The organism is Desulfosporosinus sp. FKB, assembly GCF_002196705.1.
In the GTDB taxonomy this organism is placed as follows: domain Bacteria; phylum Bacillota; class Desulfitobacteriia; order Desulfitobacteriales; family Desulfitobacteriaceae; genus Desulfosporosinus.
This window is the reverse complement of the sequence record NZ_NADJ01000008.1, coordinates 1-57,671: the sequence shown is the minus strand read 5'-3', so window position 1 is coordinate 57,671 and position 57,671 is coordinate 1. Positions and strand designations below refer to the sequence as shown.

51 protein-coding genes and 2 pseudogenes (1 of these 53 running past the window's edge) are annotated in these 57,671 nt (G+C 40.7%); 13 read left to right on the top strand and 40 right to left on the bottom strand.

Features of this window, described 5'->3' with window-relative positions; genetic code table 11:
* The 3 genes from dprA to B5Y67_RS01290 all read right to left on the bottom strand — a co-directional run.
* On the bottom strand, positions 1–977 hold the 5' portion of the coding sequence (gene dprA, locus B5Y67_RS01300) for a DNA-processing protein DprA (protein WP_088224784.1). The gene continues 145 nt to the left of window position 1, outside the view; the window shows 977 of its 1,122 coding nt (coding positions 1–977); it begins with the start codon at positions 975–977; the stop codon falls past the left edge of the window.
* Between the two features lie 110 nt (positions 978–1,087).
* Positions 1,088–1,987 carry a Ku protein gene (locus tag B5Y67_RS01295; RefSeq protein ID WP_088224783.1) on the bottom strand — a complete coding sequence of 300 codons (900 nt, stop codon included), beginning with the start codon at positions 1,985–1,987 and terminating at the stop codon, positions 1,088–1,090.
* A gap of 336 nt (positions 1,988–2,323) precedes the next feature.
* Positions 2,324–2,932 carry a DUF3786 domain-containing protein gene (locus tag B5Y67_RS01290; RefSeq protein WP_088224782.1) on the bottom strand — a complete coding sequence of 203 codons (609 nt, stop codon included), beginning with the start codon at positions 2,930–2,932 and terminating at the stop codon, positions 2,324–2,326.
* A gap of 249 nt (positions 2,933–3,181) precedes the next feature.
* On the opposite strand from B5Y67_RS01290, the gene B5Y67_RS01285 reads away from it, so the two are divergent.
* On the top strand, positions 3,182–3,367 hold the full coding sequence (locus B5Y67_RS01285) for a protein sspF (RefSeq protein WP_088224781.1): 186 nt from the start codon (positions 3,182–3,184) through the stop codon (positions 3,365–3,367).
* A gap of 73 nt (positions 3,368–3,440) precedes the next feature.
* Here B5Y67_RS01285 and B5Y67_RS01280 read toward each other — a convergent pair whose 3' ends face one another.
* The 3 genes from B5Y67_RS01280 to B5Y67_RS01270 are packed head-to-tail and all read right to left on the bottom strand — an operon-like array spanning position 3,441 to position 5,704.
* Positions 3,441–4,166: an amino acid ABC transporter ATP-binding protein gene (locus B5Y67_RS01280; protein WP_088224826.1), complete on the bottom strand. Its 726-nt coding sequence runs from the start codon at positions 4,164–4,166 to the stop codon at positions 3,441–3,443.
* A 31-nt stretch (positions 4,167–4,197) separates the two neighbouring features.
* The gene (locus B5Y67_RS01275; protein ID WP_088224780.1) at positions 4,198–4,866 is read right to left on the bottom strand and encodes an amino acid ABC transporter permease; all 669 of its coding nucleotides are present in this window, start codon (positions 4,864–4,866) and stop codon (positions 4,198–4,200) included.
* A gap of 55 nt (positions 4,867–4,921) precedes the next feature.
* The gene (locus tag B5Y67_RS01270; RefSeq protein WP_088224779.1) at positions 4,922–5,704 is read right to left on the bottom strand and encodes an ABC transporter substrate-binding protein; all 783 of its coding nucleotides are present in this window, start codon (positions 5,702–5,704) and stop codon (positions 4,922–4,924) included.
* Positions 5,705–6,074: 370 nt separating this feature from the next.
* On the opposite strand from B5Y67_RS01270, the gene ablA reads away from it, so the two are divergent.
* From ablA to B5Y67_RS01255, 3 genes are read left to right on the top strand one after another with little or no spacing between them, the layout of a single operon-like run.
* Positions 6,075–7,358, top strand: a complete 1,284-nt coding sequence (ablA, locus tag B5Y67_RS01265; RefSeq protein WP_088224778.1) for a lysine 2,3-aminomutase — start codon at positions 6,075–6,077, stop codon at positions 7,356–7,358.
* Complete coding sequence (gene ablB / locus B5Y67_RS01260; RefSeq protein WP_088224777.1) at positions 7,351–8,175, top strand: putative beta-lysine N-acetyltransferase; 825 nt, start codon at positions 7,351–7,353, stop codon at positions 8,173–8,175. Before ablA ends, ablB begins: the two co-directional genes overlap by 8 nt.
* A gap of 11 nt (positions 8,176–8,186) precedes the next feature.
* Entirely contained in the window at positions 8,187–8,609 is a 423-nt protein-coding gene (locus B5Y67_RS01255) for a universal stress protein (RefSeq protein WP_088224776.1), read from the top strand.
* Between the two features lie 451 nt (positions 8,610–9,060).
* Here B5Y67_RS01255 and B5Y67_RS01250 read toward each other — a convergent pair whose 3' ends face one another.
* The 8 genes from B5Y67_RS01250 to B5Y67_RS01215 all read right to left on the bottom strand — a co-directional run bounded on the left by B5Y67_RS01250 (position 9,061) and on the right by B5Y67_RS01215 (position 19,619).
* Positions 9,061–10,527: a hypothetical protein gene (locus B5Y67_RS01250; RefSeq protein WP_088224775.1), complete on the bottom strand. Its 1,467-nt coding sequence runs from the start codon at positions 10,525–10,527 to the stop codon at positions 9,061–9,063.
* On the bottom strand, positions 10,520–11,914 hold the full coding sequence (locus B5Y67_RS01245; protein WP_088224774.1) for a HAMP domain-containing sensor histidine kinase: 1,395 nt from the start codon (positions 11,912–11,914) through the stop codon (positions 10,520–10,522). Before B5Y67_RS01245 ends, B5Y67_RS01250 begins: the two co-directional genes overlap by 8 nt.
* A 1-nt stretch (position 11,915) precedes the next feature.
* Positions 11,916–12,614, bottom strand: coding sequence for a response regulator transcription factor (locus B5Y67_RS01240; RefSeq protein ID WP_088224773.1), 699 nt, complete (start codon positions 12,612–12,614; stop codon positions 11,916–11,918).
* Positions 12,615–12,957: 343 nt separating this feature from the next.
* Positions 12,958–14,718 (bottom strand): adenine deaminase, encoded by a 1,761-nt coding sequence (gene ade / locus B5Y67_RS01235; protein ID WP_088224772.1) that lies wholly within the window; start codon positions 14,716–14,718, stop codon positions 12,958–12,960.
* Between the two features lie 161 nt (positions 14,719–14,879).
* Positions 14,880–15,812: an ABC transporter permease gene (locus B5Y67_RS01230; RefSeq protein WP_088224771.1), complete on the bottom strand. Its 933-nt coding sequence runs from the start codon at positions 15,810–15,812 to the stop codon at positions 14,880–14,882.
* Positions 15,813–15,816: 4 nt separating this feature from the next.
* Positions 15,817–16,890 (bottom strand): ABC transporter permease, encoded by a 1,074-nt coding sequence (locus tag B5Y67_RS01225; RefSeq protein ID WP_088224770.1) that lies wholly within the window; start codon positions 16,888–16,890, stop codon positions 15,817–15,819.
* Positions 16,880–18,400 carry an ABC transporter ATP-binding protein gene (locus tag B5Y67_RS01220; protein WP_242975769.1) on the bottom strand — a complete coding sequence of 507 codons (1,521 nt, stop codon included), beginning with the start codon at positions 18,398–18,400 and terminating at the stop codon, positions 16,880–16,882. The genes B5Y67_RS01225 and B5Y67_RS01220 overlap by 11 nt, the downstream gene beginning before the upstream one ends.
* Before the next feature lie 82 nt (positions 18,401–18,482).
* Positions 18,483–19,619 (bottom strand): BMP family ABC transporter substrate-binding protein, encoded by a 1,137-nt coding sequence (locus tag B5Y67_RS01215; protein ID WP_088224768.1) that lies wholly within the window; start codon positions 19,617–19,619, stop codon positions 18,483–18,485.
* Between the two features lie 625 nt (positions 19,620–20,244).
* On the opposite strand from B5Y67_RS01215, the gene mch reads away from it, so the two are divergent.
* The 4 genes from mch to B5Y67_RS01195 all read left to right on the top strand — a co-directional run bounded on the left by mch (position 20,245) and on the right by B5Y67_RS01195 (position 23,907).
* Positions 20,245–21,219: a methenyltetrahydromethanopterin cyclohydrolase gene (gene mch, locus B5Y67_RS01210; RefSeq protein ID WP_088224767.1), complete on the top strand. Its 975-nt coding sequence runs from the start codon at positions 20,245–20,247 to the stop codon at positions 21,217–21,219.
* A 45-nt stretch (positions 21,220–21,264) separates the two neighbouring features.
* On the top strand, positions 21,265–22,173 hold the full coding sequence (locus tag B5Y67_RS01205) for a ribonuclease Z (RefSeq protein WP_088224766.1): 909 nt from the start codon (positions 21,265–21,267) through the stop codon (positions 22,171–22,173).
* Positions 22,174–22,388: 215 nt separating this feature from the next.
* Positions 22,389–23,495, top strand: a complete 1,107-nt coding sequence (locus tag B5Y67_RS01200; RefSeq protein WP_088224765.1) for a DUF362 domain-containing protein — start codon at positions 22,389–22,391, stop codon at positions 23,493–23,495.
* A 19-nt stretch (positions 23,496–23,514) separates the two neighbouring features.
* The gene (locus tag B5Y67_RS01195) at positions 23,515–23,907 is read left to right on the top strand and encodes a MerR family transcriptional regulator (RefSeq protein WP_088224764.1); all 393 of its coding nucleotides are present in this window, start codon (positions 23,515–23,517) and stop codon (positions 23,905–23,907) included.
* 122 nt (positions 23,908–24,029) lie between these two features.
* On the opposite strand, the gene B5Y67_RS01190 is transcribed toward B5Y67_RS01195, so the two are convergent.
* Together B5Y67_RS01190 and B5Y67_RS01185 are read right to left on the bottom strand one after the other, a co-directional pair.
* Complete coding sequence (locus B5Y67_RS01190) at positions 24,030–25,001, bottom strand: polysaccharide deacetylase family protein (RefSeq protein ID WP_088224763.1); 972 nt, start codon at positions 24,999–25,001, stop codon at positions 24,030–24,032.
* Between the two features lie 253 nt (positions 25,002–25,254).
* Entirely contained in the window at positions 25,255–25,878 is a 624-nt protein-coding gene (locus B5Y67_RS01185) for a hypothetical protein (protein ID WP_088224762.1), read from the bottom strand.
* Positions 25,879–26,315: 437 nt separating this feature from the next.
* On the opposite strand from B5Y67_RS01185, the gene B5Y67_RS01180 reads away from it, so the two are divergent.
* A complete protein-coding gene (locus tag B5Y67_RS01180; RefSeq protein ID WP_088224761.1) occupies positions 26,316–27,320 on the top strand; it encodes a G1 family glutamic endopeptidase in 1,005 nt (334 codons plus the stop codon).
* A gap of 76 nt (positions 27,321–27,396) precedes the next feature.
* Here the strand turns inward: B5Y67_RS01180 and B5Y67_RS01175 are convergent, their stop codons facing one another.
* Together B5Y67_RS01175 and B5Y67_RS01170 are read right to left on the bottom strand one after the other, a co-directional pair.
* Positions 27,397–27,672: a hypothetical protein gene (locus B5Y67_RS01175; protein ID WP_088187492.1), complete on the bottom strand. Its 276-nt coding sequence runs from the start codon at positions 27,670–27,672 to the stop codon at positions 27,397–27,399.
* 237 nt (positions 27,673–27,909) lie between these two features.
* Positions 27,910–29,178 carry an ATP-binding protein gene (locus B5Y67_RS01170; RefSeq protein WP_170932546.1) on the bottom strand — a complete coding sequence of 423 codons (1,269 nt, stop codon included), beginning with the start codon at positions 29,176–29,178 and terminating at the stop codon, positions 27,910–27,912.
* A gap of 421 nt (positions 29,179–29,599) precedes the next feature.
* On the opposite strand from B5Y67_RS01170, the pseudogene B5Y67_RS25650 reads away from it, so the two are divergent.
* From B5Y67_RS25650 to B5Y67_RS01160, 3 genes and pseudogenes are all read left to right on the top strand, one after another.
* A pseudogene (locus B5Y67_RS25650) lies at positions 29,600–29,813 on the top strand (MerR family transcriptional regulator); the annotation flags it as partial.
* On the top strand, positions 29,793–30,584 hold the full coding sequence (locus B5Y67_RS01165) for a transposase (protein ID WP_242975771.1): 792 nt from the start codon (positions 29,793–29,795) through the stop codon (positions 30,582–30,584). The pseudogene B5Y67_RS25650 and the gene B5Y67_RS01165, both read left to right, overlap by 21 nt.
* Positions 30,585–30,686: 102 nt before the next feature.
* Complete coding sequence (locus B5Y67_RS01160) at positions 30,687–31,058, top strand: ferritin family protein (RefSeq protein ID WP_242975768.1); 372 nt, start codon at positions 30,687–30,689, stop codon at positions 31,056–31,058.
* A gap of 133 nt (positions 31,059–31,191) precedes the next feature.
* On the opposite strand, the pseudogene B5Y67_RS01155 reads toward B5Y67_RS01160, so the two are convergent.
* The 10 genes and pseudogenes from B5Y67_RS01155 to B5Y67_RS01105 all read right to left on the bottom strand — a co-directional run bounded on the left by B5Y67_RS01155 (position 31,192) and on the right by B5Y67_RS01105 (position 43,393).
* Positions 31,192–32,602, bottom strand: a pseudogene (locus B5Y67_RS01155) (aldehyde dehydrogenase).
* Positions 32,603–32,630: 28 nt separating this feature from the next.
* The gene (locus B5Y67_RS01150; protein ID WP_088224759.1) at positions 32,631–33,830 is read right to left on the bottom strand and encodes an iron-containing alcohol dehydrogenase; all 1,200 of its coding nucleotides are present in this window, start codon (positions 33,828–33,830) and stop codon (positions 32,631–32,633) included.
* Positions 33,831–34,284: 454 nt separating this feature from the next.
* Positions 34,285–35,799, bottom strand: a complete 1,515-nt coding sequence (locus B5Y67_RS01140; RefSeq protein ID WP_140419030.1) for a methyl-accepting chemotaxis protein — start codon at positions 35,797–35,799, stop codon at positions 34,285–34,287.
* 239 nt (positions 35,800–36,038) lie between these two features.
* Entirely contained in the window at positions 36,039–37,487 is a 1,449-nt protein-coding gene (locus B5Y67_RS01135; protein WP_088224756.1) for an MFS transporter, read from the bottom strand.
* Positions 37,488–37,788: 301 nt separating this feature from the next.
* Positions 37,789–38,997 (bottom strand): ABC transporter permease, encoded by a 1,209-nt coding sequence (locus B5Y67_RS01130; RefSeq protein WP_088224755.1) that lies wholly within the window; start codon positions 38,995–38,997, stop codon positions 37,789–37,791.
* A 1-nt stretch (position 38,998) separates the two neighbouring features.
* On the bottom strand, positions 38,999–40,162 hold the full coding sequence (locus tag B5Y67_RS01125) for an ABC transporter permease (RefSeq protein WP_088224754.1): 1,164 nt from the start codon (positions 40,160–40,162) through the stop codon (positions 38,999–39,001).
* Positions 40,155–40,862, bottom strand: a complete 708-nt coding sequence (locus tag B5Y67_RS01120) for an ABC transporter ATP-binding protein (protein WP_088224753.1) — start codon at positions 40,860–40,862, stop codon at positions 40,155–40,157. Before B5Y67_RS01120 ends, B5Y67_RS01125 begins: the two co-directional genes overlap by 8 nt.
* A gap of 2 nt (positions 40,863–40,864) precedes the next feature.
* Positions 40,865–41,935 (bottom strand): efflux RND transporter periplasmic adaptor subunit, encoded by a 1,071-nt coding sequence (locus tag B5Y67_RS01115; RefSeq protein WP_088224824.1) that lies wholly within the window; start codon positions 41,933–41,935, stop codon positions 40,865–40,867.
* Between the two features lie 6 nt (positions 41,936–41,941).
* Positions 41,942–42,601: a TetR/AcrR family transcriptional regulator gene (locus B5Y67_RS01110; RefSeq protein ID WP_088224752.1), complete on the bottom strand. Its 660-nt coding sequence runs from the start codon at positions 42,599–42,601 to the stop codon at positions 41,942–41,944.
* A 372-nt stretch (positions 42,602–42,973) separates the two neighbouring features.
* On the bottom strand, positions 42,974–43,393 hold the full coding sequence (locus B5Y67_RS01105; protein WP_088224751.1) for an iron dependent repressor, metal binding and dimerization domain protein: 420 nt from the start codon (positions 43,391–43,393) through the stop codon (positions 42,974–42,976).
* 165 nt (positions 43,394–43,558) lie between these two features.
* Here B5Y67_RS01105 and B5Y67_RS01100 point away from each other — a divergent pair, with 165 nt between their 5' ends.
* Positions 43,559–44,845 carry an Nramp family divalent metal transporter gene (locus B5Y67_RS01100; RefSeq protein ID WP_088224750.1) on the top strand — a complete coding sequence of 429 codons (1,287 nt, stop codon included), beginning with the start codon at positions 43,559–43,561 and terminating at the stop codon, positions 44,843–44,845.
* A gap of 248 nt (positions 44,846–45,093) precedes the next feature.
* Here B5Y67_RS01100 and B5Y67_RS01095 read toward each other — a convergent pair whose 3' ends face one another.
* The 12 genes from B5Y67_RS01095 to B5Y67_RS01040 all read right to left on the bottom strand — a co-directional run.
* Positions 45,094–45,900, bottom strand: coding sequence for an undecaprenyl-diphosphate phosphatase (locus B5Y67_RS01095; protein WP_088224749.1), 807 nt, complete (start codon positions 45,898–45,900; stop codon positions 45,094–45,096).
* A 756-nt stretch (positions 45,901–46,656) separates the two neighbouring features.
* A complete protein-coding gene (locus B5Y67_RS01090) occupies positions 46,657–47,202 on the bottom strand; it encodes a chromate transporter (RefSeq protein WP_088224748.1) in 546 nt (181 codons plus the stop codon).
* On the bottom strand, positions 47,199–47,798 hold the full coding sequence (locus tag B5Y67_RS01085) for a chromate transporter (protein ID WP_088224747.1): 600 nt from the start codon (positions 47,796–47,798) through the stop codon (positions 47,199–47,201). Before B5Y67_RS01085 ends, B5Y67_RS01090 begins: the two co-directional genes overlap by 4 nt.
* A 173-nt stretch (positions 47,799–47,971) precedes the next feature.
* Complete coding sequence (locus B5Y67_RS01080) at positions 47,972–48,595, bottom strand: universal stress protein (RefSeq protein ID WP_088224746.1); 624 nt, start codon at positions 48,593–48,595, stop codon at positions 47,972–47,974.
* A 369-nt stretch (positions 48,596–48,964) separates the two neighbouring features.
* Positions 48,965–49,612 carry a response regulator transcription factor gene (locus B5Y67_RS01075; protein WP_088224745.1) on the bottom strand — a complete coding sequence of 216 codons (648 nt, stop codon included), beginning with the start codon at positions 49,610–49,612 and terminating at the stop codon, positions 48,965–48,967.
* A complete protein-coding gene (locus B5Y67_RS01070; protein WP_170932545.1) occupies positions 49,581–51,068 on the bottom strand; it encodes a sensor histidine kinase in 1,488 nt (495 codons plus the stop codon). Before B5Y67_RS01070 ends, B5Y67_RS01075 begins: the two co-directional genes overlap by 32 nt.
* 40 nt (positions 51,069–51,108) lie before the next feature.
* The gene (gene phnD, locus B5Y67_RS01065; RefSeq protein WP_088224743.1) at positions 51,109–52,035 is read right to left on the bottom strand and encodes a phosphate/phosphite/phosphonate ABC transporter substrate-binding protein; all 927 of its coding nucleotides are present in this window, start codon (positions 52,033–52,035) and stop codon (positions 51,109–51,111) included.
* A gap of 165 nt (positions 52,036–52,200) precedes the next feature.
* Complete coding sequence (locus tag B5Y67_RS01060; protein ID WP_140419029.1) at positions 52,201–53,769, bottom strand: YifB family Mg chelatase-like AAA ATPase; 1,569 nt, start codon at positions 53,767–53,769, stop codon at positions 52,201–52,203.
* Between the two features lie 82 nt (positions 53,770–53,851).
* Positions 53,852–55,684: an ATP-binding protein gene (locus B5Y67_RS01055; protein ID WP_088224742.1), complete on the bottom strand. Its 1,833-nt coding sequence runs from the start codon at positions 55,682–55,684 to the stop codon at positions 53,852–53,854.
* Positions 55,684–56,373, bottom strand: coding sequence for a response regulator transcription factor (locus tag B5Y67_RS01050; RefSeq protein WP_088224741.1), 690 nt, complete (start codon positions 56,371–56,373; stop codon positions 55,684–55,686). The genes B5Y67_RS01055 and B5Y67_RS01050 overlap by 1 nt, the downstream gene beginning before the upstream one ends.
* A 103-nt stretch (positions 56,374–56,476) precedes the next feature.
* On the bottom strand, positions 56,477–56,836 hold the full coding sequence (locus B5Y67_RS01045; protein WP_088224740.1) for a YraN family protein: 360 nt from the start codon (positions 56,834–56,836) through the stop codon (positions 56,477–56,479).
* A 221-nt stretch (positions 56,837–57,057) separates the two neighbouring features.
* Positions 57,058–57,671: proton-conducting transporter membrane subunit (locus B5Y67_RS01040; protein WP_282432740.1), on the bottom strand; the 614-nt coding region annotated here is incomplete at its 5' end.

Sequence of the window (57,671 nt, the reverse complement as noted above, 5' to 3'; positions counted from 1 at the left end):
CTTAGTTGCTGAAGAATAACTCTATGATCGTCCGTTTCGGGATATTTCCCCTTTTTATACGTATGCTGTCCAGAAGGACCTTTCTTTACAGTCTTGGCTTCCATTGTAGAAAAACACTCATTCCAAATATCCTCAATTCCTTCGGCGATTTTGGCTCCTTGACGTAATAAAGTGTGTGGCCCGCGACTTTGTGGACTAAAAATAGGTCCGGGAACTGCGAAAACCTCCCGTCCTTGTTCTAAAGCAAAATCAACTGTAATCATTGCTCCGCTTCTTTCTGCTGCCTCAACCACTATAACGCCTCGAGAAGAGCCACTAATCAGCCGATTCCGTGCAGGAAAGTTCGCGGCAAGGGGTGGTGTTCCGGGAGGAAACTCACTGATCAAAGCACCCTCATCTAAGATTTCCTTAGCTAAATGATAATTTTCCCGCGGATAAATCTGATCTAAACCGCATCCCAGAAAAGCCCAGGTAATTCCATGGCCTTCAAGGGCTCCTTGATGAGCCGCCGTATCAATGCCGCGTGCAAGTCCGCTTACAACAACAAGACCTTGGGCTGCCGCATCACGAGCTAACATACGTGCTGCAGATTTTCCATAGGCTGTTGCTTGCCGTGAGCCAACAATTGCCAAGACAGCTGAATTGTCTTCAAGGTATCCCTGATAATAAAGAAGAGGCGGAATATCGGTTAATTCAAGTAAAAGAGAAGGATAATTACGATCCTGGGGGGTAACGACCTTAATGTTCCGTGCCCTAAGGTCTGCCCCTATTTTCCAAGGATCAATTCTTTTTCGTTCCTTCAGTACTTCAACAACCCACTTCCCTTGAGGGGCAATCTTTAAATAATCCTTTTGGCCAGCCTCCCATGCCTGCACAGCGCTTCCGAAATAGGCAATAAGCAAACGCAGATGCTGACTACCAACACCTTTCATTGTCCGAAATGCCGCCCGAAATAGTTTCTCGTTATCTATCTCCATCCTAAGCCCCTCCCTTGCCCATCTTTTCGGGGCATAGGGAGTCATCTCCTGCCTAAAACTTTGTTGAATTTTTTGATATTAAGTAAAATAATGCGGAATCTCTCTCAAATTCACGCTCCTTTTGCTCGTCGGATGGCTCGTTTTCTGGGAGTCAGGGTAGTTTTAGGGGGTTGCTGCACCTGTTCATTAGGAGCGGCATCATTATGATTCAAATTCTGCGTTGTTTCTGCAGCTTCCATTTTTCCTTTTTCTTGCTCTGTTAAGGCAATGCTGGCCCGCAGTGCTTCCATTAAATCTACGACCTGACCGCCTTTAGAAGGAGCTTCAACTTCAAAGCTTTCTCCCGCAATCTTACTTTCGATCATCTCCGCCACCTGTTCATGCACTTCATCTCTGTATTTTTCTGGTTCGAATGGACGTGCTAAATTATCGATTAATTGTCGTGCCATTGTTAATTCAGTTTCTGTTGGAACAATTCGGCCCCAGGATGCCTCCATATGTCGTATTTCCTGTGGATAGTGCATGGTCTCTAAAACCAGCCCTTCTTCAAAAACGCGCAGGCAGGCTAAGTGTTGCTTCGATCGCATGGTAACTCGAGCCAAAGCAACTTTCCCGCTTTCTTCCATAGCTTGACACAACAGACGATAAGCTTTTTGAGCAGTCTCCTCGGGAGACAAATAATATGATTTATCATAATAGATCGGATCAATTTCACTCAAGTTAATGAAATCAAGAATCTCGATAGATCGACTAGTAGGTTGTTCTAAAGCAGATAGTTCTTCTTCATCCATAATTACATAATGATCTTTCTCATATTCATATCCTTTGACCAAATCAGCCATTTCAACTTCCCGATCACAATAAGGACATTTTTTAATTGACCGGATTCTATGCTGACAGTCCTTATGCAAATAATTAAATTTAAACTCTTGTGATTCCGTTGCAGCATGCATTTTAACAGGAACATTTACCAGACCAAAACTGATTGAGCCTTTCCATAACGTATGCATAAGCTCACCTCCTCAAATATAGTGTGAACCATAAGGAATGGATTCATGCAAAACCATTATGGCTATTTCCTCTGCGAATATTATCAGCGAAACTGTTAAAAATTAGACTTATCAAATCATAAGACTCCCGCTTATATAAGTGGAAGTGGTTCCCATACATTGCTTCGGTGGGGATAGAGTTCACCCCGGTTAGGAAAACCTATTCAGCCCCGAAGTCGCTTGGAACCTCTTCAGATATAAACATAAAAAAAATAAAACTTTGTTCTTGCCGAACAAAGTTTTATAAATACCAATTTCTTTAATTCCCAGAATAGGTCTCATAAGATAGTGGCTTATCTAAATCATAGAGCTTAACCCTTTTAGCCTGGCAACAATAGCACTGGCAAGAACGGCATAGTCTTCAGTTGGCAGCATTAAAGATGCTGAAGAATCAAATAGAATATTCCCCGAAGCTGGAAATTCATCATCCCCTCTCCATAGTATCAATGTAACCGGTACGCGCGGAAAAGCCCTGATGGTCACTCCCACATCTCCGAGGCTATTAGCATATCCCCCTAAATGACTGACCACTTCTTTTAGTTTATCCGGCTTATCCCCAAAGAATCTGACCAATGGATCAATGGCCCGATGGGTAAAGGGCTGGATATAGATGCTTCCTCCGGGTAATTCTTTAAATGATATTAATTTTCCAGTCTCTTCAACCTCAGCGATATTTGCCAAGTAATGAAGGATTAATATTTGCGTTGGTAGAGATAGTTCCTTTTCGAAGGAATTAGCAGTTTTAAAAATACCGCTGGGATAATCCAGGATATATTGACCGCCCAAAAAATCAATGGAAAGGGTATTACCCACAAGAGGATACTTTGAATAGTGGGATATAACTTCTAAAGAATTTGCTCCAAACTTTTCCAGCGCTAACTCCTGAGCTGCCGTATAATTAACCATACTCCTCTCCTTCTTTCCGTCTGCTGTTATTTTTTTCTCATATTATATCTTTTTTCCATTTGAAAGCCAACGAAATATAAGTTCTGCCTAAATCAAAGAAGGAATAGCTCTAAAAGCAGTTTAAATTCCAAATTATTGAACTGAAGTAAATTTTTTAATACATAGCTTTGCCTTATAATCATATACTAACAATGCTTTCATCAGAAACAGTATATTGCAAGAAACCACCATTTGAAGGGAGGATTCCACATGTCAAGACGACGCAGCAGTATTATGTCAAACGAGTTGAAAGAGCAAATTGCTCAAGAGTTAGGATTTGCTGGGACCCTTCATCAAGAAGGTTTTGGAGGAGTTTCTTCAAGGGACTGTGGAAATATGGTGAAAATGGCTATTGAGTTAGCCGAGCGTAACATTCCAGGGAACAGAATGTCATAAAAAATCAAGTAATTTAATGAATCCCTTGGTTAAGAGCCGGGCATTTGCCCGGCTCTTCTATTTTCGAATGGAATTAATTACTGATTCTTCGCAGAAATGCCTTGGTTCGTTTCTCTTGCGGTCCGGCGAAAATTTCAAATGGCGTTCCTTCTTCAACAATACGACCACCATCGATAAATATTACTCTGTCAGACACTTCACGAGCAAAACTCATTTCATGAGTCACGACAATCATAGTCATCCCGTCTTCAGCTAATTGTTTCATGACGGTGAGAACTTCTCCGACCAATTCAGGATCAAGAGCAGATGTCGGCTCATCAAAGAGCATTATTTTGGGATGCATGGCAAGCGCTCTGGCAATTGCCACTCTTTGACATTGCCCGCCCGAAAGTGAGCTCGGGTAATAATCCCGTTTATCCGAAAGGCCTACTTTGGTGAGCAGGTCTGTGGCAATTTGAACCGCCTCCTCTTTTTTTTGATGAAGTACATGAATAGGGGCTTCAATAATATTTTGTAATGCCGTCAAATGCGGAAATAGGTTGAATTGTTGAAAGACCATTCCAACTTGGCGTCGAATATCCAGAAGATTTTTTGATTTCTTCTCCACCGGCACACTAGAGATTAAAATTTCTCCTGAAGTAATAGACTCCAATCCATTTAAACAACGAAGAAACGTGCTTTTGCCAGAGCCACTTGCCCCGATAAGCACTACAACCTCACCTGCCGATACTGACGTATCAATACCGTTAAGAACACGAGCTTTGCCAAACTCTTTGATTAAACCATGAACATCGATAATTGATTTTTCCGGTGCATAGGCCAATTCCAAATTAATACCCCCTTGTACGATTTTCAACAGCTAATCGCCATTCCATACTGCGCAAAACGACGGAAATTACGGTTGTCATTATTAAATAGAAAGCTGCTGCAGTCGTATAGAATTCCGTCGAAGCAAAGGTCACACTAGCAAAACGCTGAGATGTCTGCAGAAGCTCAGACATTGTAATTACAGAACAAAGCGATGAATCTTTTAAGCTAATGATAAATTGATTGCCTAAAGCAGGTAAGGCAATTCGCAATGCTTGGGGCAGAATAATTCTGCGCATTGCCAAAAATTTCCCCATCCCAAGGGATAAAGACGCCTCCGTTTGTCCAACGGGAATGGCTTCAATTCCTCCCCGAAATACCTCGGCAAGATACCCACCACTGTTAATTCCCAGACCAAGGATAGACGATGCAAAAGCACTCAGCTTAACGCCAAACTGTGGTAGACCGTAGTAAATAAGAAAAAGCTGAACAAGCAAAGGAGTTCCCCGAATAAGCCAAATATAAAAGTTTGCAATGAACCGAAGTGGGGTATGGGATATCTTTAAAAGAGCTGCCAGTAAACCCAAAAGAATACCTAGAGCAATCCCCAACACTGCGAGCTCAATAGTCAAACCTGCCGCCTTCATAAGATAGGGCATATATTTAAAAATAATTGTAAAATCAAGATTCAATGAATGTTACCTCCAATCAATCTACGGTCTTAACTTCACCCCTCTTATCCTCTTATTAACGAATATCCGCATCAAAATATTTTTCACTAATTTTTTTATAAGTACCATCTTCCATCATTTTAGCCAAGGCATTATTTACTGACTCAAGTAATTTCGGACTATCTTTGCGAATGGCAATTCCCATTTTTTCTTCATACAACAAATTCCCTGCCAGCTTAAAGGGATATTTATTTTTTTTGATAGCATTAAGGCCAACAATCTTATCTGTTATTACTGCATCCAACCTGCCATTAAACATATCCCTAAAGGCATCCGGGTCGCCTTTGTATGTCTTGACCGTCGCGCCTAAATCTCGAGCTTTAGTTTCATAAGTTGTGCCTAATACAACTCCTACAGTTTTCCCATTAAGATCCGCTCTACCAGTGATATTTGAATTTGTGGGAACAATAACCTGTGCTCCCGAACGATAATAGGGATCGCTAAAATTTACTTTCTTCAGTCTCTCATCTGTGATCGCCATACTTCCCAGGATCATATCAAATTTTTTGGCTTCTAACCCGGCAATAATCCCATCCCATTCAACAGCGATGGGAGCAGACTTCACACCGATTCTTTTTGCTATTTCCTCACCTATTTCCACATCAAATCCCGTAAGTTGATTTTGCTCATTATAATAGTTAAACGGAGGGTATTGTCCGCTCATGGCGAAAGTCAAGGCTCCCTCCTCTTTAATTTGGTCTAATGTTGTCGCCGCAGCACTATTGGTTTTGGTAGAACTGCAGCCGGTTACAATGAGTAACACAAGAATTACAAGGAAAAGTATATTAATTTTCTTCATAATAAATTTCTTCCTCCTCAAACTTATTTGACCTAACTAAATATTCAAATTATTTAGAAATGAAAAAAATCACCCCCATATTCCCCACTAAGTATCATACAATTTTTTAACCGACAACTTTATTTTATGTATTAAGTTGTTTATACTAAAACTATATCATATTTTTAAGAGAAAGGTCAATTCCGCTTTCCTTCTTTATGCGTATAACCCCCACCTTAAGTGAGCTCTTTCAATTTAAAAAAGGTTGACTTTTGGGTTCTGACAACTTAGTATTATATAAAGAGTTGTTTGTTGGAATATATTTTCCTTCTTTCATAAAATTATCTGCTTATGTTTTTAAATCCTACGGTAAAAAAATTTCTAAGGAGGAATGGCATTGAAGAAAGAACTGTTATTTCCCAATATCAGTCAGGAACAATGGAATGATTGGCATTGGCAGATGTCCAATAGAATTACAACACACGAGGAATTACTGAATTATATATCTCTGCTCCCCGAGGAAATTGAGCACATTAGACGTTGCTTGAAGAATTTCCGTATGGCAATAACACCCTACTATTTTTCCTTAATAGATTTTCAGGACCCGGAATGTCCGATTAAAAAACAGTCGATTCCCACAGTTCATGAATTACAAAAATCTCCTTGCGATTTAACCGATCCTCTTCATGAAGAGGCTGATTCACCAGTACCCGGGCTTACACACCGCTATCCTGACCGTGTTCTGCTTCTTGTAACAGATCAATGCTCCATGTATTGCCGTCATTGCACTAGAAGGAGAATGGCTGGTCAAACTGATCATGCCTTGCCCCTGAATCGTTTCAAACTCGCTGTTGAGTATATTCGCTCCAACCCACAAATACGAGATGTATTAATATCTGGCGGAGACCCTTTCACGCTTTCCGATGAACGTATAGAATTTATCCTTTCTAATCTGCGTTCCATCCCGCACGTAGAAATTATTCGTATTGGCACAAGAACGCCTGTTGTTCTTCCCATGCGAATTACCGATCACCTTATTGAGGTATTACAGAAATACCACCCCATCTGGATTAACACTCATTTCAATCATCCTAAAGAACTTACTACTGAAGCATGCAGCGCCTTGAGCAAGTTAGCCAATGCCGGTATACCGCTTGGAAACCAATCGGTCTTACTTAAAGGCATTAACGATTGTCCTGCTATTATGAAGAAACTGGTCCATGAACTTGTGAAAAACAGGGTAAGGCCTTACTATCTTTACCAATGCGATTTATCTAATGGTATTGAACATTTTAGAACCTCTGTAAGTACCGGTATAGAAATTATTGAAATGCTAAGAGGGCATACTTCAGGTTTCGCAGTTCCTACCTTTGTTGTTGACGCCCCAGGCGGCGGTGGAAAAATCCCCCTGCAGCCAAACTATCTAATTTCTCAATCTAACGACAAAATCATTCTAAGAAATTATGAAGGAGTCATTACCGTATATCAGGAACCCACACGAAATGAAAGTCGTTGCGGAAACTGTGAAGATATCTGTCCACTCGCAAATTCTCGCCAAATTGGCCTTGGAAAGTTACTAAGAGGCGAACTAATAAGCCTGACACCTCAAGAAAATTTGAGATTAAAAAGACGAAAGAAAGTTTCTTTAGCCTGCAGGGGTGAGATAGATGCTTAAGACGACAAATTTGCCAAGTCTTTCAAAAAGCATAATTTTCGATAAACGGAATAGTCGACTAATTGTAAATAACTATGCTCCAAATACTAAACCTTCTTCATTTGGCCGGCACCTAATTGATTTAGCTGCTAAAAAGAACTTGGAAAAGATATGGCTATGGGCATCGCCAAGAGATGTTTCGGAATTTTTACGCGGTGGTTTCCGCTTAGAAGGAAGTCTCTTAGGTGAGGAGAAAAAATTCAGTATAAGCCTTGCCTACTATGTTAATAATGTTCGTGGCCATTCAACTAACAGCCACTTAGAAAATGAGATACTAAATACTATTAGACTGAAACCAATTAGTAAATTACCACAAACACCTTCCGAGGTAGAGTTAAAATTACTGGACGAGTCTTTTGCCGAAGAAATATCAGAACTATTAACTCGAGTGTTTACTACCTACCCCTCGCCGGTGGACAATCCTCAATATATCCGCTCATTGATTCAAAAAGGTAATATTTTTGCTGGTGCCATATCCCGGAATTGTTTAGTTGCTGTTGCAGCTACTTACCCTGATCACGTTCTAAATCGTTGCGAAATGACAGATTGTGCCACCCTAAAAGAATACAGAGGACGTTCACTCTCCGAATCATGTCTTGGCCTTTTAGAACAAGAACTTAAAGCTTACAGTAATTTAACTCTCTATACCCTGGCTCGCGCTCAATCTTACGGCATGAACAGAGTATTCCATAAGCTTGGCTACAAATTTCAAGGCCGCTTAATAAACAATTGCCATATCGCGGGTTCTTTTGAAGATATGAACCTTTGGGTTCGCTAGGGGAATTCATTATGTATAACAAAATTCTGGTCTCTGTCGATACTTCTTCAGTTTCTAAACGTGCCTTGCATCATGCTTTTCAATTGGCCCGAAGCACAGGCTCCAAGTTAACCGTTCTTTATGTTCAACAGATCATCTTATTTTATTATGGCGCTCTAGGCCCTGAGGGTAAGTGCGTCTCTTTATCAAAACTCGAAGGGGAAGACATTTTAAATAACTTATTGCAGGAGCTGGACATCAATCCTGCTTCTGTTTGTCAAAGAACTGCAACCGGTAATTCAGCACTCTTGATACCAGCAATTGCGAAAGAAGAAAAAGTCAATCTAATAGTCCTGGGCATTAAAAACTTTGGAATATTATCTAGTATATTGCAGGACAATACCCAGCAAACAGTCTTAAAATATGCTCCATGTCCCGTTCTAATTGTCAAGTAAACTCATTCAGATAACCACTCCCACTTGTAGAAGCGAGAGTCTTACAATTGAATAAAACGTTTACAAATAATAGGAAAGGCAGGCATTATCATTACCATACTGATAAAGGCCTGCTTTTTTAATAAATTAATTGCTGCTTACTTTATTTAACTTTATTTAATTGTCTATCCTGTTAAACTGTAAACTTCTAAAGTAGGTTGTTATAAGACGAAGCGTGAAAAAATTATATGGAAGAAACGAAGCTCCGCGCAAGCGAGTGGGAGTGGACAATCCTTCGATAATTAGAGAGCCCCTATTCTTTATTGATTTCCTTATTATGAGCCATAGTAATATAGCACAAACTATAACCTAAAATAGAAAATACAGAAGCTGTAAGAAAAAAATCAAAACTCATAGTGGTCAACCTTTCTATTATATAGTTAACAACTTATCAGTATTCCCTTTTGCTCCGTTACGGTGATGTCAGATCATACTTCTGTGCACCATTTGCCGCGAAAGCTTTCTCCCAATTTTCAACATAAGATCCCGTAGCCCATTCAGCCATAACAACCGCCTCCCCTTCTTTCAAATTTATTTTCGTCAAAGGTTCGCTGCCTAACTCAGCATTAGTAATTCCGTAAACATAGAGCTTAGTTTTGGTCGTAATTATAGCGATATCTCGATTAGGTGAAGTGAATGCATCCATAGCATCAGGAACTCGGTCTTTGATATTTTGCCAGCTAAGACACAGTGTGTCATAAGAAACCATTTTGGCAGGAGGAATTAAATTGACATTATAGTCCAGATAGCGAGGGATATTCTCGTCTTGATAGTTAATTCTCCCCTGCAGATACCAATGTCCATTTTTACGAGTAAGCCCAAAATTCTCCTCACTTTCATCATTATCCGTCGCTAAAATTCCTTTACTTCTTAGAGATTGAATAGCTTGATCCCTGGCATTGTTATAAACGACAGATCCTCCATTTTCCAGTAAGTCAGATATCTTAACTCCTTCTTGGGCTGAGATTTTGTCAACAGGTAATACCTGCAATTGATTGACGCCATCAACTTTGTTTTCAATGGCTACATAATCATTACCAACATAATCTATAATTTTTTGGTGTATCGTCTCTGGAATATCATGTTGAGTAATCTTCATCGCTTTTGTTTCAAGTCCTGAAATTTTAGTCGAAACGTCACGCGCTGATAATTCATCCTCTTTTATAGCTCCGTCCGACACATTCTGGACTTGCAGAAACCAAAATCCACTGCTTCGCGGAAAAAATATATCTTTCTCCGTTAATATCGGGTGAAGTTTTCCATTGTTTGCTGCTATCCAAAGCGTCTGATAGGCATGACCATCATTTTCAGGAATTTTTAACCCCAGCAAAACACCTGACGTTGCGGGCCTGCCTTTTTGACTTATAGTTGCTTCATTAGGATTGGCAGCAGCTAAGGAACTGTCCACTTGATCCGATACCTTTTTCAGCAGCAATACCTTGTTCTCGGCGAAGGCGATAAGCTTGAAATCATCAACCCTGATAAATTCACCCAAAAAGTTTTCAGAAGTTGATACGGTGGTTACTTCAATTACCGTATTATTCGGCACTAAACTACTTGAAAGCATCAAGTATTTTGTCATTAAATAATCCGTGGAATTGACCTTTTTTATTTTATAAGAGGGCTGGTTCCAGACATAATTTCCGAGCATAGCTGCTCCCCGGGTGAACTGGGCACTATCTCCAATCCATATTTGATCATTATCTCCGCCGTGTCTGCTGGCACTCAAGTCCTGAATCACAACCCATTTTCCTTCCAAAGGGCAGACATTGCTGTTTGGCGGAATAATTTTCCCCGCAGTAGTCCAGGAAAGTTTAGTACATCCGCCAAGCAAAAAAATGATAAGCATCATGATCAAAAGTCTGACAATCCTAGTCATCAAGAATCACCCCTTTAGGCAGGGTAATCGTGACATTTGTTCCTTGATCTAACACGCTCTTAATTTCTAATTTGCCACCAATTAAAGTGACAATCTCCTCGCATATTGACAAACCGATCCCATTTTTAGAGTGTGAGCTTTTCCCTTTGTAAAATTTTTCTTTGACCATGGGCAATTCATCCGCCCTAATTCCACATCCATTATCAGAAATTATAATCATAAGCACGTCTTCCTGAAACTTTGCCTGAAAGGTAATCCACCCGCCAGGAGACGTAAAATTAAAGGCATTATCTAAAACATTAATGAACAACTGTTTCAAACGATTAGCATCGGACATGATCATTGGTAAATTTTCCGGATATTCGAGGTTAAAATTTACATTTTCCCGGACTGCCCTGGGCGTTAATTGTTTGTGAATATATTCCATAAGATTTTCTAAGTTTATTTCTTCATTTTGGAGCTTAATTCTGCCGGAAATAAACTTAGAAAAATCCAAAAGTTCTTCTACCATATGAGTTAAGCGTTCACTCTCTTTAGCAATGATGCCGAGCCCGTCATTGAGCATATCTTTATGCTGAAATTGTTCATTTTGAAGCGTTATAGCCCAGCCCATAATTGAAGTTAGAGGTGTACGAAGTTCATGAGACACCGAAGAAATAAAGTCATTTTTCAGTTGTTCTTTCTTGACGATTTCATCAGCCATATAGTTTAGTGTATTGGAAAGCTTGCCGATTTCATCTTGATGGGTATTTTTACTGCGGGCTTGAAAGTTTCCGGCGGCCATCTCTTGAGCTGCTTCAGTCACTTCCTGCAAAGGAACAATTATTGTATTTGCCAGGAAGATACTGATTAATCCGACAATAACGACGACTGCGACACCAATGGCAATAAAAATAACGGCTGTATTTTGAATATCTTCATCGACAGCACTTAAGGAGGTGATAAAGCGCAGGGCACCAACGATCTGATCTTTAGCTTTTAAAGGATAAGAGACAGCCATAACCTTTTGACCGCTAAGGGTCCCAATCCATTTTCCCGTCTTACCTGTTAGGGCATCCTTTATATCGTCATAGGCAACTTTCTCAGAAGGAATCGTCCCTTGTGAGTCCATGACAATGTTTCCGTCCTTGTCAACGATCTCCACTTCTGCATTACTTTGGTTCCAAAAAGCATCAACGTTGTAAAGAACATTTTCCTTGAGCGAAGTATCCGAAAAATATTTGGCATATAAATCAGCCGAAATTTTTATCTGATTGGTGAGACTTCCTTCTAAACTGCCATAATAATTGCGCCGGACAGTGTAAATAAGAAGCAGTTCCAAAATTGTGACCGTGATAATAATAACAATCATGAAATTGGCCGTAAGCCTTGCTCTTATACCTCTCATCTTAAGACTCCTGCTGCCAGCGATACCCTGAACCCCAAACTGTCTTAATATAGTTAGGTTGTGATGGGTTATCCTCAATTTTCTCCCGTAAGCGCCTGATATGCACATCCAGTGTTTTGGTATCGCCAAAGTAATCTTCTCCCCAGACAGCATTAAGCATCTCATTTCGTTTAAGTGCCTTTTCTGGGTTTTCCATAAATATTTTTAATAAAGCAAATTCAGTCGGAGTCAACTCAATTTCAATCTGCTGCTTGAAAAATTTGTTTGAAGTTATATCCAAACACAAATCTCCACAGTTGAGGATTTGTTTTGTCTCTCTTGGTCCCATACTTCGCCGAAGCACTGCTTTAATGCGGGCAATTAATTCAAAGGGATTAAATGGTTTAACCATATAATCATCCGCGCCTAGTTCCAAACCTAAGATTTTATCTGTATCCTGACCTTTGGCTGTCAGCATAATAACTAAGGTTTCCGGCATGGATTGACGAATTTGTTGGCAGACTTCCAGACCGCTAATACCGGGCAGCATGAGATCAAGTACGACAACATCAGGAAAAAACGTCTTAAGTATAGACAGAGCTTCTTCACCGGTTATTGCCTCTTCCACATGATATCCCGCCGCAAATAAATTCAGAGTTATAAAGCGCCTGATTGATTCTTCATCTTCAACAACCAGTATTTTTGTTTTCTTCTCCTTCATCAGACCACTCCATCTCATCGAGTTTCTAAGTATTAAACCTGCCCCTTTATTGTAAACCAAGTTATACCGCCGAGGGTAATCATTTTATGGGTTATTGGGCAAACCTTAGAAATCAGTTGAACTTCTTCATTTCTTGAGCTTAACTTGTCTTAATCGGGATATTAATACAATACACTATCTTGTCCTTTTCTTTTTTACAAAGTTCTTAAAAAAAGTTACAAAAAGATTAAGAAAGACAAAAAACGAGAATTCCCCCTCGCTTTTTGTCTTTCTTTCAATTCAGGATCTTTAATTCAACCTAACCTTAAACCAGTTTCTTTAATCCTCGAGACCGCTGTTAAGATTATAGTTCTAAATCGATTAATTTGTGTTCGAGCACATCTACAAGCCCAAAATCTGTCAGGCCTAATTTAGGAACTGTTGGTAAGGAAATAAAGCATAAGGTCATAAACGGTGAGGGCAAGGTACACCCTAATTGCCGAGCTGCCTTATTTACCTCTTCGAGCTCTCCGAGCACAACTTCAGCCGGTTTTTCACTCATTAAACCGCCAATTGGCAATTCCATCTTTCCAATAATCTCACCATTATTAACAGCCGCCATCCCGCCTTGCAGCTTGTGAATCATGTTTACCGCACAGGCCATATCCTTATCATTTGTCCCAACGCAGACAATATTATGATGGTCATGAGACATGGAGGTAGCTAAAGCTCCTCGCTTCAGGCGAAACCCCTTTACGAAACCAATCCCAACCCCTCCTGTCTTACCATAGCGTTCAACAATGGCAAGCTTTAAAACATCTTGATCAGGGTTATTGGCAATTTGCCCCTTAACTACAGGTAATTCCTCAAAATCCCATTCGTTAATAATTTGATCGTTATAGATACGAATCACGTTTACCCGAGTGCTCGGTCCTTGCCTTTTGGCAGGTATGTGAAAGGAATCTTCCGTAATAGGTTTTTGGAGTTTAACAGTCTCTTTAATCCACTCAGGATAACATCCCTGGTTGCTTTCCTTCACAAGCCGACCGTTCTCAGCAACAACGTTTCCTTCATATATTACCTTGACGGGAGTAATATCCGACAATTCTTTGACGAGAAGTATATCCGCCAATCTTCCAGGGGTAATACTCCCGATCTCATCCTCTAAGCGGAAATGCCTTGCTGGATTCAAGGTTGCCATTTGGATCGCTTGAATTGGTCTCATTCCCAGCGAAATCGCTTTATTAACATTGTAGTTAATATGACCTTCGTTACGAATATCAATGACATGCTTGTCATCGGTGCAGAATATTAAATGTTCAGAGCTTAGTCCCTGCCTAATAACCCCGCGAATAAGTTCTTCAACATTACGTTCCGTGCTTCCTTCCCGAATCATCACCGTCATCCCTAACTGCACTCTCTCCAAAAGCTGTTGGAACGTCACACATTCATGGTCATCAGACATACCCGCGCTGGCATAGGCATTGAGCTCCTGTCCGGACCGACCAATAGCATGTCCGTTAACAATCTTTCGGCGGCTTAGGGAGGCAGCGATTTTTTGCAGATATTCATCTTGGACAAAAAGGACCTTCGAGGGATCAAGTTCGCCTAAGCTAATACTTTCCCGCCAGTTTAACAATTCTTCGACTTCGGTCAGTCCTAAAACCCCTCCGGTGGTCTCTAAGCCCGGCGCTGTGGGGACTCGGGAAGAAACCTGAATATAGGTTCGATAAGGAAGACTCGCAATCGAATTTAATAAAGCTTTGACCCCCTCAATCCCCGCAACATTGGCAATCTCCATAAGATCAGCCATCAGGGTTGTCGTACCTTGAGGTACAAGAACTTCGGCCAGGGACTCCGGTGAGAGCAATGTAGTTTCAAAATGCATATGTCCGTCAATTAAACCCGGTATGGCATACATCCCCTGGCAATTGAGAGTCTCTTTGGCTGTTAAACTTGCTTGAGGATCAATAGATACAATTCGTTTTCCCTTAATATATATGTTCGTGGGATAAATCTGTGAGGAATAAACATTGACCAGATTAACATTTTCCAGCTTCAGATCACAATCCTGAATTTTCAAACCCGCTTCAAGCACTGTTTTAATATCTTCGTAAGTTCGCATAGCTATCCCCCCTTAGCAAGAATACAAAGTAAGAGCCAACTTTTTTCGCGTTGGCTCCCTTAAAATCAAATATGTTATGGGCTAGGCGCTTTTGGTGAAAGCGTCCACAGGACACTTTCGCCACCGAAGCCCCGATGTTCTGCTTTAGTTGAACGAGTTCACTAACGTTCCTCACGCGAGTATGGAATTCCAAGAGCAGCCGGTGTTCCTGAACGCCTGGTTTTCGTCTCCCTCGTTGTAATAACCAAAACAATAAACGTAAAAATATAAGGAAGCATTTGCAAAAAATAGGACGGAATCATCACGCCTAAAGCCTGAAGATGTAACCCCAGTGAAGCAATGACCCCAAACAGCCAGGCTCCCAACAAAGCGCGAGCAGGATCCCAGACGGCAAAAATAACAAGGGCGACGGCGATCCAGCCACGGCCTGCCGACATGTTTTCAACCCAAGAAGGAGAATAAGCTAAGGATAGATAAGCGCCCCCGGCGCCTGCAAACATGCCTCCCCCTATGACTGCAGCATAGCGAACCAAAAAAATATTGTGTCCCAAGGCATCAACAGCCGACGGATTTTCCCCGGCTGCCCTAAGAAGAAGGCCTGCCTTTGTTATATAAAAGACAAACCAAAGAACAACAACAAGAATCACGCTCAGGTAAACCATAAGATCCTGATTGAATAGAATTTTGCCGATGATAGGAATTTGAGAGAGACCCGGAAGAGGAACAGCTTTAAACGTTGACGTCGGCGGAATTCCGACTAACGTACGACCTAAGTAAGCCGATAAGCCTGTGCCAAAAATCGTCAAAGCTAAACCGCTCGCCACCTGATTGGCCCGAAAAACAATGGTTATTACCGCATGAATTAGGGCCATAAGTCCGCCGGCGACGATAGCTACCAGTAAACCCAGCCATTTATTCTGGGAAAACGTTCCCACGTAAAAAGCACTTACTGCCCCCACGAGCATCATGCCTTCAACCCCCAGATTCAAAATGCCGGCACGCTCTGTGATTACTTCACCAAGAGAAGCATATAAAATCGGAGTGCCTGCAACAACGCCGGAGGCAAGGATGGCGATTAAATAATTCAGATCCATACCATCATGCCTTCTTTCTTACCAATCGGTAATTATTAAAAATTTCGCCTGCCAGTACGAAGAATAGTATCGAGCCTTGAAACATAGAAACCATGCTTGAGGGAAAACCGGAGGTCTGCAAACTATAGCCTCCTACAAGCAATCCGCCCATTAAAAAGGATACAAGGAGGATACTGATGGGATTCAGACGGGCCAGCAGGGCAATAAGTATGGCGGTATAACCGTAGCCCGGAGAAATAGTCTGCTGTAAGCGGTGGAGAACGCCTGATACCTCAGCCATCCCAGCAATTCCTGATATGGCCCCGCTCAAAAACATAACCATTAAGACATTTTTAATATAGCTCATACCTGCATAATCAGCGGCTTTGCGGCTGGAACCACTGACACGTATCTCATAACCCCATTTAGAATACTTAAGAATAAAAAATAGAATAACTGCAATAATAGCCATTAAAAAAAGCGCATAGCTGATGCGAGTGTTCCCGAAAACAGGAATTGTTCCGTTATCTGAAAACTGCTTTGTCAGGGGAAAGTTATTTCCTTTCGGATCCTTCCATGGGCCATATACAAGGTAGGCAATCCAAAGGTAAGCCACATAGTTAAGTAAAAGAGAACTGATCGTTTCATTAACATTCCAAAAGGCCTTCGGCAGGGCAGGAATCAAAGCCCAAAGTCCCCCACAAATTAACCCTGCGAGTAACATCAGGGGCAGAAGTACCAGTTTAGGCAAACCGGAAAAGAAGAGAGCAAAATAGGTTGCCCCAAAAGCTCCCATATAAAATTGGCCTTCCGCTCCAATGTTCCATAATTGCATACGGAAAGCCAAAGAGACCCCCAAGGAGCACAAGGCAAGAGGAATCATTTCTACGATGGTTTCACTTAAGCCATAGATAGAACCTACAGAGGATTGCACTATCTCAGTGTAAAGTTCCAAAGGGTTTTTCCCGGTAAGCAGCACAAAAAGACCCGCAAAGATTAAACCCAGGATGATGGAAGTTACAGAGATGACAACCTTCTTTAACCCAGAGCTTGTATTTGTTTTCTTTATCTCCCAACTTCCTAAAAGTTTATGCTTCATGAAGACCTACCTTTCTTTTGCCGGCCATCATCAGACCGATTTCTTCACGCGATGTCTCGTTCGGCTTAACGACACCCATGATTTCTCCCCCGTGCATAACGATGATGCGGTCTGTCATGGAAAGGATGTCTTCCAGGTCTTCCGAGATAAGAAGTACAGTCTTGCCCTTCTCACTCTCTCCGATAAGCAAACGTCTTACATAATCCGTGGCACCAATGTCCAGACCGCGCATGGGATAAACAGCGATAATCAATTTAGGATTGGAATCGATTTCCCGTGCCAGAAGGAGCTTCTGAATATTTCCTCCCGACATCATTTTAACGGGATTGGACATACTCGCCAACCGAACATCAAATTTCTCAATCAATTGTTCAGAATCATGTTTGACTTTGTCCCAGGAAATAAAGGCTCCCGGATACTTGCGATAGCTTTTAAGCGCAACATTTTCGTAAGCGTTAAGGTCGGTCACGAGACCGGTAGTCATACGATCCTCCGGTACATAGCTAATACCGAGGTTAATTCGCTTTTTACGCCCTGACTTTGTACAATCCTTGCCGCAGAAAGCAATAGTTCCTTGTTTGGCAGAACGCAGACCTGCCACCGTTTCTGCCAGTTCTTTCTGCCCGTTGCCGTCAACACCGGCTATGCCGAGGATTTCTCCTTTATATATATCCATTGAAATATTTTTCAATTTTAATAAACCATTGTCGCCTAAGGCTGAAACATTTGCTAAAGTCATGAGTATATCAGTTTTGGCAGACAACGTCTTCCCAGTTGTGGAGGAAATATTTCTGCCAACCATCATTTTGGCAAGCTCTATTTCATTTGTCGTTTTCGTTTGAACAGTCCCAATAGATCTCCCGTCTCGGAGAACAGTGATAGAATCGGTGTTTTCCATAACCTCGTTCATTTTGTGAGAGATAATGACAATAGCTTTTCCGCTTGCGGCCATCTTTTGCAGGGTAGTATAGAGGGCCTTGGCTTCTTGAGGTGTCAATACGGCCGTTGGCTCATCAAGAATTAAAAATTTAGCACCCAAAAGCAGTAATTTTATAATTTCCACCCTTTGCTGTTCACCGACCGAAAGCTGCCAGATTTTCGCCTTGGGATCAATAGAAAGCCCAAAAGCTTCCGATTGCTCAATAATTTGCCTTTCGATCTCTTTGAGGTTGTATATTTGTTTTAGCCCTTTAATGCTGAGCATAATATTTTCAGCGACGGTGAAGGGCTGAACAAGTTTAAAATGCTGATGTACCATGCCAATACCCTTGTTGACCGCATCCTTAGGTGAAGAAAATTCAACCTTCTTGCCTTCAATATATATTTCGCCCCCATCGGGCCGATACAATCCAGTGAGCACGCTCATTAACGTACTCTTCCCCGCTCCATTTTCCCCCAAGAGAGCATGAATTTCGCCTTTGTTAACGACCAGTGAAACTTGATCATTAGCAAGGATACCCGGAAACTCTTTTGTGATTTTGCGCATTTCCACCATGGGTGTATTCCCCATCGATCTCACCCTTTCAACATTATCGCAAACCGGCGAGAAACTCGCCGGTTTGCGGATAACATCATTCTTCTGTTCTAGCCGGTTAAGATTTGGGAATTGATCCCACAACGCCTTTGACAAACCAGTTGATGGAAAGGAGCATCTCATCTGTGGCTTTATCACCGTCTTTAACCTTTAAGTTACCGTTTTGATCGTAAACCGGTCCTGTGAAAGGAACAAATTTACCATCGATAATATCTTGTCGTTTCGCTGTGACAGTTGCTTGGAAATCTTTATCGACTTTGGAGCTAAAGGGTGTTATATCGATAACACCGCCATCTTTGATTCCGCCAAAGTATTGACTTGATTTCCAGGTTTTGTTCATAACATCTTTGACTACTTGAACAAAGTATGGGCCCCAATTGGAAACGTCACCTACGAGGATAGAATTAGGGGCAAACTTCGACATATCTGAATCGTGGCCGATTGCCAGCACACCTCTATCCTGGGCTGTTTGCGCAAAGGATGGCGAATCCACATGCATAGCAAGAACGTCAGCGCCGGCATCAATCAAACTATTGGCCGCCGTTTTCTCTGTTGCAGGATCGTTCCATGAATTTGTCCAGACTACTTTAACTTGAACTTTAGGATTTACCGATTGGGCGCCAAGAGTAAAGGCATCGATATTACGGATGACCTCAGGGGTACCAAACGGTGCCAGGAAGCCGAGAATATTGCTCTTTGTATATTTGCCGGCAACCATACCGGTCAGATAGCGGGCTTGATAGTCACGATTGAAATATGTGCCTAAATTGTCTGTTGTTTTATAACCGCTGCAATGTTCGAAGACGACATTCGGGAATTTTTTAGATACATCTTTCATGTAATCCATGTAGCCATAGCTGGTACCGAAAATAATATTGTAACCCTTTTGAGCAAGATCTGTGAAAGTACGTTCACAGTCAGCAGTTTCCGGAATGTTTTCAACATAGGTTGTCTCAACATTCTTCATATGAGATTCCAGGTATTTTCGGCCTTGATCCTGAGCATAAGTATAACCGAAATCACCTACTGGTCCGACATATACAAAGGCAACTTTAATTTTTTGACCTGCAGACTGACTGCTTCCTTGATCCGAAGTCGCTGCCGGCTTACTGGTTTGCGAGCAGCCACTAAGCAGCAGGGTCAAGATCATGACAAAGACTAGCGTAGAAATACTGATTTTCTTAGATAATTTCATGCTCTTTCCTCCACTAATTATTCTTGGATTACGTTATCAAAATTAAAGTCTTTACATCCCCTCTTCCTGACTTGACAGTCTATATTCACAAAAATACAGCTGCATTGCCGTCTTGCCTCCCGATTTTCGTGAATAGTACAGACATATCCCTAGACCAGTTTAAATCTATATCTTAAAAATGCCGTGGCAATGCAACCAAATTTTATCCTGCCAAAACCGACTATTAATGTACTTACCTTTTGTGAAGATTATAGTAAATCCTAAAAGAAATCTGTAAAAAACATACCACTATTTAAGAAATTAATTATGTAAAATTGGCCTCTATTTCTTATGTTTTCCAGATAAACAAAAAAGAGAAGTTATATATCCCGGAAATAACCGGAAATTATAGCTTCTTTGCTACCTAATCTAATACATTGAAGACTAGCTATGAACTAAATTATAATAGGTTTTTCTTCATAGTTCAAGTAGTCTAACCCTGCTAGCTTCTCTATTATAGCTTATATTAATTAATTAATTTAGTTGCTGATAAAGAGAGATTGGCACCTGATATTTTTGATATACTCTTGGGAATACTTAATAAAGTTTAAGCAAAAATCTCTTTTACTAAAGGAAAGGAATCATTATGCCATTACCCTTGATTCAGCATCCTGAACTCAGTCCTAATAGCCAAGCTTTCCCCTTCGTAGAACAGCTCCTCACCAGAAATAAGCAACTTGGTACTAATGTGACTAAAAGTCACGGCGTAACCATTATTGATTGCGGCATCCAGGTACTGGGCGGTTGGGAGGCAGGTGTTTTATACGCTTCAGTGTGCTTGGGCGGTTTAGCTAGGGTTGAACTGCATTGGTCTCATCTTAAAGATTTTCCCTGGCCGTCCGTGGAAGTGATAACTGATCATCCTCTAAGGGCTTGCTTAGCGTCTCAGTATGCTGGGTGGCCGATTAAGAATGGCGAAAAAGTAGTTTTAGGTTCCGGGCCTATTCGCTCCATCGTTCATGAGGGTGGTCTGTTCGAAACGCTAGGGTATAGAGATGAATCAAATACTGCAATTATCTGCCTGGAAAGCGACACTCTTCCGACTGATGAGGCAATTGAGCAAATATTGGAGGTATGCAATTGCGCTCCGACAAGTCTCTATATCTTAGCGGCACCAACGGCTTCCTTCGTGGGTTCTGTTCAGGTAAGCGCCCGTGCCTTAGAAACCGGTCTATCAAAACTAAGGTTGTTGGGTTATGATTTAGGAAAGATTGTTTCAGGTTGGAGTACCTGCCCGCTCCCCCCCATAACAAAAGATAACCTTCGGGCTTTAGGGCGTACAAATGATGCGATTCTCTACGGGGCAACGGTCTATTTTAACCTCCAGGATGATGATAAGACCCTAGAATCTATAGTCAAACAAATTCCTTCGTCCTTATCCCAATATAATGTTCAACGATTTGAAGAACTTATAGAACGTCACGGAAATTTCTACGAACTTGATCCTACAATATTTAGTCCGGCTGAAGTCTGGCTTAACAACATCAACAGCGGCAATTCCTTTCATGCCGGAGCTGTAAATATCAATCTCTTACGTCAATCTTTCTGTATAAAAGCATAATGAACAAAATGCGATCAAGTTAATCTTTATGTTGAGGGGATATCAATGCTTGATGTTTGTTTATTGGGGACAGGAGGCATGCTGCCGATTCCCGGCAGATGGCTGTCTTCCCTTCTGATCCGCTGGAACGGAAAAATGATTCTGGTCGATTGTGGCGAGGGAACTCAAATCCCATTAAGAATGGCGGCATGGGGTTTTAAGGCTATCGATGCCATCCTATTTACTCATTATCATGCAGACCATATAGCCGGATTACCTGGGCTGCTTCTGACGGTTGCCAATTCCGGAAGATCAGAAGTCCTAACCTTAATCGGGCCTCCAGGCTTAAAAAAGATAGTTGATGGCCTGACAGTCATTTCACCTCTACTGCCCTACGAATTAAGACTGATCGAATTGCCGGATGCTGAGGTTGGTGAAACATCCCTTCACCAAATTCTTATCAAAAGTTTACCTGTCGACCATTCCCTTGCCTGCTTGGCCTATTCTATCGAACTGCCGCGGAGCAGAAAATTTAATGCCGCGAGGGCTGAAGCCCTAAATATTCCTGTATATTATTGGAAGTCTCTTCAGCAAGGTTTTACTTTAACTTATGGAAATCACACAATTAGCCCAGAGATGGTCTTGGGCGACATAAGAAAAGGTATTAAAGTTTGCTACTGTACGGATACCAGGCCAACAGAAGACTTAGTAACATTCATCAGTAATTCAGACCTTTTAATCTGTGAAGGAATGTACGCCAAGGAAGAGGATCGGGAAAAAGCAATTCAAAAAAAGCATATGACATTTTCTGAGGCCGCATTACTCGCCCGTGAAGGACACGCAGCCGAACTCTGGCTCACTCACTATAGTCCCTCCTTAACAGATCCAGAAAACTACGTTGAGGCCGTCAGAACGATTTTCAGAAATACAATTACAGGACGAGACCTGCAGCATAAAACCTTAAAGTATCGCTAGAGATTGAACTAAGAAAATTGTGATTTTCTGTCATTCACCATTCCTAAGGCCAATGATTAAAAGCACTTCAGGCCACGAAGTGAATCTTAGCCAAGCCAATTTAATGTAAAAATTTATAAAGATTTCACCTTTTCTAATAGAAAACGGCTTGACTTAGAGTAGACTCTAAGGTTTATTCTAGGAAATGAATAATGTTTTAAACTGGGGGAGTATGTATGGAAAAGTCAAAAGTTTATTTTACGAATTTACACACAACAATAAATGAAAACTTACAGCAAAAACTAAACCGTTTGATTAAAACTGCCGGAATACAGCAAATCGATTTTGACAAAAAATTTGTCGCCATTAAAATCCATTTTGGCGAGCCAGGGAATTTGGCCTATTTACGCCCTAATTTTGCCAAAACAGTTGTAGATATGGTCAAAGATCTAGGTGGAAAGCCGTTTCTCACAGATTGTAACACCTTGTATGTAGGGGGACGAAAAAACGCTCTTGAACATTTGGAATCTGCCTATGTCAACGGCTTTTCTCCTTTTTCTACAGGCTGTCACCTTCTCATTGGTGATGGCCTGAAAGGGACTGATGAAGTTTTGGTCCCTGTTGAGAACGGCGAATATGTTAAAGAAGCGAAAATCGGTCATGCTATTATGGATGCCGATATCATAATTTCTTTAAATCATTTTAAAGGCCATGAGCTTACAGGTTTTGGCGGCGCCCTAAAAAATATTGGTATGGGATGCGGCTCACGGGCAGGTAAAATGGAGATGCACAGTAATGGTAAACCCCATGTTTCTCAAGAACAGTGCGTTGGCTGCGGTATGTGTACAAAAATTTGTGCTCATAGTGCTAATAGTGTTGCTGATCATAAAGCGTCTATCGATCATAATAAGTGTGTTGGCTGTGGTCGTTGTATTGGAGTTTGCCCAACTGGAGCGATTATGGCAGCTTGGGATGAATCTAATGACATCTTGAATAAGAAAATGGCAGAATATTCCTGGGCCGTTCTCCATGATCGCCCAAATTTCCACATCAGCTTAGTTATTGATGTTTCTCCTTTCTGCGACTGTCATGCCGAAAACGATATTCCGATTGTTCCGAATGTAGGGATGTTTGCCTCCTTTGATCCGATTGCTCTCGATGTAGCTTGCGCCGACGCAGTCAATCGTCAGCCGGTCATGAGTGGAAGTCTGCTCGAAAAAAGCGACCACAATCATAGTGATCATTTTACCGACGTTAATCCAAGCACCGACTGGAAAGTAGGTATAGACCATGCAGTAAAACTAGGTCTGGGCAGCAAGGCGTATGAATTGATTACAATCTAATTAGAGGAGTCGTATTTTAATGGGATATACGATCAGCCAGGTAGCAAAAAAATTTGATCTTACTGCACACACCATTCGCTATTATGACAAAGAAGGTCTTCTGCCCTTTGTCGATCGAAGCAAAACGGGAAATAGGGAATTTACAGATGATGATCTTGATTGGATAAAGCTCATTTGTTGTTTGAAAAACACCGGAATGCCCATTAAACAAATCAAGCAATACATTGAATGGTGCCTTTTAGGGGATAAGACCCTGGAAATTCGCCGACAAATGTTTATTGACCATCGAAAAGAAGTCCTAAAACAGATGGAAGATTTAAAAGAAAACCTAAAAACTATTGATCACAAACTCAAATGTTATGCTAAAAGCTGCAACATTTCACCCAATACCAGACAAGTACACTCATTATAACGATAACGCTAATCAGTAATTTGCAGGTTTTAAAAAGAAAAGCTTCCTTGCTGCTATGATGTCTTGAGCAGTCGGGAAGCTTTTCTTGATAATCCCGTCCCAATCGGGTAAGCAAAAGGTTTTTAATCAGCAGCCTCTTCCTTAGGCCAAGTGATAGGAAACTTATTCGGATGATTCAAGGCATAAGGCAATGAAGCGACTCCCAAGTGCTGCTTGGCAATAATATTAAGCAATTTTTGCAGCTGAAACCCTAAGTTGCCGTTCCAATGCAGTAAAATTACGCTTCCGGGAGCAAGGGGTTTTCCATTATATGTCTGAAGTCCACTGTCACTCATGGTTGCATTCCACATGATTAAATGTTTCATACCGGCTTGATATGCAGCTTGACAAACTGTTTGATTATAATCCCCGTAGGGTGGACGGAAGAGTGTAGGTGTTGAAAATGATGTTAAATAGCTTTGCGCAGTTTTAATTTGGCTCAGCACATCTGCTGGGGAATCTTTCGTCAGATCCGGATGAGATACTGTATGATTCTCGATGTCTCCTCCTGCGGCAACAAATGATCGCCAAAAATCCGGGTGCTCCTTAGCAGCATTTTCAATTAAAAAGGCCGAGATCGGTACATGCTGGGCATGCATGATTCCTAATACAGAGTCATCCGGGTACCATCCATCATCTATCGTTATGAACACCACGTTCGCTGTGGCAGGAAGAGACCAAATAACATCAGCTGCAGGGCCATTAAGATGATCTGCTGAGGCTGAGGATTGGCTTGAGGTATTCTCTTCCGGCTTTTCCGGCTTGGTCGCAGGGCTTTGAGAGGGTGAAGATGAAGACGAAAGTGAAGACATTGTTTGGGGAGACGTCTCAGCAGAGTTAGGCGAGGAATTACCAGAATTTGAATCCGTTCCGTCGTTCATTGTCTTAGCCTTCGCAGGAGGTGAATTATTGCTACTCCCCAAGGACTGAGAAACAATAGACGCCTTCGTTGCTGCATTGCCGTTAAACCACATAGCACCTAAAACTGTCAGGCCAACAATTAATCCGCCCAAACCTGTTAAAATGGTAACAATTACTGCCTTTTTTCTCCTCAAAGTTTCACATCCTTAGTACCGATTAAACTGCAGCTATAATCTTGAGGCTAATAATGACATTATGCACGAAGCTCTATGGAATTTTACTCCTCATTCTAATTATTCGACACCCCGAGCTTATTACCTCTTCTTTTTAACACTGTCTTGTACAATCAAATTCCCTTAATATAGCGAAAGGCCAAAAAGATAAGGCCCTCATTACCCAGAACGTAATGAGAGCCTTTATTATATTAGGAAAAAGCCTTGTCTAATACTATTTATTAAAATCAACTAACTGAACTGAGGTAGTATATCGACCTACCTGATTATCTTGTGTGACATAATCAAGTTCCAGATTGAACGTTTGGTTTTTTTCAAACTTAAAAGTATCTCGCCCATTTTCATTATTGAGTTCTGAAATATATAAATCGAAATCTGCTAAACCGTCTACCCGGTACCCATTATCATTCTGAGGCAATATTTGATTACCAAGGCTGTCAAAAACAGCCATCTTATATCCGTCTATTGAAAGGTTTTTGTTATATATCCATCCCCATTTAAAAGACTTGCCAAATTCAGAATAGCGAATCCAGATCGATTTTACAGCTGACGATTGGTTAAATGGGACAGTCAGATGAAAATGTCCGTCCGGTTGTCCATCAGTTTTTAAGTCATTTGGACTTAATTGATCCTTATCTAAGCCAATCCACTTAAGGGAGACCGTCGTTAAGGACGTTGGATCGGCAGACGCAGCTTGTCCCTGCGGGGTCGAGGCTTGTGATTTCGAGGTTTGAGTTTCTGCATTCGTTGTTGAAGCTGTTGTTTTCACTTTAGCAGCGCTACATCCCATTAGGGCAAAAATTATCAGCATTAAAGCGATGGTTTTCAGAACCTTCATCTATTTTACCTCTCTAACTTTTTAAATTAATACCTCAAAAATACCTCAAAAGAACAACTTGCACATCTTTACCTCTTACATTCTCTCTCAAATCACTACAGATGGCAACTGTGAAAGCCTAAAATTGAGCAAACTTTAAATACAGATCAGACATCGGACCATTAAGTCAATTCTTTGATGGCAATACAGCTTAAGTCCTTCAGACAGTTCATTTCATCTTCTATTTTCACGTGGGTCTAAGATTTATAATACAATGTGAACATTGTCTTAAGAAAATGTGAACTATCATTTACCTTGAAGGATTCTATACATTCGTAGAGAATAATACCAACAGATTCTTCACCATGTATTTATGGGGGTGACCTAAAACTCTATTCAACGATTCATAGACTTTGATGCTTCTTTAAAAAATTAAACTAGAGAGGAGGAGATACTATATGAAAATTAAGTCGATTAAAATTAAAAGTCAAATTCTTGCTCTAGCTGTCTTTGTTGGATTGGGGGCCTGCTCTCTTACTAATGGAATGCCAATTCCCACTGCAACAAATCAGAAGCTGGCGTCTTCTTTCGAAATGTTTAGAAATTTCCAGCACAAACATATGCCAATTCCTCAACTTCAAGAACCACAAAGTTCCAATACCACGACTACTACGACTACCCTTCCGGAAAACACCCAAGGCTCTGAGAATTGGGCAGGATACATTAATACTCCCGATACCGGAGAGAGTTATACAAGTGTTTCCGGAAGCTGGACGATTCCTACTATTAGTGCAAGTCAAACAGATGCCGTAGCGGCCCAGTGGATTGGTTTAGGGGGAGTATCCTCTACAGATCTTTTGCAAATGGGGACAATTGAAGAAATTGATAACGGTCAGCCCGTTGCTAAGGTGTTTTGGGAGGAATTGCCCTCGACAGCCCAAAACGTCATGACTGTCCCAATTGGCTCCACCATTAGTGCCAGTATAGCCCCCTCCACAGGCTCAAGCTCAACATGGACGTTAACCTTTACCATTAATGGTGAGACGCCAAGTCAAACAATTCCTCCTGTAACATTGAGTTCAGATTATGCACAGGGAATAGGAACTTCGGCTGAGTGGATTAGTGAAGATCCTTCCAATCAGAATGGACAATTATATCCGTTAGCAAATATGGGATCGGTCACCTATCATTCTGCAATGGTAAATGGACAATCCTTAAAATCCATTGGCAACGTACAGCCTGTTGCCCTCGTTTCCCAAAGCGGTGATGTGTTAATTGCTCCTTCAGAACTTGGATCTGATGGTGAATCATTCTCGACCAATGTTGTAAACTCAGCTTCAAGTACTGGAACGAGCCAAGGATATCGTCCAAATAGAACTCAGAGATTTCCTTCCAGTTGGATTCACGTCTCTATCACCCAGGGATCACAAGATGACGGGTTTGTCTGGACTTGGGAATTTTAAAGCTCGTAATAACCTGTAACAGACGCACAATTATAACCAGGCATAAATTCATGCCTGGTTTTTGCATTTTAACAATTCACACGTCCTTAACAGATTCGCTGGCAAGAAGCCTTAATTTATAGATACTGCTATTCGTATAAATTTCCAAGTGATCCGAAGTTCTCTTTATACTTTTTATTCGGCTGAGACTAGTAACATTGCATTCACCATCTTCAAAAAATATGAGTTTGCCTTTCGCCCCGACTTCAATATCCCGAAGCCAAACCTTTCTGCCCCATCTATATCGAGACGATGGCACTTCAGGTAAGAGGAGGTCAAAAACACCTTCAATTATTGCAACATCTTCGTTCATTCTCCTGCCCCCCTACTCAAAGAGTTTCCTTTTATCAGGATATGCCAAGGCGAACTAACTATTGTATAGTTTCAATAAGCATGATGAAACCATGTTCATTCTTAACCATCTTTACAATTATCATTCTACACTTTTCCTTTATATTCCTTCTATAAACCAAAGTATCTTTACCTTTTTCATTAAGGTTCTATTCAATTTTTAAGACCCCCACTTCTATATTCACTCTCTCTTAGAAGATCACAAACTAAAGGAAACTCTTACAGTCGTCCCCAGGTTACTGGTCTGAAAATTAATAGTGCCCTTATGACGAGCTACGATGTTTTCACAAATAACTAAGCCTAATCCGATTCCCCTTTCCTTCGTGGTCAGGAACGGAGTCCCTAGTTGATTTAGAATTTCCGGAATTATGCCGGGACCGTTATCCTGAATTTGTAAAACCAATAATTTATTTGAGGATGTTGTAGTTATGGTAACCGTCCCCCCTGTTGTAATAGAATCCAAGGCATTATCAACTAGATTCCTAATCAATTCTTTAATTTCATTTTCATCTAAAAAAATATCCGGAATTTCTTCTAGATAACATTTAATTATTTTACCTTGCGCCTCGGCAGTAACTTGAATTGACGGTATCATCGTTCTTAATAGTTGATTAAGATTTTTAAGTTCCAGGTTGAGAACCTTGTCATTTGAGGCGAGAATTAGTTGACTTAGAATGTAGTTAGCGCGGTTAAGTTCCTGAAGCATTAGAGTACAATGTTCTGCGAACTTATCCTGAGTTAGCTTTTGGCGAATTGCTAGTTGGAGAAATCCATGAACACCTGTGATTGAATTTCTAATTTCATGGGCTAACCCTGAAGCAATCTTTTCAAGTATAGTTAAGTCTTCTCTGTTAAGAGAAGCCATCTTCAAACACTTTTGTTCTGAACTATTTCGTATAATACTTACCAATAGCTTTTCAGATCTAATCATAATTTGCTGAGAGTTTACTTCAACCGAAAATCGTTCTCTATTTCGTCTAACATGATAGGTTTGAAAGGTTATCCCTTTTTCAATTGCTTGTCGCAGCTGATCGTGAATAAGATCCTTTGTCTCCTCTGCCCTAAGGTCGTGAACTTTCATGCAGCTTAACTCTTCCCGAGTATAGCCATAGGCCTTTAAGGCAGCCCTATTAGCTTCAAGAATTTGCCCTTCTAAATTAACGATTAATAAGCTGTCATGAAAATGGTCAAAAAGCTTGCGATAGTTTCTGAGCAAATTATCGCGCCTAATATCCCTTTTCAAGCCTGAAGGTTCTTGAACGCTAATCTCGCTTAAAGACTCTATTGTCTCTCTGCGTAAACCACTAACTCTGTCAAGTCTGTTCAGATAATGTTGTCGATTATGTCGAGTATTATCACGTTTACCGATAAAACCATGAGATTTAGAAAGGAATTTCGATTTAATCATATTTTTTTCCGGGTAAATATACAATGAGCAATCCACAAGTTTATTTTGATTTTCCATCATTAAAATCATTCCTTTCTAAACTTATTCATCGAGATGTTTCTAATAGAGATTAGGAACTCACCCGCACCTCCTTTTTAGTCAGTCATTTGTCGAGGCAATGAATTACTCTTAATTCCAATTAATAACTATTAAAAGATACTTCTTCAAGACAGACCTATTCTCCTCTTCCGGACGGAAAATTTTTGTAATTCTAACTTTTTGGAATACTAAGCGGCAACCTCTTGTATTTTGTATAAAATTTAAAATATAAAGGAGATTGTTATTGTGTGTCGAATTCAGAATTATATTTAATTTTGGATTTCTTATTTAATAACGGACAAAATAGAGGAGGGATAAAACACTAATTAAACCTTTATAAAAGTGTGTAAAACTCTATTGATAATTTATATTGGTTTACCATTACCAATAGAGGTGTATTGACTTGAACTATTATTCAATTGGTGAATTTGCCAAACTTATTGGTAAGACTGAGCAAACATTAAGAAACTGGAACAAAAGCGATACCCTAAAACCTCAACATTGCCCCCAGTGGATACCGTTATTACTCTCAAGAACAACTTAATCATTTCTTAGGTATTAAGGGCAACTTACAACTGAAGAGAACGACTACGACTATCGGTTATTGTAGAGTTTCTTATAATTGGGCATTAAACAAGCAAGAGAAGAATTATACCAGTGGTGGAAAATTTCTCTCAGATAATGATTTAAAACACACCAATCCTAGAGTATCATTTGACGGAAAGTATTGGTATCTCGGTGTAGGAATTGAGCAAGAACAAATTATAGAGCAATTGACGGATGAAATAATAGGCATTGACGTTGGTGTTAAAGAACTTGCAGTATGCTCTAATGGAATGACATTTAAAAATATCAATAAGTCTCAACGTGTTAAAAAGCTAGAGAAACGGCTTCGTAGGTTGCAACGTAAAGTTTCTCGTAAATATGAAATGAATAAGGAGGGAAACCGTTTCGTCAAAACCAGCAACATTATAAACGTCGAAAACCAAATCCGTATGCAACATCGAAAGTTAAACGGAATCAGAAATAATCATATCCATCAAGCCACAAATACGATAGTGAAAACCAAACCTTGTAAAGTGGTTATGGAAACCTTGAACACCTTGAACATCAAGGGAATGATGAAAAATCGACATCTATCTAAAGCTATAGCCAAGCAAAGACTGTATGACTTTAAGTCGAAACTTCAATACAAATGTGAACGATTTGGTATTGAGTTTGCAGAAGCAGATAAGTGGTATCCATCAAGTAAGTTGTGTTCCTGTTGTGGAACTATAAAACAAGACTTGAAGTTATCTGACAGGATATATAGATGTGAATGTGGCTTAGTGATAGATAGGGATTTCAATGCTTCCATCAATCTTTCGAGATATAAATTGGCAGTCTAGCACCTAAAAGCAACTGTCAATATGTAGGATACGTTGCATCCGAATTTAAGCCTGTGGAGTGTTATATCAAACGAAAGTAGTCTTCGGACAAAATCGGATACGATGAATCAGGAAGCAAACAGAACTTTTTCAGACTTTTATAAAGTTTTGGCAACGGTCGACATTATGCCTGATTTCGGAAATCCGTTTTCCGGCCTAGCAAAAAACTGCAAACTATCCGAACAAGAATTAATAAGAGCCATTCGCTTCATGATTTCTGCAGAATATGAAGCTATCCAGCTATACATGCAGCTGGCTGAATCCATAGATAATCAATTGGCCATCGAAGTCTTAACGGATATTGCTGATGAGGAAAGAGTTCATGCCGGCGAATTTATAAGACTCCTAAAAGAATTGGCTCCAGATGAAGAAAAATTTTATACTCAAGGAGCACAAGAAGTCGAAGAAGAGATAAAAAAAATTACTAAAAAGTAACTGCTCCTTACAACAACAATTAGCAGTGAGCGCACGTCTCACTGCTAATTGTTGTTGTAAGGTAGTTACCGCCCATTCCATTTAAATTTAATTGTTATTTGTTTTTTAGCATCTCCGCAAATCAAATCCTTTCTTACAGGTTAAATAACTTTTTGAGGATATTTAGTTTATTCTCATAAGGTGGGTATCTAAGTTTTATATCGATTATATTAGACTTTTTAAGAATGCTTTTAGTATGTGTAAAGGTATCAAAACTCCATTTTCCGTGATAACTTCCCATTCCGCTTTCTCCCACACCACCAAAAGGCAGTTTCGAGGTCGCCAGATGAACTATCGTATCGTTAATACATCCTCCTCCAAAAGATATACTTTGAATAATCCGCGACTCAATCTCTTTACTTGTTGTAAAGAGATATAAGGCAAGTGGTTTAGAGCGGCTATTGACGAACTGAATTACCTCTGAAATATCGGTGAACTCCAACAACGGTAATATTGGCCCAAAAATTTCTTCTTGCATGATCGGGTCTTCCCTAGCTATGTTGTCCAGAACTGTTGGAGCAATGCGAAGACGATTTTCATTACAATCCCCGCCGATGAGAACCACNAAGACTTTTTTCATTACAACCCCCGCCGATGAGAACCACTCCATGATTCAAATATCTTCTGAGGCGGTTGAAGTGTTTAATATTGATGATCCTAGGAAACTCTTCATTTTCACAAGGATTTCTCCCATAAAATTCCGATATATACTTTCGCATACCATTAATTAATTCCCTTTTTACGTCCCTGTGAACAAAAAGGTAATCTGGAGCAACGCAAGTCTGTCCGGCATTTAAAAATTTCCCCCACACAATTCTCCTGGCAGCGAGATCAAGGTTCACATTCTTATCTACAATGCACGGACTTTTCCCTCCTAATTCCAATGTCACAGGTGTAAGATTTTTGGAAGCCGCAGCCATCACAGTTTTTCCTACCGAAACACTTCCTGTAAAAAAAATATAATCAAATTTCTCATCGAATAAGGCTTGGTTTGCTTCCCTTCCCCCTTCGATTACTGCACAAAAATGTTGTTCAAAACATTCACTCAAAATTTGCGCAATGATAGCCGACGTCGCAGGGGAATAGGCCGAAGGCTTAACAACCGAACAGTTTCCACCTGCAATGGAACCGATTAAAGGGGCAATGGTAAGTTGGAAAGGATAGTTCCAGGGCGACATGATCAGCGAAATACCATATGGTTCAGAGACTCTATAAGACGTTGATTTAAAATGCAGCACTGGAGTGCCCACCCTTTTAATTCTCATCCAGTGGGGAAGATTCTTTATGGCATAATTAAGTTCCTCGAGAACTGTTCCTATTTCGGTAGCATAGGCCTCGAAAGCAGACTTATTCAAATCGCTTTTTAAAGCAGCTAGAATCTCCTTTTCGTATTTGACAATCGATGCCTTCAAAATCTTCAAGGCATCCAGGCGATAGTCCAAACTCAGGGTTTGACCGCTATTAAAATAACTCCTTTGCTTGCAAAGGATCTCTTTTATATTCATTAAAATCAACCCCCATTATCAATTTGTTCTACTTTATAATTGAGTAATAGATTTTCGTCATGTCATTATTTGACATGATTTTAGGCACGGGATAAAGAGGATTACTTTCTGCCAAAGCACGTTTAACCATCAAAGGGATATCACTCTCAACGATAAAGTCCACTTTATTAGGTATCCCCATACTTTTATTAAGACTTTTAATTGCTGCAATAAAACGTCCTGCTTTTTGTTCAAGGGTTCCGCCCGAAACACTTAAGTTAGCCAAATCGGCCAGCTCCGCCAAAGGTTTGTGTGCAGACTCACCATAGAATTCCAAAACATATGGCAAGACAATTGCATTTACTAAACCGTGAGGAGCTGCATAAAACCCGCCAAGTGTATGCGCAATTGCATGGGCATAACCAACATATGCGCGCGTAAAAGCTAATCCGGCCAAAAATGAAGCCTTTTGCATTTTTTCTCTTGCAAGAAGGTTCTTTCCATGAGAATATGCTTCATAAAGGTTTTCAAATATTAATCGTACTGCTTCTCTACTATACTGTTTTGTCTTTTTGGTATTGCTTCTTCCAATAAAGGCCTCTACGGCATGGGTTAAAGCATCCATCCCCGTCGTTGAAGTAATTTGCTGCGGCATATTAACTGTGAGCATTGGATCAAGTACTGCAACTTGAGGGATCAGGGCAAGGTCGTTGATGGCATACTTTTCATAGGTCTTGTTGTCGGTTATAACTGCAGCAATTGTTGCTTCGCTCCCCGTACCCGACGTTGTTGGGATAGCAAAAAGAGGAGGTATTTTCTTCCGTACTTTAAAGATACCCCTCATCTCCGGAATGCTCTTTTGAGGCCTAGCAACACGTGCACCCACCCCCTTGGCGCAATCCATTGGAGATCCTCCGCCAAAGGCAAAGATACCCCTGCATTGATTTACATTATACACCTGCAATGCTTCCTCAATGTTGCTAATGGTTGGATTTGGAACTGTTTCATCATATATAATATAATCTATCCCCTCCTCACTTAAACCGTTAAGTAATCCATCCATAAGTCCAATAGAAACAATCACTTTGTCGGTAACTATTAAGAGGCAATCGATACCTTTGCTTTTAATTAATCCAGGCAGCTCATTTAAACTGTTTCTCCCTTGCAGTAACTCCGGCTCACGCCAAGGCAGAAAATATGCAAAAACGTTAAATACAGTTTGGTAAATTCTGCAATATGATTTATACATTCCCTTACCCCCTTTTCATTGCAGTATGAAAGTATTCATGAATATCAAAGATATTCACGTCAAAGAAATTTGATATGATTGTTCCTTCTGAAACCTGAAAAGTCAAGCCGACAACTAAATATCGGCCTGACTTTTGTATAAAAAAGCGATTTGATTTCAGGAACTTATTGTTGCCTCATTGCAGCAACAACTCTATTTCTCCCGTTTCTTTTGGCGTTATTAAGCGCTGCATCTGACTGTTTTACAAGTTGATCGATTTGAGTAGTTGTTTCAGGGTAAGAATTAAGCCTGAAGTTGGTCCTCCTTTTCGAGGGACCTAACTTCAGGCTTGTATTAAGTTCATCCATGCGTGGCGCACATCGTAAGACTCCCACTTCTCCAAGTGGGAGTGGTTCCCATATTAACAACTATTACTATAGCAACCGCATTTAACTCATTAATTAATGTCTTTCGATTAGCATGCAGCACACTCAGAACAAGCTTCCTCCATTTTTCCTGCAAACAACGTTGTACCTTGTTTAGTTAGTTCTTCAACTTTCTCTATAATAGCATCCAGACACCTGAAAATCTCATTCGAAAGAACTTCAGCCTGTTGATACAATTCCAGAGCCGTAGACTGCTGTTTTTTATTAACAACGTCAATCACGCGTTCACCAAGTTTATGAAATTCATCATGAACAGCATCAATCGCTTTCCACTCATCTTTAATAGCTGGATGGGTTACATTCATTGATTGATAGAAATGACCAAAAGCACACTTAGCTGAATTCGTTTGCAAAGGGTAAACGACCATTTCCTCCGCAATGCGCTTCAAATTTTTCAGCCAAGCATCATGGGCAATTTTAGCTTTTTGGATGTTGTCTAAAAACTCATCGTTCGTCATTGCATTTACTGTTCCATGTAAAGACTTCATTTGCTTTTTCACAATATCTGAAAGCTGCTCGTCAATTTGAGAGATTTTCTTAGCATAATCTGCGCTTATTATAGCATCTTGATGAATTACTTGGGTCATTTGAGTAAGCTTTTCTGCTTCTCGGCTGGAAACATCCATTGCTTGGTTAATTTCCTGCGTTGAAGTCCTAATTCCGTCCATAGCCTCACTTATTAGCTGCACATCAGTAATCGTAGTTTGCAGCATACTAACATCTTGTTCCATAGTACCCGTAATTACTTCAATTTTATTACTCATCTTTTCCGTTAAGGAAATAGTATTATCCATACTTTGTTTGCCCTCTTGAGCCGCTTTCTGGATGCTTGCCATAAAATTTTTCATGCCTTCAAGGCTCTGCTTGGTATTGTCGGCAAGTTTCCGTATTTCTTCCGCGACGACTGCAAATCCTCTTCCGTTTTCACCTGCCCTAGCCGCTTCTATCGAAGCATTTAAAGCCAGTAAATTAGTCTGTTCTGCGATCTCTCCCACTCCATGCACAATCTCGTTTACCTTATTGGCCATATCAACTAATTGATCAACCTTTTCGCTCATAATACCAGCGTCAACCATAACTTCTTCTTTTAACTGGTTAACCTCTTTTAGTTCCTGAAGACTGTTTTGATTACCCTTTACTAACTGTGCCGATGCTTCAGATAGTTGAGAAAGAGTTTCCGAAGTGTTTTGCACGGTATTATTAACTTCCGACATTCCAGCATTTGTTTCCTCAACAACCGCTAAATTTGATTCACTAAGGACAGACATTTCCTTAGCAAAATCAATTAATTTGCTTGAAATATGCGACATATCAACATCAAAACTGCTTAACGATGCGGTAATTGATAAAAGTTCTCTTGTTGAGGCCCCCATTTGTTTTTCATTATCAAAAAGCCGCCGAAAATAGTTTAAAAATGATATATGAATCGGATATTCAACCTTTGGTTCCTCGACCTTCAAGCCATTTAACGTTTTTTCCACGTATTTAAGAATATAGTCCGCTTCGTAACAAGGTTTTTTGGAGAAAATAGGCAAACAAAACATCTCCTTTTCTATGATTTACCAAATCTGATTAATTACTTATTTGCATTAATTTTTTATAATACTCTTTTTCGATTCTACGTAATTCCGTGGATTTCCTCTAAGATCTGAAAATTTTTTACATAAAAATAACATAACCGGAACGTTTGTACACGTTCCGGCATTTTCCAAGCGTTTGAGCGCTCATCAAGTTCTATACATAGTGGGAATATTTTTAAGGCAAAAAAATATGGCGGTTAACATTAAGAACGTTGAACTTTATTAAGATCACTTGCAAGATAACCCTTACGACTCATTGAAAGAAACGCTGCAATAAGAGCAACAACACCTCCAATAATCATTACCGTATGATAAGCAGAAAGAGATGCACTAACTTGTTGTACAAGAGTTGGTTTTGTTAACCCAGTCAATATTCTATTTTGGCGTGCGTCAAAGACTGAAACGGCCAGTGTTGTACCTACCACCATGCCTACGTTACGAACTAGAGCATTCAACCCTCCGGCAGTACCCAGCATGTGCCTGGGAACAGCACCCATTACACTGCTGTTATTGGGCGACTGAAACATTCCCGAACCAAGGCCCATGAGAATTGTCCCAATCATAATGTACCAAAAAGGGGACTTGATATTTAATGTCGCCAGAAAAAAAAGGCCAATACCAGTAATTACAAGACCACCGGTTGTTAAAAAAACCGGTCCGATTTTATCCGACAGATAACCGCTTGTTGGAGCAATAATTGCCATAACAACTGGAAACGTTGCCATCAAAAGTCCAATTTTTTCCGGAGACCAATTGAAAGAGTGCTGGAGAACAAAAGGCATTAACATAGTATTGCAAAATGTCGCTACAAACGACAAGAAGCCCGAAATATTGCCAATGGCAAACGGCTTTATTTTATAAAGTGAAAGATTAATCATTGGCGCTTTAACTTTTTGTTCAATAACAAAAAATGAGATAAGAAGAATAAAGCCAGCTATAATTCCTAAAAGGATGGGAGCAGAATACCAACCATAGTCTTCACCATTATTAATTGCAAAAAGGAGAGCGACCATCCCAATAGAAAAAAGGAAAGCGCCATAAACGTCGAAAGGCTCACGCTCTTCAGTTGGTTTATCATCAGGTAAAATGATTTGTGAAGCAATAAAACCAATAATGCCGATTGGAACATTAATGTAAAAGATATATTCCCATCCCACTAAACCTACTATTATTCCCCCCAAAGCTGGTCCGGTTAAAGAGCCGAGAGCAACAGTAGTTCCTGTTAATCCAAGTGCTCGTCCACGTTCATGTGGTGAAAAAGCGGCAACTGTAATAGCTTGAGAGTTTGCCATAAGCATTGATGCTCCAAGGGCTTGAAAGACGCGAAAACCGATTAACATAAAAACGTTTGTTGATAAGCCGCAAAGTGCTGAACCTACAGTAAAGATAATAAAACCAATTGAAAAAATACGTTTTCGGCCTAATATGTCTGCCAATCTTCCGAATATTGGCAAGAGGCTTGAGATAGTTAATAAATATCCTGTAACAACCCATTGTAATGTTTGGAGGTCTGTTTTAAAGGCAGTTGATATTGTTGGTAAAGCAACATTTACGATACTTGAATCAAGCGTAGACATAAATGTGCCAACTGATACCGTCAGGAGGATAAACCAGCGAATATTGGGATGTTCTCTTATGCTTGCTGCTGCCATACTAAAACCTCTTTCTTACTTCATTTGAAGTTAGATTACCCCAAATACTGAATCTATAATGACAAACCCATATGTAGAAGGTACTCAGCTTTGGTTCTATTTTTTGTTTACCTCCATTTCTCAAATTATTTATTCTTTATGTACTTACTATAGTTATAATACACGAAAAAGGTATGTTTACAAAATCATACCTTTTTCGTGTGGATAAAGAAAAGTACCTCTCCCCCCTTGTTCTAAAGAGTCAAAGTACTTCAGAATGGTTGAAAGATTAGTACCCATCAGCGATGGTTAATTAACCGACCTATAAACGCAAGCAAGACTTATCAGGATAACTAATCGATCCATTTACGGCCAAACCAGTTTGGCCAGGGGGTTTTCTTCTCTTCGAGAAGGTCAGAGCGAAAAATAAGCTTATTGCAGCCATAACTATTAGAACCATAATTTTATCAATTAAATATGGAAGGCCTAAGTTTTTTACAGTGAGCAAACGAAACCCTTCAGCCATCCAAGTATAAGGCATAAGGCGAACTAATTCATTGATGATCTTCGGTATATGAGTACTGGGCCAAGAATATCCCGAACTTACAAAAATGGGGACTGAAATCAGCATCAGGTATCTCGTTACTAATAAAGAGTTGGGAACGTAAACGGAAACAACAAAGCCTGCCGAGACAACAATAATGTCAAAAAGCAAGCCCAAGAGAACAATCAGACCCACCGAACCTTCGATCTTGACATTAACAAAACGCACTGCAACCCACATCACTAAACCATAGTTAAAAAAGTTGGCAATAAAATAGGGCAGAGCTTTACCCAAAAAGATCTTCCCTGGCGAAACGGCGGAACAAAGAAACTGAACCCAAGTATGCTGTTCTTTCTCCCGAGTCACCGTCAAACCAATGCCAAGCAAACCGATCTGCTGAAAAATCATAAGAGCTAAGCCCATATAGATGAAGGTAGCATAACTTAAGGTTGGGTTGTACCAGATCTGCATACTGTAGGATACTGTATCCATAACGTTCGTGATCTCTTGTTTCGTCATGCCTAAACCACTGAGGTAAGCAGCAGTATGATCGGCACTGAAGGTATTAAGAACTTGTTGCAAGTACTTGCGAATATTAAACCCATAGATGAGATTAGACCCATCATAAATCGTCAAAATCTGAGTGAGTTGATGCTGAGATAATTTCTGAGCATAATCTTCAGGTATTACAACGCCTGCTCGAACCGAACCGGTTTTCATTCCCGCTTCTAAGTCTGTATACGTTTTTACTTCCGGAATGACTTTAAAATTTGGGGTATTTTCAAAAGCAGAAACAACAGCACGGCTTTCCTTAGAATGATCAAGATCAACAATCCCAAGAGGTACATGCTGCAGAATACCTGAAACGTAGACGAGGCCAAATAACGAGGCGTAGAGAAGCGGTACTAGAAAGATCATCAGGAAAAGAACCCGCTCCTTTAAGATGTGCATCATTTCGTAGTAAGCAATGTTTAAAATCTGTTTCACATCATATCCCCCCCTTAGGCAAAAGATTCTCAACCATAAGGCGTAAGGCCGCTGCGCTATAGAAAAGAACAGCCATCAATCCTAAAGCCAAATAGTAGTGACTCATAAATCCCCAGCCCGGATTCTTAAAGGTCAAATAATTTATCCCTTGAAAAAACCAGGTTTGAGGAAGGAGCCAAGCCGCATGCTGAAACCACTGCGGCATGGCTTCGAGGGGCCAGGTGTAACCCGAAATTACAAAAGCCGGCAAAGCAATAATCATTCCATAGCGTGTAGCATTCACAGCGTTTCGCGAAATACTCGACATCATCATGCCAAGACTATGCAGGGCAATAGTAAAAATCAAGGTGAATGACAATAAATTCAACCATCCGCAGGCCAGCGGAAGCTTAAAAACTACAAAGGCCAAATAATAGAGCGGTAAAACAACCAGCATAAAAACACCTATGTGAACCAGTGATTTACAGAAAAAAAGCACGGCTGAAGATATTCCGGAAGTTTTAATTTGAAGCCAGCTGCCCAAACCATTCTCCCCGATAATAGTCATACAGGCAGCGAGGGTCAAACATTGCTGCCAAATATTTAAGGCAAAACCTAAAACCGTAAAATAAGCGTAATTCAACGTTGGATTAAACCATGCTTCTTCTGGAAAAGTGATGGACTGATAGGCCTCTTGGGCTTGATTGGCCTGAATTCCCTGGGCAATTAGAGTTTGAATCCCCACTTGGGCCCCAAAAGTTCTTGTCACAGTCAAAATGGCGCTGGAGGCATTGGTAGCATAAGCCATATTCATACCGTCAATAAATACTGCTACCTTAGTTTGCCGATGTAAGGCAACATTTTTGCCAAAGTTCTCGGGAATGACAACCCCAACAATAACTTCTCCCCTTTTAATGGACTCCTCCAGTTGAGCAAAACTGTCAAAATAGGCTGCTGCCTGTAAATTTTGAGTATTTTTCAGCTCACTAACAACTTGCCGGCTTGTGCTGCTGTTATCCAGATCTACGATCCCCGTTGGTATATCACCTATTCGTTGATAGCTATAGACACCTGCAAACAGCAGCAGACCAAGTAAAGGACCAATAAACAAAATATGACGCAAGCTCTTGTCCCGCCACATATAGAATAGTTCACGCTCTAGAACTGCACGACACTGTTTAAGCATGACAGCGACCACTCTGTTCTGCGTAATATTTCTCCTGCCTGTCCCATTCCGCTTGGGCTTCTGGCAAATCATAGAGGGTTATAGTTCCGCCCTCTAACCAGGCAACTTTGTCTATATAATCACAAATAGCCAAAGTACTAATTGAGCTCACACAAGTCCCGCCTGCTGCTAAAAATTGTTCCAGCTCTCTCAAGATAAGATTGCGGGAATGTAAATCGATATCTTTCATAATTTCATCAACTAGTAATAATTTCGGTCGATTAAGCATTGCACAAGCCAAGGAAAGCCTTTGCAGAGCACCTATGTCTAAAACTGCTGCCGGTTTAGAGAGAAATTCCTGAAGATTAAATCGTTCAATCATTTCAAGAACATTAGCCCTTGGTGCCTTCTTTAGAGCTGCAATGAAATCAAGATTTTCAACGACAGTCATATCACAAAACAAACTGTTTACTTGAGTCACAAGTCCGATATCGCGTTTAAATTTCTCGGTTTTTCTAATATTATAGCCATATATTTCTATCTGACCGGAAGAATAACGATCAACTCCCGCTAAAATATGTATTAGAGACGTCTTGCCCGCTCCTCGAGTGCCAAAAATACCCAAACACTCTCCGGCCATGATTTCAAAAGTGATTCCATTTAAAAGGGGTTTGCGGCCAATTTTCTGTACCAGATTATTAACCCTAATTACAGGCTCCATGTTTACTTAGCCCCCCCCTCTACGATCTTAACTTTTGCCGTCATCCCTGTCTTTAAGGCCAAATCCTGATTTGGCAAATTAATCTTAACTTCAAAACTTTGAATGTCATGTTCGTACTGGTCATTTATCGCTTTTTTTACTGCAAATTCTCCGGCTCCATTGATTAAAACTACCTTTCCTTTAAATACCCGGTTCGGATAAGCATCCACTGTAACGTCTGCTTCCTGATTTAAATGAACACGTCCGATTTTAGTTTCGCTAATGTAAATATTCACATATGGATTTGCTAAATCCGTGATTTCATAAACAGGAGTACCGGCATTTAACATTTCACCGGCCTGAAGGTACTTTTTAGTAATATAGCCGGTCAGCGGGGAAAGCAAATGAGTATCGTTAAGATAGGCTGTCGCTTTATCCACTGCTCCGCTCGCTTGTTTAACCGCACCCTGAGCTGCCTCATATTGCGCCTGGGCGATTGTTACATTGCTCTGTGCTGACATGGCCTGTTGAAGAGCAGCTTGAGCTTCCTGAAGCTTACTGTTGGCCAAATCATAAGCATTTGTCGCATCATCCAGCGTCTTCTGCGGAACAGCTCCTCCTTTAAACAGCTCTGTAGCCCGGTCATAGGATAGTTTAGCATCTTTAACACCTATTTCTGCTTGGGCTACTTTAGCTTGAGTCTGAGCGATCGTGCTCTCAACTTGCTGCTTTGTCAAAGGAACCGCATCTGCCGCTCTCTGAGAGTCCTCCTGAGCAGCGCTATAAGCACCTTGGGCGGTGACAACATCGGAACTGATTTCTTCACTTTCCAAGGACGCTATTTCCTGTCCTGCTTTTACTTGACTGCCTTCATCCACCAATGTTTTGGCTAATTTGCCTGGAACCTTAAACGAAGCCATCACATCCGTAGCTTCAATAGTGCCTGTCGCCGTCAGACTCTGTTGTTCATCAGCCAAAGCGACTTGATGTTTGTAGAAGTACTGATTAAAAATAACCAGACTTCCCCCGATAATTCCCATGAACAAAATGAAAATACCTAGTTTTTTGAAATTAATTCTTGCTAAAGCATCCATCACTCTCTATTCCTCCTCATGACTAAAAATTCCATCAAAAATCAGGGCCAATATATGCCGTAGTCTTACCTCCAGCATTTTTTCAGAAAGTAAATCTTCCTGCCAAAGAGGCTGAACAATCTCACGTCTGTTAAAATAAACAAGACACAAAGCCTGCACACTTACAATCACCTGACGAATATCCGTATCCGGGCGAATGAAATTTCGTTTGATGCCATCCTTAATAATGTCACCGAACTCTAATTCAACAAGATCAAAGAATTGCGGAATTACCTTTTTCGCAAACCGACCGCCATTAAGTGCTTCCCAACTGGTAAGCCGTACAAAGTCCTCATTCTTAGCCAAAAAGTAAAAGTAAGCCCTCACTGCCCGCGTAACATTTTCTTTTGGGTCATCAGCTAATATAAAAGCATTTTTGCTTAAAGTATAGATTTTTTCATAGTTAAAACGTAAGACTTCTCCATACAGGTCTTCCTTACTGCCATAATAATGATAGAGCATACGTTTGTTAATTCCCGCATCCTCCGCTATTTCATCAATTCGTGCACCATCAAGTCCTTTCTCTGCAAAGATTCTTGTAGCAGAATCTAAAATCCGTCCTCGGCTCTCTTCAGAACGCTGTCCCCGCCCATCGACCTTCTTAAAACCTTTTTCTTTAGCACCCATTATCCATTGTTTCCCCCATTAGAATCAAAAAGTATGTAACCAGTTAGTTACTTATGTATTAAAGATTATTTTAATAGGTTTGCAATTATTCGTCAAGGAAGTTTATGGTAGGTGTGATTTTATATATTAGTCTGGGAAACCAGATATTGCAAGATACATCGCTTACTACATTATAAAAGTAGTTTTGCGATGCTTCATTTTTTATTGGCCAATATTGCCAAAATCCAAAAGTAGCAGTTTTGAATTTTTTACGTATTCTATTTTCAAACCAAAGACTTCAAGTTAGCTAGAGCTAACCTAGTTAACCAGAAGAATAACATAAGGAGGTCACCTAAATGCTTATCCTATACCCCTGCTCTTTATCCTTAAAATCTATTTTACGTCTTTAATCTTAATAAAATCATTAAACGCTTGTTGCCAGGACGGATTCGCTTTAATGAAGTCCACCAGAGTTTTAATGGCATCAATCGTTGCTATTGAAAGGTAGTGCTCCATTGCTTCAGCCTCAGCAGCAAAATTGCATTGGCTACATATGAGGGCAAGGAACTCCTGCAATAATTGGTTTCTCGCTACTAAGTAGTCCCCAAACTCTTTTCCCTTATCGGTAAGCTTGATCTCTCCATATGGTTCGTATTTAATATAGCCCTCATCTCTCAATTTGTAGAGGGCTTTAGTAACTGATGGTAAAGCAACGTTAAGCCTTTTACTGATATCCGAAACCCGAACAGTGCTTTGGCTTAAGGAAAACCGATATATCTCCTCCAAATAATCTTCCAAGCTGGGTGTCAGCACACACGACACTTCCTTTGATAGCCTTGTCCCTATAACCTTATACACTTTGAGTCCTTGTCGGACTTAGGGTTAAAGCATTCTCTCTATATTTATGCCGGTCAGGTATAGCAGTATGTTTTTTGGATGAACAAATTTCGATACGAATGTAACATGGGAGGTAAAATAATGAGTGAAGGGTTCAATTTATCCAGACCATCGCTTTCATTGCCATTATCGCTGCCAAAAGAAACTTTTGCGGCAAAAGCAAAAAGTATGCTCAAATATATTGGTCCGGCATTTATTGTAAGCGTTGCCTACATTGATCCTGGTAACTTTGCCACAAATATCAGCGGAGGTTCAACGTTTAATTACAGCCTTATCTGGGTCATTCTTTGGAGCAATTTAATGGCCATTTTCTTACAAAGTCTTTCGGCGAAGTTAGGCATTGCTACTGGTCATAACCTGCCAGAGATGTGTTCGAAGATTTACTCCCGGAAAATGAATTGGTTCTTTTGGCTCGAAGCGGAATTTGCTGCCATGGCAACAGACCTTGCAGAGTTTCTGGGCGGAACATTGGGATTGTATCTACTCTTTAAGATTCCCATGATTTATGCCGGTCTCCTCACTGGTGTACTTACGTTCTTGATTGTCTATATGGAAAAATACGGGCAAAGAGTTGTCGAGTGGATTATTGGCACATTAGTATCAGTTATTACTATCGCTTACACCCTCGAAGTTTTTTTGGCCAAACCGGACTGGTCGCAGGTAGGCATCCATACTCTTGTCCCATCGCTTCCCAATGGTGAGGCTGTCTTAATTGCCGTTGGAATGCTTGGCGCAACAGTAATGCCGCATGTAATCTATCTTCACTCACAGTTAGTGCAAGCCAGAAATAGGGATAAAACAGAGGAAGAGAAGCGAAAACACCTGCGCATGGAGAGAATTGATATTGCCATCGCCATGAATATTGCCTTTCTTGTCAACGCTGCTATGGTTGTCGTCGCTGCAGCAGTATTTTTCAGGAATGGCATGGCTGTAGATACTATTGAAGAAGCGCATAAATCCCTGGAACCTCTTCTGGGAATCCTATCCAGCGGCGCTTTTGGAATCGCCTTACTGGCATCTGGTTTATCCTCATCTGCAGTGGGTACAATGGCCGGACAAACCATTATGAAAGGTTTTGTTGGGCTAAGTATCCCTGTCAACATACGGCGGCTAATAACTATGACGCCTGCGTTACTCATCATCGCTTCAGGTGTTAACCCTATGTATGCTCTCGTCATGAGCCAAGTTGTTTTGAGCTTTGCCTTACCATTCGCTATTGTCCCGATGCTGATGATTACCAGCCGCAAAGACTTGATGGGTAGTTTCGTCAATAAACCTCTTACCAAAATAGTAGGCTGGATAATTACTAGCCTTATCGTAGGATTAAATTTAGTTCTGCTTTACCTGACGTTCACGGGAAATGTATAGCAAGCAAGGTATGGGAACCACTCCCACTTGCAGAAGTGGGAGTCTTACGATTGGATAAATAAATTTCCCAAATTAAAAGGGCCGGAGAATCCACTCCGGCCCATCGTATGCATTTACACCTTTTTAAGATTCTACCTTATTCTTATCCGGTCTTTAGGCTCCCACTTCTTCAAGATGAAATGGTACCCCGGACCATCTTCTTCGGGGTGGGATCCCCACCGTATCGAAATTCAGCTTTGCTAGACAAATTACTTTAAAAAGCTGAAATATAACAATACGAGAATCCCCAAAACGATCCTGTAATATCCGAATGGTTTGAAATCCCTCTTGGAAATGTAATTCATAAAACCTGAAATAACGAATAAGGCAACGATAAACGATACTACGAAGCCAATTGCCAGTAACAACAACTGATCTGCAGTCATACCAAAACCTATTTTTAAGAGTGAGTACCCTGATGCCGCAACCATCGTGGGAATAGCAAGGAAAAAAGAGAATTCTGCAGCTACAAGTCTCGAAGAACCCAAAAGCATCGCTCCAATAATCGTCGCTGCGGACCTTGAAGTCCCTGGTATCATGGCCAAACACTGAATAAAACCAATGCTCAAGGCTGTCTTATAGCTTAATTGTTTAATAGAACTGATTTTTCCACCGGTGTTCTTGCTTTCAATAACGATTAAGATAATACCGCCAATAAGTAAAGCTAAGGCAACGACCATCGGCGTAAATAATTTGTCTTCAATGCGTTTTCCTAAAATTGCCCCAATAAACAAAGCAGGCAGTACTCCAACAATGGTCTTTTTCCATATGTCCCATATTTCAGCTTTTTCCAGTCGCGATTTATGCCTTCCAAAAGGGAAAAGCTTATGCCAAAAATAGACAACGACAGAAAGAATAGCGCCAAGCTGGATAATTATATCAAACATTTTGGCAAAATTTCCGGTAAAATTAATAAATTCGTTGACGATAATTAAATGACCGGTAGAGGAAACCGGTAAAAATTCAGTAATCCCTTCTACTATGCCTAAAATAACCGCTTTAATCATCAAACTCACCTTATTGTAGCCTCCTTTTTATACACTCTCTAAATCATTTGACAAGCTCTCAAACAAGTGAACCCGTTCAGCTAAACTTAACATCGGGGCTTCGGTGGGGGACCATACCCACTTGTAGAAGTGGGTATCTTACGATTGGATAAATCTAGGATTATTATGACTTTACTTACCCAAATTTAGGGGTATTTCTTGAATTCATTATTTCTACATTCTACATAAATTCCATCACTATTGTTAAATTGACATTGAGTAACTTATTGACTGAGGTCAAATTCACACGTTTTGAAATTCTCCGGCTTCTACTCCTTTCTAACGTTACCTTTATGTAATACCTATATATCTTACCACTTTTCCAGTAAAAATTGCTTTAAAATATTAGTGATATGTGCCTAAAACCATCAAGAGCAACCGGCTGATATTGCTGCCATCATAATCTGCTCTCCTGTGATTAACCGAAGAGAGCCGTATAAGTTGATTAAAAACGGATCAAAATGCTATTAGGGGTGAGACGTAATAAAAATCCGAAAGATAACGAGTAATAAATACCCATGCTTTCGGATACTTTTAGCTGAAAGATCAACATCTTCTTTTTAAAGTGAGAGGTATCTTAATTATGATATTTATCACTCTCTAAAACAAATCTCATAGGGCTATTAAGATTTTTGCCGGCATATTTTAATGGGTTATTACCACTTCCATTATAAACTAGATGTATTAAGTGACAATTAAATTCTTGTAAAAGGAACGTGAAAAAAGCTATATTAAGGATAATACTATTCCAATTAGTGCAGCTGCAATAATCAAATATACAGGATGTAGCTTTGTTCTTATTAAAATAACAAAAGCAGCTATCATTAAAATGGTACTTCTAATATCAAGAATATTTCTGCCACCTATAATGTGATTACTGATCGCAAAATTAATGGCCGCAAAAATAATAACGCCTATGATAGCGGGCCTTAAGCCATAAAATGCAGCTTTAAAATTTCGATGCTCCTGCACTTTGGCAAGTATCTTCCCTATAAAAAGTATAACTAGCAGCGAAGGTAAGGTAAGCGCAATTGAGGCGATCAAGGCGCCCCATAAACCATCTATTTTGAAACCAACTATAGCCGCTGTATTTGTAGCAATGGGTCCCGGAGCCATTGCTGAAACAGCAACCGAATCTGTTAACTGACTCGTGCTCAGCCATCCATGGGTCTGCATTTCTGTCTGCAAAAGCGGCAGCATAGCATAACCGCCGCCGAAAATCACTATCCACAACTTGGAAAAGGCCACAAACACACTTTCATACATGCTCATTTTCTTTCACTTGCCTTCACTAGAGATACAGGACGGTTGAGCTTTATCCTAATGTTCACAAACACAATCCCTAAGATAGCTCCTGAAACAATCACAACAAATATCAAACTTTTATGATATAGAAGGGTCACAATACTTAAGACAGTAATGGCTAGGCAAGTCTTATCTATCAGAGACACTTTGCTCATTTTAAAGGCAGCTGAGGCAATCATTGCAACTACTACAGGTCTTATACCTTGCAATGCAGCTTGAACATAAAAGTTATGTTGGTAGGTAATCAACATAGCTCCAAATATAACCATGATAGCAAATGTAGGCAAAATTACTCCCAAAAAGGCGGCAATAGCTCCCATAATTCCTGCGACTTGATATCCGACTAGTGATGCAGCATTAACTGCTATAGCCCCAGGCAATGATTGAATAATAGCAAAAATATCGATGATTTGTTCTTTATTCACCCATTTCTTTTTATGCACCACTTCTTCTTCCATGATAGGGATCATCGCAAAACCTCCGCCAAATGAAAGCGGTGATATTTTAAAGAAGGAAAAAAAGATTTCCAATATGAATTTAAAGTTAATTCTTTTCTTTTCCAATGATAAACTCCCCTTTCCAGCAATCGAGGAAGCAATTGAACTTCCCAGCAACTATGAAATAAGAGAATAGGAATTCTTTCACTAAACCCAAAAAATTTATTGCCAAGAAAATTAGGGCAACCTTATTAGATCTTCTAGAATCCTCATAATATTTTGTCATGTAATTTTTAATATTACGAGTCTAAAAGAAAACCGTAAATAAATTCCGAAGAGAGGTTTTTAATTAAAAGGGTTGGTACCTTGGATTTTGCCAAAATTTCTTGTGAAAAGCTGCCAACTTTAGTTCTTTTAAATTTTGAAAATCCTCGTGTTCCGATAATTATTAAATGAAAGGCATTCTTTTCTGCATAATCAATAAGAGCCTGAACTCTTTCTGACCTGTTTGATTTCTCGGAAAAGCAAGTATTTAAATATAATATCTGATGCTGTACGTCTTGTTTTCGTTGCAAAAATATATTGTTTGTTTGATATAATAATTTTTCATATTTTTTTATGGTCTCATGATCTGTCTCATTAAGAATCTTTTTGAGCCACTTCGGGTCAGGACTAACGGCCCATCCTTCTAACCAATTAAATTCTGCACCCGAAGAGCAGGACCAATAATATTTAATACACTTTACCCTTAATTCTTTCCAACTATATTTTACGCCTAATGGACCTCCATCTTTTTCTTGAAGTCGGAGAATCGTCAAATTCATTTGTGGAGAATTTTGTAAGAGATTTGCAGCATAAGCTGCTGCTGATAGGGCTTGATATGAGCCATCAGAATAGAGAAGAACTTTTAGTTTATTATCCATTTTCTATACCTCTTCATATAGAAACTCTTATAAAGTTTACTTTATGCCTGTATTTTCCATATTTATTGCTATGATTCTGAGGTTAATTATTATTTATTGAATTTTAATAAATAAGCACCCCCTCTTTTTAACTTTTGTCCGTTTTTTTGATAGACAATTATAATTATTTGATTTAACAAAATTATACTGTGATAATCCTTTCAAAGGTAACTAGTAAATTCAATGGTTTTACTATAATATTCCCCTGAATTGACCTAGGAAAAATACTAGTTACAAAACATTTATATAAAAAAACAAAAAGCAGACATAAGTCTGCTAGGGATATTAGGTTCGAATTTTTTGATCTTCTATTAGTTATATTCAAAAGCTTTATTCAACCAGGCCGTGACGTAATGCATATTGAGCTAGAGCGACCCTGCCTTTGATGCCTAATTTCTTCATGATCCGTGCACGATGAAAATCCACAGTTTTTGGACTGATTTTCAGGAGTTCTGCAATCTGGCGGTTGGTGTACCCACGAGCTAACATAACAAGAATCTCTCGCTCTCTCTCCGATAGTTGCCTATAATCCGTTTCAGTACCATTTTTTACGTCCTGACAGTACTCAGCCAAAATTGTTGAAGTTACATTTGAATCAAGAAATGACTTTCCTTGATGAACTGCACGAATAGCCATAACAAGTTCATCAGCGGCTGCTCGTTTCAAAACATAACCCTCTGCCCCTATTTTTAGTGCCGGCTGAAGATACTCTTTATTTTCATGCTGAGTAAGGAGAATAATTTTCGTCATCGGTGCAGTCTCTTTTATGCGTCTTGCCGCACTTAACCCATCAACGCCTGGCATTGCAATATCCATAAGAACAACCTCAGGCTGAAGTTCACGAACAAGTAATAAGGCCTTTTCTCCTTCTTCTGCTTCTCCAACTACTTTAAAATCCGGTTGCATCTCCAAAAGGACACGGATACCCGCACGAAAAATTGTATGATCATCTACCAAGAGGAGTCGAATCGTTTCCAAACGAGTTACCCTCCTTTCTAATTTCTCTCTGTGACAATTCAAGGTCGACAATTATTTCAGTTCCTTCACCTATATTGGAGGTTATTGTAATCGTTCCCCCTAATAAACCAACTCTTTCGCGCATTCCTAAAAGCCCGAGATGCCCTTCGTTATCAGTCGTGTTCCACATTTCTCGACTCGAGAAACCCTGTCCATCGTCGTTGATCGTCATCCTTAACCTATTGCTCTTTTGAGTTAGAATTAGCATAACCTTATGTGCTTGAGCATGCTTAAAAACATTACTGATGGCTTCTTGAGCAACGCGGAATAGTGTTGTCTCCGTTTCAGTTGGAAAGCGGCTGTCGATACCCTCCGTATGTAACTCGAACTCCACTCCTCTGGGGCTCAGACGACTTTCGGCATACCAACGCAAGGCAGGTACTAAGCCAAGATCATCTAAAATAGTCGGCCTCAAATCATACACGATATTGTGCAATTCTTTGACAACCTGTCCAGCAATATTACGAACTTGCTCTAAAAAATATATACCCTTTTGGTGATCATTAGGGAGAATTTCTTCTGCTGTTTTCAAACCAATCGTGATCGCTGCTATCGACTGAGTTGTTTCGTCATGGAGCTCCCGGGCAATCCGTTTTCTTTCCTCTTCTTGAGCAGAAATAACTTGATGCCATAGCTTTTCCAAAAGATCTTCACGCTCTCCAAGTTTTTGCGATAATAGGGACAGTTCTTGATTGCGCTTTTGCAGTGCCTGAATAGTCTCTTTAAGCTGAGATGTCATTAGATTAAAACACTGGGCTAAGTGTCCCACCTCATCTTTGCTGTTGAGGCGAATTTCACCGTCTAGATTTCCTTCTCCAATTCGAACTGCCTGCCTGCTTAAAGTTTCCAAAGGGCCTGTAATGAAGCGGCTCAAGACTAGAGCAGCCAGATTCCCTATTATTATACCGATCAGCGTCAATAATGCTATCATCCAAGAAATATTTGAAATAGGCTGAAGCAAAGCGCTCTCAGTCAAGCCGATATGCAATTCAATACTATTTAGTCCCCTCACTAAGGGCACGCCGGTATCTAATACCACGTTACCATTAATATTTAACAGTTTAGTGACATATGTATGGCCTTTCGCCAGCGGATCTGCTAGGACTAATCCCCCCGGAAACCCTTGCTGAAATGTATCGATCTCCGAACCGTTATCTCTATTAAGAATATAGGCATACGCTATATATTTATTGCTATCTATTTGGTTCTTCAAAACACTTTTGACAGTTAACAGTTCTCCGTCCAAATACTGATCTGCAACATTGCTCGAAGTATTATTAGCTAATACAACTCCATTTTGTTCAATACTGCTGCGCACCGCGCTTTTTACAATACCGTTAATTGCGATTATAGTCACCAGGCCCATAACAACCACAATTCCTGATGTCATATAGATAATTTTATGACTAAGCCGCATCTCAATTCTACCTCTCATTTGGCTTGGTTTAATTGATGTTTTAATTAAGCAGACCAAATTTCTTAATCCAAGGACGATAAACAGCATAAGGGTCTCCTTCCAGTGCAGCAAACCCTTTGGGCATTTCTGAGTTATTCCATTGGTATAGGCCATCACGGTCTTTCCCTTGAGGTTGAAAATTAAGTAAGGCTTTTTGGACGGCAGCCGCTGTTACCGAATCGATTCCGGAAGCAACCGCTATACCTCCGCTTGGGAAATAATCAGATACCGCTATAATCTTCACTAAGCCTTGAGCAGCTAGTTTTTCTGCTAAAGTATCCTGCAGTGCCGCAGCGTCAAAACGGCCGCCAAGCACTGCATTCGCCGCATCCTCATAAGATTGAAAAGACTCAAAAGAGGCTAAATCGCTTAGATCAATCTTCGCTTGTGCAAGCATAATTCGTGGAATAAGATATCCTTGGGTTGAAGTCCTGGAACTGAAGGCTAATGTGCGTCCATGCAAATCTTGAATTTTATTAATAGAACTATCACGTTGGGTGACAATCATTGTGCGATAACTTGAAGTTCCGTTCTCAGTGATTCCAATGACCAAGCTCTTGACTCCATACTTTTCAGCACGAAGTACACTCAAGGGGCCTATAATTGAAAACTGAACCTGTCCTTCGCCCATTTCTTTGGCTATATCTACATTTTGAGGGAACACCCTTAATCTAAAATTATACCCTGTTTGTCGCTCTAGGTAATTCAATAATGGTGTGTATCGTTTGACATCCTCACTGGGACTTAATCTCCAATCAAAACCAACATAATAATAATTAGTTTTAGACTTAACCATTTGTTTCAATTGATCCGCAGAAACAGTTTTTTGAAGATCAACTTTAATAGGATTTGTCTTTTGACAGCCGACAACAAATAGCACCACCAGGAGAGTTAATATCGTTGCAAACCACAATTTTTTTCGCAGCATTTATTGTTTTCACCTCTCTCAAGTATTTAGAGTATAACATGTCTATAGCATCAAGGAAATTCCAAACCTTAAACATACTTGTCAGAGAAATGAAAAAAGCCACCTTAGATCAAGACGGCGACTCCTTTCAAGCAGTATAACAAGATTTAACTTTTCTTTTCTTACTTATAACTGTAACCGTTTGTCCAGAGCACGATACTGTATAGCTTCAGCCAAATGCTCCGGACGTATAGCGGCGGAGCCTCCGAGATCGGCAATTGTACGAGCTACTCTTAAAATCCGGTCATGAGCTCGAGCACTTAAGCCCTGTCCATCAAAAACCCGCTGCAAAAGGGCCTCTCCTCTTGGAGTTAAGCGACCAAATTCCTTACTTTCCTTCGCAGTCACCTCGGCATTAGTTTTTGCGGGTCCAAGCCTGGCCCACTGTCTTTCCCGAGCAGCTATCACTCGCTTTCTCACCATTTCCGAGGATTCTTGGGAACCGCTGACCTTCCTTAATTCCGAGTAATTCAGCCGTGGCACTTCAATATGCATATCAAAGCGATCTAAAAGGGGGCCGGAAATCCTCCCTCGATAGTTTTGAATCTGCAAAGGCGTACAACGGCACTCTCTGGCTGGATCACTAAAAAAACCGCAGGGACACGGATTCATACTAGCAATGACACTAACGTGAGCGGGATAGGTAATACTGCCTGATTGACGTGATATTGTCAATTCCCGGTCTTCCAAAGGCTGGCGAAGACATTCTAAAACTTCACGGGAAAACTCAGGCAGCTCGTCCAGAAATAGAACACCATAATTGGCAAAGCTTAATTCACCCGGGCGCAAATCACGCCCTCCGCCAATCATCCCGACTTTTGTAATGGTGTGGTGAGGGCTGCGAAAAGGGCGATACTGAACTAAAGAACCATTGCAAGGCTGCAAGCCACAGACGCTGTAGAGCTGCGTTACTTCAAGGCTCTCACTCTCGCTTAATAAAGGAAGTATTCCTGAGTAGGCCTTGGCGAGCAGTGTCTTACCCGATCCCGGCGGACCCACTAGAATAACATTGTGGCCCCCTGCCGCTGCAATCTCCAAAGCCCGTTTTACATGTTGCTGTCCGTGAATATCTGTCCAATCAACCTGACTTCCATGAGCTATTTCTTCGCCAGGAGATCCTTGAGGTATCCCTTCATCTTCAAAATCATGGTCACCCTCTAAAGCCGCAATGAGTTGTTTTAAGGTTGAGGCGCTGTGGGTTTCTAATCCTGTCACGAGGCGGGCTTCGGCCAGATTCTCTGGAGAAATTATCAGGGAGAGCTCCCTTGTCTTCCTTGTCGATTCTGATTCATACTGTTGATTATCCCGATACAGTGAAATAGCCATGGTTAACACGCCTGGAACGGGCCTTAAAGATCCCTCCAAAGACAATTCTCCTGTAAATACATAATGATCCAGGCAGGCGCCACGGTATTGATTTGTTGCTGCGAGAATCCCAAGGGCAATTGGCAGATCAAGTCCTGATCCCTGTTTCCGCAAATCTGCCGGAGCCAAATTAACCGTGACCCGCTGTAAGGGAAACTGGTAACCTGAGTTTCGTATCGCAGAGCGCACTCGGTCTCGAGCTTCTCGAACAGCAGTGGTTGCTAACCCTACGATCTCAAAGCTAGGTAAGCCGTTAGACACATCAACTTCTACTCGAATTAAGTGAGCATGTAATCCTAAAACAGTCATTCCGTAAATTGAAGCGAACATCACACTCTCCCCCAAAAAGGCAATAGTAAAATGTTCGCTCCAAGAGTCTTTATTCCTTCCAGAATAATCAAAAAAATACATCTTATTCTAAGGAGGGGCCATTGAAATCTTTGGGCAATGTTATTAGGAAGGTCGTCCCTTTTCCCATGTCGCTTTCCACTTTTATCTGTCCTCCATGAGCTTCTACAATTTGACGAACTATCGCTAAACCTAGTCCCATTCCTCCGTCTTTTCTAGTGCGTGCTTTATTAACCCGGAAAAAGCGATCGAAGATATAGGGCAGCGCTTCGCGCGGAATCCCCTCTCCTTCATCTTGGATAGCAAATCGGACATGATTTTCATGATCTTCAAAAAGTACCCGAACCGTTTTACCCTGCGGGGTATGGCGCATTGCATTGTCCAAAAGATTAATAAATACCTGTAAAAGGCGATCTGGATCCGACATGACTTTTCCCGAACCTTTGGCGACTTCCAACGTTAAGCCTAAATCTTGAGCTCTGCCCTGAAAACGTTGGTAAACTTCACTTAGAAAGCTCTCCAGATCTAAGACAACCGGCTGTAAACTCTGTCCCCGCTCCAGCCAATTAATGTCTTGCAGATCTTTAACTAAACGGGCTAAACGTTTCGCTTCTTCCAAGACCAAGTCAATATATTCTCCCCGTTCGTTCTTAGGTATCACATCATCCTGGATTGCCTCTAAGTACCCTTGAATAAGATGGAGCGGAGTTCTTAGTTCATGGGTGACACTGGCCAAAAATTCACGTCTTGCCTTTTCCGCCCGCAGTGAGGCAGTTATATCGCGAAGAACGGCAACATGTCCTCGAAATCCCTCTGTCTCTGTCATAGGCGCCATGATTACCTGAAGGACTTGAAGCCCTAACGTAAGAGTTCCGTAATTTTCAGCTTGCTCTTCGGTTTCTCTCATAGCCTGCAAAAAATTAATAATTTGAAGTTTCCGATCTTGGAGTTCCACCTCTTGCTCTTGCCATAATGCTTTTGCCGTGTCATTGGCATAAAGTATCGACCCATCACAGCCTAACATGACTACGGCATCACTAATACTTTCAATAATACCCTGAAGCAGGTTTTTTTGCTGCGAAAGCCATTCCATATGGTTTTTTAAACTTTCCCCCATAGAATTGAAAACTTCAGCCAGTTCTCCAATTTCATCTTGACTGGTTACTCCCTGGATCGGCAAAAAATCGCCTTTTGCCATTCTCGAAGCACTTCGTTGCATCAAAGCAAGAGGCCTCGTTACTTGCCTGGCAAAAATGAGGCTGACTATCGTGGCGAGAAACACTGCAATTAAGGACGCATAAACAATCAAGCGCCGAAAGGTTGCGATACTTTCTTGGATAGGAATTGGTGAACTGCCCAGCAAAACAACGGCTTGCACTGGTTTTGCTCCGACAGGTGCTGCCGCTATGAGCATGGCTTGACCCTCCCCGCTGGCGGGCAGAGCTTTAATCGAGATGGTATTGCCGGCAAGGACTTGCGCTAAATTGTCGTCGGAAAAAAAATCAGAAGGGAGCAAGGATCGCGTCCAGCCCCCAAGTAACCCATTAATCTCGCCGATAGGTCCTCTAAGTCCAATTCCTTGATTTTTACTTGATGTTGATCCCGCGATCACAAGGATATTTCCTTGAGGATCAAGTAAAACCAGCTGGGTGCCTGAAGTAAGTTTAAAGGTTTCCAATAAGCTTAAACGTTCACTCCAGCTAGGAATCGAAGCTAATTGGGCCGAAACTTCTGTTGCTTCAGTTTGAAGAGAATCAAGTTTTTGGTGCAAATAGAAATCCCCGAACAGCCAAGTAATAGTAACTCCTAATCCTCCCAGGACAACAAGAATCAAGAGTGTCATAGCCATCCAAAGTTTTATAGAGATGGTCCAAGAACGCCGTTTTCTCCATTTCATCAGGACACCATATCCGGATCAAATTTATAACCAACACCCCATACTGTAACCAGCATTTTTTTAATAGTAGGATGGGCCAATTTTTCCCTTAATTTTTTTACATGGGTATCCACTGTACGAGCATCTCCATAAAAATCATATCCCCATACCGTTTCCATGAGCTGCTCGCGGGAAAAAACTCTTCCCCGATTTTTGGCGAGAAAATAGAGTAAATCGAACTCCAAAGGGGTTAAGTTTATCACCTCTTCGCCAATTGTGACGCGATGCCTTTCTTTATCAATGTTGAGCAAGCCAATAGTTATTTCCGAAGAAACTGTATGCAGCTGACCGCTGGACCGGCGCAGAAGTGCCTTAACTCTGGCGACTAATTCTTTCGTACTGAATGGCTTGACTAAATAATCGTCTGCACCCAGTTCCAAGCCTAGGACACGATCAAACTCTTCCCCGCGTGCCGTCAGCATAATAATGGGAATCCCTGAGCTTTCGCGTATTTCACGGCAAACCCGCCAGCCATCAACATCAGGCATCATTAGATCAACAATTAATAAAGAGAATTGGCCTGCTTTAAATTTAGACAGGGCAACACTGCCATCCTCTGCCTCTTCAACAGAGAACCCTTCCCGTTCAAGGTACAATCTAACCAAACTACGAATTCGTTCTTCATCATCAACAATTAGAATTGGATCCACGTTATAACTCCCCTTTGAAAACTTGATGCAAGATTTTTCTTGGGTATTCATTTTTAGTTTACCACGTTATCATGGTTATTTTGTGAAAATTAGATGAAGAATATTATAAAGCTCCTTTTATCCACATAAGATCCGGATTATCTCCCAGCCATCGTATGGCAATGACATCGATTCGCATTTCCGGCCAGTTTGCATACCCTTGCTGCAGGATATAATAAGCTGCTATTGACCTAAGACGCTGTGCCTTCTGAGAGGTGATGCTCTCCTCGCCCCATCCCCTATACGCGGAACTGCGAGTCCGCACCTCAATAAACACTAATGTCTCTTGATCTTCGGCAATAATATCCATTTCTCCTTTTGGGCAGCGATAGTTCCGCTTAAGGACTCTTAATCCTGATGCTGTCACAGAATGAACAGCCAATTCTTCCCCAGATCTTCCCAAGCTATTTTTCTTGATTCCGATGATAATTCACTCCTTTCAGAGCGCAATATCATGTAATTCTTTGTCCTTGATCGGAAGTCCTTTCTGCAAGTCCTCTCAAAACAAATTCTTAGCGGCCACCTGGCCTGCGGCAGGTTAGATTTGCTTTCTGAACCCACGAAAAAAGAGGCTCTCAGAATGACTGAGAACCTCTTAAATGATAATACAGGGAACAGAGCCCAAATAATGGTGGACCTTAGTTCCTATTGAACTAAACTTTGTGCTGCCGCTATAGCCATTTGGGCCAAGGGAGTTGGATAAATCCCAATAGCGATAGTAATAATCATCGTGAATAACATTGTGAATTTGACTGCCCCATGAACAGGAATATCAGGAAGTCCTTCACCCTCTCCAAGGAACATGACTTTAACAACCGAAAGATAATAATAAACGGACACCATACTCATGACAAAACCGATATAGGCGATCGCTGTATAGCCTTGACCCATGACGGCAGAGAAGAGATAAAATTTCCCGACAAACCCTGCCAAAGGCGGAATCCCTGCTAAGGACAACAAGGAAGCCGTCATAACTACTGCTGCCAGGGGAGACCTGCGAGCCAACCCGGCAAAATCCTGAATTTCGTCGCTGCCTTGTTTTTCGGAAACATGCGTCGCCACGGCAAAGGCCCCCATATTAGCAAAGACATAAATCATCGCATAAAAGAGTACGCCTTTGACACCGGGAATTGACTCGGAGATGATGCCAACCATCAGATATCCTGCTTGGGCAATACTCGAATAAGCAAGAAGCCGCTTAATATTCGTCTGCGGTATGGCGACTAAGTTCCCGATAATCATCGTCAGGGCTGCCAGAA

Bases quoted from the DNA above. Each gene is read 5' to 3' on its own strand.
- B5Y67_RS01295 (WP_088224783.1), bottom strand. From the start codon at position 1,987: ATGCATACGTTATGGAAAGGCTCAATCAGTTTTGGTCTGGTAAATGTT.
- B5Y67_RS01290 (WP_088224782.1), bottom strand. From the start codon at position 2,932: ATGGTTAATTATACGGCAGCTCAGGAGTTAGCGCTGGAAAAGTTTGGA.
- B5Y67_RS01285 (WP_088224781.1), top strand. From the start codon at position 3,182: ATGTCAAGACGACGCAGCAGTATTATGTCAAACGAGTTGAAAGAGCAA.
- B5Y67_RS01270 (WP_088224779.1), bottom strand. From the start codon at position 5,704: ATGAAGAAAATTAATATACTTTTCCTTGTAATTCTTGTGTTACTCATT.
- ablA (WP_088224778.1), top strand. From the start codon at position 6,075: ATGGCATTGAAGAAAGAACTGTTATTTCCCAATATCAGTCAGGAACAA.
- ablB (WP_088224777.1), top strand. From the start codon at position 7,351: ATGCTTAAGACGACAAATTTGCCAAGTCTTTCAAAAAGCATAATTTTC.
- B5Y67_RS01255 (WP_088224776.1), top strand. From the start codon at position 8,187: ATGTATAACAAAATTCTGGTCTCTGTCGATACTTCTTCAGTTTCTAAA.
- B5Y67_RS01250 (WP_088224775.1), bottom strand. From the start codon at position 10,527: ATGACTAGGATTGTCAGACTTTTGATCATGATGCTTATCATTTTTTTG.
- B5Y67_RS01245 (WP_088224774.1), bottom strand. From the start codon at position 11,914: ATGAGAGGTATAAGAGCAAGGCTTACGGCCAATTTCATGATTGTTATT.
- B5Y67_RS01240 (WP_088224773.1), bottom strand. From the start codon at position 12,614: ATGAAGGAGAAGAAAACAAAAATACTGGTTGTTGAAGATGAAGAATCA.
- ade (WP_088224772.1), bottom strand. From the start codon at position 14,718: ATGCGAACTTACGAAGATATTAAAACAGTGCTTGAAGCGGGTTTGAAA.
- B5Y67_RS01230 (WP_088224771.1), bottom strand. From the start codon at position 15,812: ATGGATCTGAATTATTTAATCGCCATCCTTGCCTCCGGCGTTGTTGCA.
- B5Y67_RS01225 (WP_088224770.1), bottom strand. From the start codon at position 16,890: ATGAAGCATAAACTTTTAGGAAGTTGGGAGATAAAGAAAACAAATACA.
- B5Y67_RS01220 (WP_242975769.1), bottom strand. From the start codon at position 18,400: ATGGGGAATACACCCATGGTGGAAATGCGCAAAATCACAAAAGAGTTT.
- B5Y67_RS01215 (WP_088224768.1), bottom strand. From the start codon at position 19,619: ATGAAATTATCTAAGAAAATCAGTATTTCTACGCTAGTCTTTGTCATG.
- mch (WP_088224767.1), top strand. From the start codon at position 20,245: ATGCCATTACCCTTGATTCAGCATCCTGAACTCAGTCCTAATAGCCAA.
- B5Y67_RS01205 (WP_088224766.1), top strand. From the start codon at position 21,265: ATGCTTGATGTTTGTTTATTGGGGACAGGAGGCATGCTGCCGATTCCC.
- B5Y67_RS01200 (WP_088224765.1), top strand. From the start codon at position 22,389: ATGGAAAAGTCAAAAGTTTATTTTACGAATTTACACACAACAATAAAT.
- B5Y67_RS01195 (WP_088224764.1), top strand. From the start codon at position 23,515: ATGGGATATACGATCAGCCAGGTAGCAAAAAAATTTGATCTTACTGCA.
- B5Y67_RS01185 (WP_088224762.1), bottom strand. From the start codon at position 25,878: ATGAAGGTTCTGAAAACCATCGCTTTAATGCTGATAATTTTTGCCCTA.
- B5Y67_RS01180 (WP_088224761.1), top strand. From the start codon at position 26,316: ATGAAAATTAAGTCGATTAAAATTAAAAGTCAAATTCTTGCTCTAGCT.
- B5Y67_RS01175 (WP_088187492.1), bottom strand. From the start codon at position 27,672: ATGAACGAAGATGTTGCAATAATTGAAGGTGTTTTTGACCTCCTCTTA.
- B5Y67_RS01170 (WP_170932546.1), bottom strand. From the start codon at position 29,178: ATGATGGAAAATCAAAATAAACTTGTGGATTGCTCATTGTATATTTAC.
- B5Y67_RS01160 (WP_242975768.1), top strand. From the start codon at position 30,687: ATGAATCAGGAAGCAAACAGAACTTTTTCAGACTTTTATAAAGTTTTG.
- B5Y67_RS01150 (WP_088224759.1), bottom strand. From the start codon at position 33,830: ATGTATAAATCATATTGCAGAATTTACCAAACTGTATTTAACGTTTTT.
- B5Y67_RS01140 (WP_140419030.1), bottom strand. From the start codon at position 35,799: ATGTTTTGTTTGCCTATTTTCTCCAAAAAACCTTGTTACGAAGCGGAC.
- B5Y67_RS01135 (WP_088224756.1), bottom strand. From the start codon at position 37,487: ATGGCAGCAGCAAGCATAAGAGAACATCCCAATATTCGCTGGTTTATC.
- B5Y67_RS01125 (WP_088224754.1), bottom strand. From the start codon at position 40,162: ATGCTTAAACAGTGTCGTGCAGTTCTAGAGCGTGAACTATTCTATATG.
- B5Y67_RS01120 (WP_088224753.1), bottom strand. From the start codon at position 40,862: ATGGAGCCTGTAATTAGGGTTAATAATCTGGTACAGAAAATTGGCCGC.
- B5Y67_RS01115 (WP_088224824.1), bottom strand. From the start codon at position 41,935: ATGGATGCTTTAGCAAGAATTAATTTCAAAAAACTAGGTATTTTCATT.
- B5Y67_RS01110 (WP_088224752.1), bottom strand. From the start codon at position 42,601: ATGGGTGCTAAAGAAAAAGGTTTTAAGAAGGTCGATGGGCGGGGACAG.
- B5Y67_RS01100 (WP_088224750.1), top strand. From the start codon at position 43,559: ATGAGTGAAGGGTTCAATTTATCCAGACCATCGCTTTCATTGCCATTA.
- B5Y67_RS01090 (WP_088224748.1), bottom strand. From the start codon at position 47,202: ATGAGCATGTATGAAAGTGTGTTTGTGGCCTTTTCCAAGTTGTGGATA.
- B5Y67_RS01080 (WP_088224746.1), bottom strand. From the start codon at position 48,595: ATGGATAATAAACTAAAAGTTCTTCTCTATTCTGATGGCTCATATCAA.
- B5Y67_RS01070 (WP_170932545.1), bottom strand. From the start codon at position 51,068: ATGCGGCTTAGTCATAAAATTATCTATATGACATCAGGAATTGTGGTT.
- phnD (WP_088224743.1), bottom strand. From the start codon at position 52,035: ATGCTGCGAAAAAAATTGTGGTTTGCAACGATATTAACTCTCCTGGTG.
- B5Y67_RS01060 (WP_140419029.1), bottom strand. From the start codon at position 53,769: ATGTTCGCTTCAATTTACGGAATGACTGTTTTAGGATTACATGCTCAC.
- B5Y67_RS01055 (WP_088224742.1), bottom strand. From the start codon at position 55,684: ATGAAATGGAGAAAACGGCGTTCTTGGACCATCTCTATAAAACTTTGG.